We start from the raw sequence: 55,657 nt of genomic DNA, 5'->3' as shown, positions 1-55,657 counted from the left end.
CGCAAGCTCGGGCGATCGACGCCACCATCAGCGAAGTTTCAGATAGTTTGCCCCCTGTTGTTTTGTTCGATCAAGGAGGAAGACAGATGCCTGACAGGCTGACCCGACGCGATTTCGGCCGGACGATGGGCCTGGCCGGGCTCGGATTGGCCGGCGCCGGGCTCCTCGCCGGTCAGCCGGGCCGGGCGGACGCCGCCGCCGGGACGTGGAAGACGACCGGAACCCTGGGAGCCGGGCTGGGCAGCTTCGACAGCACGATGAAGGCTTTCATGCAGGCCCGTAACCTGTCCTGCGGATCGCTCGCCGTCACCCGCAAGGGCAAGCTCGTCCTGGCCCGCGGCTACACGTGGACGACCAGCACCACCCTGAAGACCCAGCCGACCTCGCTGTTCCGGATCGCCAGCCTGAGCAAGCCCATCACCGGCGCGGCCGTACTCAAGCTGGTGCAGGACGGGAAGCTCAAGCTCACCGACCGGCTGCCCGACCTGCTCCCCCTCACGCCGCCGTCCGGCAGGACGGTGGATCCGCGGCTGAAGGACGTGACCGTCCTCAGGTTGCTGCAGCACCTGGGCGGCTGGGACTCCTCCATCACGGCCGATCCGATGTTCAGCGACCTGGCGGTCTCCAGGGCGCTCGGCGCGGCGCTGCCCGTCCGTCAGGCCGACATCATGCGGTACGCCAGCGGCCTCCCCCTGGACCACGACCCCGGCAGCACCTACGCCTACGCCAACTACGACTACCTGCTGCTCGGCCGGATCATCGAGAAGGTCAGCGGCATGCCGTACGGCACGTACGTGCAGCAGAAGATCCTCGGGCCGCGCGGCATCACCCGGATGAGGCTCGGGCGCACGCTCAAGGCCAACGCCGTCACCGGCGAGGTGCCGTACGTGTCGAAGTACACCGGGAAGACGGTGTTCGACGCCTCCGGCACCTCCGTCCCGGCTCCGTACGGTTCGTTCAACCTGGAGAACATGGACGCGCACGGCGGCTGGCTGGGGACGGCGGTCGACCTGGTGCGCTTCGCCGGGATCTTCGACGCCGCCGGCTCGGTGCTCACCTCGACGTCGATCTCCCGGGCCTTCGCGCAACCCGAGACCGGCGTCAACGGCGACGGCTGGTGGTACGGCTGCGGCTGGTCGGTCCGCAACGTCACCGGCGGCCGCAACACCTGGCACACCGGCAGCCTCCCCGGCACCTACACCCTGCTGGTGCGCCGGTATGACGGGCTGACCTGGGCCGCCCTGTTCAACCAGCGCGACGACGCCTCCGGCCTGAGCTACGCCGACATCGACCCGGCCCTCCACAAGGCCGCCAACGCGGTGACCACCTGGCCCACCGTGGACCTCTACGGCACCTACCTCTGACACGAACTCACCGTCTGACCGGCCTCCCGGCACATGAGGCCGGTCAGGCGGGAAGCTCTCGCATGCCTGGACGGCGACTCTCCCGGTGTCCCACCGAGCCCGTCACTCCCGTGTCGAACAATCTACGGGCATGGATTCCGCAAGACGCCCTGTCGCCACGGACGTCCCGACCAGGCCGACCTACGCTGCCCGCATGGCTTTTGTTATCCCAGAGATCAAGGTCGGCCTGGCCGAGCTCGGTGGCGGGCCTGACGCCTGGTGCTCGAAGTGCGGCAAGCGGGCGACCCTGTACGCCGTTGACCCGGCGAGCGGAAGGCCCACGTACGTCTGCACGGCCGATGCCGGTTCCGAGGTGGAGGCAATGCTCCTGCGCTCCCCTGACTAGCGGATCACCACCGCGATGCCGCCCCTTCAAGCCTTCGCGTTGAAGGAACGAGTGGTTCCTCGACGCCGTAGAACCGCGTTCGCGCCCGTACCCATGAGTGTCGGCCCCCGGGGAACGGGCGCCCCACGCTGTCCGAGCGTCACGCTCGCCGGGTGACGGCGTTCGTCGCGGACGAGGCTTCAGCCCCCCGTCCGACCGGACGAGTTCTTGAGCCCCCCAGTCCGGACGTCTACGCTCGCGCCATGCCCATGATCACCGTGTTCGCCGGATTCATCACTCTGCTGGTCGCGGTCGTGTACGGTGCCAGGCGCCGGCTGGCGGTGGTGACCGTGCGGGGGGAGAGCATGGTGCCGGCGTTGCGGCCCGGCGACCGGTTGCTGGTGCTGCGCGGGAAGGCGCTCCGGCGCGGGCAGATCGTGGTGCTCGAACCGATCGGGCCGGGGATGCGCTGGCGGGACGGGCCGCTGCCCCCGGTCGCGGCCGCCGACTGGGTGGTCAAGCGGGTCGCGGCGCTGCCGGGTGAGCCGGTGCCGCCGCAGTGCCCCGGTTCGCCCGCCACGGTGCCGCCCGGAAAGCTCGTGGTGCTGGGCGACGGGGAGGTCAGCGCGGACTCGCGGTTGTGGGGGCTCGTCCCGGCCGATCGGGTTCTGGGGGTCGTCCTCCGCACCCTTGTTAGCAGGTCCTAACAGTCGCATACTCCAGTATGTCCGGACATTTCCTGACAACGGGGCTAGGATATGCGTCTGGTCTTTTCTGCCGCAGGACTGGCCGCGACGACCTTCACCATCTCCCCACTGCATCACACCCTGTTCGCCGCCCTGTGCCTGCATCATCCCGGCTTCGCCGTGCCCGGATCGCCGTGGCGGGATCTGGCGCGCAGGACGCCCGCCAGAGCCATGCCGTTCGTACGGCGTGTCCACCACGCGCCGCACAGCGTGTCCGGCTTCCTCTGGGCCGACCTGCCGCTGCCGCCCGGAGCGGGCACGCTCAACGACGAGCTCGACGTCCAGCCCGGTCTCGGCGATGTCGCCGACGCGCTGCGCGCCTTCTACGTCAGCTGCGTGGCCCCCGAGTGGGACACGATCCGCCTCCGCCTGAGCGCGCACGTGAACCGCTGCTCCGAGCTGATCTGCGTGCGGGGCTTCGGCCGTACGCTGCCCAGGCTCACCCCCAGGCTGAGCTGGTACGGCTGCGCCCTGCAGATCGACACCTCGGACCTGTGCCCGTCGCCCGTGGAGCTCGGTGACGGGGGCGTGACGCTCTCGCCGCTGATGTGCGCCAGCCGCCGCTTCCTCGCGTTGTCGCCGCCGCGCGGCGACAAAAGGGCCGTCATCGCCTATCCGGTCAGCGACGAGGGCGCCCTGCGCCCCGCGACGGCGGACGCCCTGGCCCAGGTCGTCGGGCAGGCCCGTGCCAGGGTGCTGCGCTCGATCGGCGGCGGCTCGGCGACCGGCGAGCTGGCCAGGTCGCTGGCGGTGAGCGCCTCCACGGTGTCCGAGCACGTGACGGCGTTGCGGCTGGCGGGACTGGTGAACACCTACCGCGAGGGGCGGGCGGTGCGGCACGTGCTCACCTCGCTGGGGCACGAACTGCTCGAATACAGTGCCTGATTTGTCGCATTTCGGTGGCAGTCCGAAAGGATTGCCCCTCCCCTGACCCGGTGGTGATGATCAGGCGAACACAGCCCCTCTCACCCAGGAGGTCGGATGACTCGCACACTCAAGGCGTTGGGCGACCGGATGCTCGGCGCCCTGCTGCCCGCCAGCACCGCGGACGCCAGGGGGTGCCCCTACGAGTGCTGGTGCTACCACTGGCTCGACCACACCGCGTGGACCTGCGTGCGGCCGGACTGCACGACCTACGTGTCCTGCTACGAGTGCTGCTGACCCTCCACCCCCGCCCACGACCCCACCGCAGCGGGCCGTGGGCGGCCCCACCCGTGAGTGCGAGGACCCGCCCGTGAAGGAGCGCCGTGCCGTACCCGAAGCCATGCCGTACATAGAGCCATGCCGTACGTAGAGCTGGGCTGCAGGGCCGTGCTCTGCCTCGTCTTCCTGGCCGCGCTGGCGGGCAAGGCCACCGGCTGGCGCGCCTTCGTGTCGTCCGTCCCCGGTCTGGTTCCCGGCGTGCCCGCCGCGCCGGTCGCGGTGGCCGTACTGGCCGGCGAGAGCGCCGCCGTGGCGCTGCTCGTCCTGGGCGAGCGCGCCGGGTTCGTGCTGGCCGCCGTGCTGCTCGCGGCCTTCGCCGCCGCGATCCTGCGGGCCCTGCGCCGCGGCTCCGCCGCCGCCTGCCGGTGCTTCGGCGTCACCGCCGCTCCGCTGAGCCGCGCCCAGATCGTCCGCAACCTGGTGCTGATCGTGGTCGCGGTCACCGGCTGGGCGACGCCGGGCGGGCCCGTCGAACTCGCCGGGGTGGCGCTGGCACTGGTCGCCGCCGCGGTGCTCGCCGCCGTGCTGGTGCTCTTCGACGACCTCGCCGACCTTCTCCTGGAGAGGAACCTCTGATGCCGTACGTCATCGCAGCCCTGGTCATCGTGGGCGTCATGAGCGCGCTCAACCTTGTGCTGACGTTCGCGGTGATCCGCAGGGTGCGCCACGCCGAGCAGCACGCCGCTCCCTCGGGGCCGCCGTTGCTGCCGGTGGGCTCGACCGTCCCCGACGTAAGCGGGATCGGACGGCCCTCGGTGATCGGCTTCTTCGACACCGAGTGCCAGGCCTGTCCCGGGCAGCTGCCGCCGTTCCTCCAGCTCGTCGCCGACGCGGGCTACTCCCCCGCGCAGGTGCTCGCCGTCGTGTCCGGCCCCGACGGGGAGAGCTACGCGGACGCGCTGCGCGGCAGCGCCACCGTGATCGCCGAGCCCGCCAACGGGCCGGTCTGCCTGGCCTTCCCCAACTCCGCCTTCCCCGCCTTCTACCTGCTCGACGACTCCGGCCGGGTCAGGTCGCGCGCGGTCACCGTGGCCGGGCTCGGCACTCCCGTCACCGCATGACCCACGACGTCCCGCCCGGCGTGGTGCGGCTGGCCGGGCGGGCCGTGACGGTGTGGGGGCTGGCCTGGCGGGCCGCCCCGCTCGCCGCCGTCTGCTCGGTGCTCGCCGTCCTCGCCGGCGGCACGACGCCGGTGGCCGCCGCCTGGTGCACCAAGCTGATCCTGGACGGCCTGGCGGGCGGCCGTGCCGTCCTGATGCCGACGATCATGCTCGGCGCGGTGGGGCTGGTCGCCGCGCTGCTGCCGCACCTGACCGAACACATCGACGGACGGCTGCGCCGCGGCATGGCCCTGCTGACCCGCGAACGCCTGTTCACCTCGGTCAACGCCTTCGTCGGGCTCGCCTCAAGACGCGGGCGGCGTTGAGCCTGCGCTCACCCAGGCGTGCAGCGGGACGTGATCAGACCAGGTGCTCCGGGCGCGATCGACGAAGCACTTCCGTACGCGGCCCGCGCCGGCGAACACGTAGTCGATCTTCCGCCTGCCGGTCACGTAGGTCCAGCGCCGGCGCGGGTCGCATTCGTCGCGGCCCTTGTAGGCCGCGGCGGCGTCGCGCGGCACGAGGTTGAGGTCGCCGCCGATCACACCCCGGCCGAGCTCGAACAGCTCGCGCAACTGGATGTGCCGGTAGGGCCTGCCCTTCTGCCTGTCGTCGTAGCTCGACCCCGACGAGAAGTGCGCGGTGCAGAACGCCCGGTCGGCCGTGCAGACGGCGTACCTGCGGGCTCCCCACGGCGGCGAGGTCAGCGGGTGCACGACGAGGCCGGTGTCCGCCCCGGCCACGGCCAGGGTGACGCTCAGCACCCCTCGCGGCCTGCCGTTCCTGTCGGGCAGGCACTGGTACGGGGAACCGTCCGAGTACTTCAGCCCGGCCGAGCGGACGCTCCAGTTCCGGCCGGTACGGCGTTCGAGCTCGTGTTCCAGGTCGGCGTCGGCGCCCGTGCAGAACTCCTGGAGGAACACCACGTCCGCCTCGGTCGCCAGCACCGCCACGTGCCAGGCCAGTTCGGCGGTCGAGCGGCGATAGAGCGCGCACCCGGCGTTGGTGCCCGCACAGACGTTCCACGTCATCACGTGGCGGACAGGGGGCTGCGCCTGTACGGACAGGTTCGGTAACAACAGCCCGGCGATCATGAGCTGCCTGATCATCGGCCTCCTTCGGTCAGCGACAGCCCTCGTCGATACGCAGGATCTGGTGGAGACAGAGGTGTATCAGATTATGCGATCGGCGGATCTTCCCTCCTGAAACGTACTCCGGCAGGGGGTGCTCGTGTCCGAACAGCGCACCACGTACGAACTCGTCGAGGCAGTGGTCGCCAGGCTCAGGCCCGACGAAGTGGAGCTCGTGCCCGACCTCTGGGCCGCCTACGTCAACCATCCCGATCCTGAGCGCGCGGGGGAGCGGCTTCTCGGCTCGGGCGTTCTGGCCGACGTCGCCGGCTGGGCGCCGGTCGTGGTCTCCTTCGTCGGCGGAGCCGTACTGGAGGCGCTCAAAGAGGAGATCACCGAGCGTACCCGCGGCGTGTTCGGGTGGAGGGCCAGGCGCAAGGCCAGGCGGCAAGCCCTCACTGAGCCGCTGGCGCTGAACGGCGAGCAGCGCCGCAGGATCTGCGCGGCCGTACTGTCCCGCGCCCGCGCGCTCGGCATGTCGCCTGAGCGGGCACAACTCCTCAGCGACGCGGTCGCCGGTGAGCTCCAGCGCGAAAGCGAGCCTCAGGAACCGTGAGCGCGCCCCCCGACCCGTTCGCCCTGCCCCCGCCCAGCACCTCCCGTCTGCGGTTGTTGTTCCTCACCGTGGGGGCGGGCGCGTTCTTCGCCGGCTACTGGTTCCTGGTGCTCGCGCGGGACGGCTGGGGCGCGCGGAACCGGGCGTGCGCCCAGCTCACCGACGTGGCCGGCTTCCTCGACTGCTCGACCAGGATCCTCGTCCTGCAGGCGCTGGTCCCACTCGCCGGTCCCGCGCTTGTGGCGGTGCTGGTGCTGCTGGCCCACGTGGCCGCGCCGTCCGTGATCACCCTCCGGTACGGCGCGGCGCGGCTCGAACCGTGGCCCGCCGTCGTCCGGCAGACTGTCGAGGCCGCGGGCCTGCGCAGCCCGCCCGTGCTGATGCTCAGCGATCGGGGCATGCTGCCCTGGATGTTCACGTACGGCAGACGCCCGCACCATCGCGTCATGCTCGCCCGCTCCATCGGCGCCTACGCCAGGACCGACCCTTCCATGGTCACCGCGACGCTCGCCCACGAACTCGGTCACCTGCGTAACCGGGACGTGGACCGTACCTACCTCGGCGTGTTCGCGGTCACCGGCTTCGGGCTGCTGGTGGCCCTGCCGATGGCACTGTCCGTCACCACCACGCTCGGCCCGGCCCCCGCGCTGGCCGTCGCCTGGCGTACGGCGGTGGTCTGCCTGCTGGTCACCACGACCTTCACGGCCGTGATCAGGGCCCGCGAGCACGACGCGGACCTGCGCGCAGGCCAGTTCAGGCGCGCGGACCTGCTCGGCCTGCTGTCCAGGGGCCGCCAGGAACAGCGCCGGCTCCTGCGGCTCCACCCGCGGCTCGACGAGCGGCTCAAGGCGCTGCGCGATCCCGGGAGGCTGCTGCGCCCCTCGATCGCCGAGGCTGTGACGGCAGGGATCGCCGCCGGTGTCATCGTCACCGAATCGGGCGTGATGCTGCACACCGTCCTCCCCGTGCCTCCCTTGGTCGCGTACTGGGTCGCCGGCTTCGTGGTCGCCGTGCCGGTCACGGGGGTCGCCGGGCTCGGCGTGTGGCGGGGCGCCCTGGTCCGGCCGTTCGCCGTAGGGCGGGCGCTGGCAGCGGGCTTCGCGTTCGGGGCCGGGCTCCTGGCGGGGGCGATCCTGGCGCCCAGGACGAGCGTGCAGTGGAGCCGGTGGCTGGCCGGCGCGCCCGACCAGGCGTCCGTCATCGGCCCCGGGCAGATCCCGCCCGGTACGGCGATCTGGATGGCAGCCGCGATCCTCCTCCTGACCACGGCGGTCTTCGGCTGGCTGGCGCTGGCCGCCGGCGCCTGGCTGCCGCGGTCGGGGCCCCGCGCGTGGCGGTACGCGGCCCCCTTCGCCGCGGTGCTCTTCGGGGTGGTCATGGGCACGTGGTTCGTCGCGGCGCGGCTGGCGGCGTCCGAACGATGGAGCCCGCGGAGCGTCGCCGCTCTGGTGATCACTCCTCAGGTCGCGATCGTGCTCTCGGCGCTCACCGTGATCGCCCTGTCGGCGCTGTGGCCACTCGTGCGCGGGGCGCCCGTGCACGCGGTGGCGGCGGTGGTGATCGCCATGGCTCTGCTGCCGTCGTACCTGGCGCTGTCCTCCAGCCCCGTCCAGGTGACGGCCACCGTCCGGCAGCCGGCCCTGCCTGATTCCACCCAGGCCGGAGCGATCTGCCTCGGGCTGTACATCGCCGGCATCGGCGTCTACGGCGACCCCGGCGATCATGCCGCGAGGCAACGGCTCGGCCGGCTGCTCCGCGCCGCTGACGACAGCCTCCTGAACGAGATCGGCGAGATGTTCCTGCGCAGCGCGAGCGCCAGGTCGACGGACCTGGCGGCCCTGGCCTGGACCGCCTTCGTCAGGCGCTGCGACCACCTGAACCGCTACCACGACAAGGCCGTGTCCGATCCCCCGCCCCCGTTTCCCACTGAAGGTTGGTGAACCAGATGCCACTCGGCCGGCTGCTCCTCGTCGTCAGCATGGCTCTCGGCCTCCTTACCGGCACCGCCCAGGCCGGCGCGCTCCCGCCGCTGAGCCGCGGCCTCCTCACCGCCGCCGACCTGCCGAAGGGCTATCACGCCTGGACCGCCGAACACCAGGCGTACAGCGCCAGCAGCAAGCCCGCCTGCTCGAAGACCATGGACGAGCTGGAGTTCAGCACCCCCAGGTTCCGCGGCGTCGAATACGCCCGAGCCGGCTTCGCCAAGGGCGATCTCGGTCCTTGGGTCATGGAGAACCTGCGCCGGTATCCCGACGAGAGCACGGCCGACCACGACTTCACCCGCATTCTCGGCGTCCTGAGCGGCTGCTCCGCCTTCAGCCAGACCTACACGGGCCAGGATCCCGCGGTCATCACGGTGACACTCACGCCCATTCGCATGGCCAAGGTCGGCTCGCGCAGCAAGGCTCTCTGGGTCACCGCCAAGACCAACGGCACGTGGACGTACGGCGAGATCCTCGTGCTGGCCAGAGTCCGGGGAACCTTCATGATCCTTTCCCAGCTCGGCTTCAGGAGACCCTCTCCGAACACCGCCCAGGCGATCGCGGACCGGGCCGCAGCCAGGATGCGCAAGGTGGCCGGCTGACGGCGAGAGCCGGCCGGGTGGCGGACCGCGCGCCGGCCGGCTCCGGTCCGTCCGGGCTCGACGCGTCACCGACGCCGTCCCGGGGCCGTGGGTGTGCCCGGGAGGCGGGCGGAGGGCCGTTAGACTACACCGGTGTTCGCGCGCGTTCCCCTGGCCGTCCGCTCATGGCCGGCCTGGTGGAGAGCCCGGCCGCCCTCGGTCAAGGACGGCGCGCTCGCGGCGACGCTCACCGCGCTGGCATTCGTCCCCACCCTGTCCGTCATCGGAGCGCAGCTCGGCGACCTGCCGCGGCGGCCTGCCGATGCCCTGGCGGTCGTGCTGACCGTGGCGCAGTCGGCGCCGCTGGCGCTCCGCAGCCGCCACCCGGCGGCGTGCCTGGCCGTCATCGGCGCCGCCTTCGCCGTTCATCAGGCGCTCGGCTGTCCGCCGACGTTCGCCAGCATCGGCTTCTACCTGGCCCTGTTCACGGCCGGCGCCCATCAGGCCCGGCACCGTCGCACGCTCGCGGCGGCGGTGAGCGCCGGCTACGCCGCGCTGGCGGTCGTCCTGAGCTGGTGGGGATCTGCCAACCGGATCTCGGACTTCCTCGCCTTCTATCTGGTTCTGGCGGTGATCTGGATGGCCGGTGCGGTGTTGCGCCGGTGGCGGGCCGAGGAGGCCGAACGGCGGCGGCTCGGCGCGCTGGCGGCCGGCGCCGAGGAACGCGCCCGCATCGCCCGTGAGCTGCACGACGTGGTCACCCATCACGTGACCGCCATCGTGGTGCAGGCCGACGCGGCACAGTTCCTGGTCGGCACCGCGCCGGAACGCGCAGGGCAAGGGCTGGCCGCCATCGGCGACACCGGCCGGCGGGCGCTGACGGAGCTCCGGCATCTGCTCGGTGTGCTGGAGGCGACCGGCGACGACGCGCTCACGCAGCGGACGCCGGGCCTCGACAATCTTGCCGACCTGGTCGAACAGGCCCGCGTCTCCGGCCAGCCCGTCGAACTGACCGAGCACGGCGAGCGCCTGCCTCAGCCCGTCGACGTCGAGCTGGCCGCGTACCGGGTGGTTCAGGAAGCGCTCACGAACGCCATCAAGCACGCGACGGGCCGGCCCACCAGGGTCACGGTCCACCACCGCGCCGGCCACCTCGACATCGAGGTGACCACCGACGGGTCCGCTCCGCTGGAAGGTCCCGCCGTGCCGTCCGGAGGACGGGGGCTGGACGGGCTGCGCCGGCGCATCCAGATGCTGAACGGCGAGCTGTCCGCCGGCGCCCGGCCCGGGGGCGGGTTCAGCGTCCGGGCTCTCATCCCCCTCAGGAGCACCGCATGACCAGTACGCCGATCCGGGTGCTCATCTGCGAGGACCATGAGCTGGTGCGCACCGGCTACACCACGATCTTCTCCGCCCAGCCCGACATGGAGGTCGTCGGGGATGCCGCGGACGGCCGCGCGGCGCTCGAGGCCGCCCGGCGGCTGCTGCCGGACGTCGTCGTGATGGACATCCGGATGCCCGTCCTGGACGGCATCGAGGTCACCAGGCGACTGGCCGGGCCAGGCGTCGCCGCTCCGGTAAAGGTGCTGGTGGTGACCACGTTCAACGTCGACGAGTACGCCTACGAAGCGCTCAGGGCGGGCGCCAGCGGCTTCCTGCTCAAGGACGCGCGGCCGGCGGAACTGGTGGACGCCGTACGCACCGTCGCGCGCGGCGACTCCCTGCTCGCGCCCGCCGTCACCCGGGCCCTCATCGGCCACTTCGCCGAGCGCCTGCGCCCCACCGACTCCGCCCGGCCGGCCCTGCAGGAGGTCGTGCGGGCGTTGACCCAGCGGGAGCTGGAGGTTCTCGAACAGCTCGCTCAGGGCCTGTCCAACGCGGAGATCGCCACCCGGCTGTCCATCAGCACCGAGACCGTCAAGACGTACGTGTCGCGGATCCTGACGAAACTCGACCTGCGCGACCGTGTGCAGGCGGTCGTGCTCGCCTACCGGGTGGGATTGGTGTCCGCCGATCAGGGTTGACGCGGCGTCCGGCGTCCTTGCGATCAGGCGGAGAGCTCGGCGCGGTGCGGCCGAGGCCGGATCCGGCCGGCGCGGGCCGCCCGCCGCAGCAGGAGAATCGTGGGCACCATGCAGATCAGCAGCGCGAACAGGCTGGCCTCCGGGCCGAAGACGCCGCCGGTCAGCACGGTCGGGCCGGACAGCGTGACGTTCAGCAGGCCCTCGGGCGGCGCGGCCGCTCCGGAGACCGTGACACCGAAGATCCCTGCCTGGGTGAAGTTCCAGGCGAAGTGCAGGCCGATGGGCAGCCACAACGATCGGGTGGCGACGTAGGCGGCGGCCAGCATGGCTCCGCCCGTCAAGGCGATCGCGAACGCGCCCCACAGGGTGGCGTGGGGGTTGACCAGGTGCATCGCGCCGAACAGCAGCATGGACACGACCAGGGCGATCACGGTGCCGGTGCGTTCCTCCATGATGCGGAACACCACCCCGCGAAACAGCAGTTCCTCGGTGACGGCGACGCCCGCCATCAACCCCGCGCTGCCGAGGAAGCCGCCGAAGGATCCCCACGACAGCTCCCGCCAGCCGCCGAACACCGCGATCAGCGCCATCAACCCGATGAACAGGCCCGCCCCGAGCAACGTCCCGCGCAGCAGCTGGGACCATCGCCGCGTCTTCCCGACCTCGGGGATGTCCGGACGGAGCTCGACGGCCCGGCACAACCAGCGGTAGCAGGCGACGGCGAGGACGGCCAGGCCGACCCCCACCGGCAGGGCGAGGATCGGTACGGGCGAGACGAGTTGGTTGATCCCCGTCGTCACCGACATCACACCGAACAGCGCGACCAGCAGGACGGGGAACCGGAACCTGCGCAACCGGCCACGCGCCGTGGCCGGACCGGTGTGCGGAGGGGTGGTCTTCGGATGCTCCGGGGACGCCACGATCTCGATCCTTTCGATCAAGTGGGCCGCGGTGTCTTCCGCGGCTCAACCGAGGCTAGGGATCGGAGCCGGGCATGCCATCCCCCTGGAACGGACAGAGCGGTAGCTCTCAGGAGGGATCAGGAACCGTCCCGGGCTCTGCCCCTGCGCGCCGCCGCCCCTTCGCACCGGCGCCCGCTTGCCGCCCACCTTCACATCCAGGTGCAGCCGATTCTTGACCGTCTCGGCCTCGGGCACCTGCTGGAACCAGATCCTCGGGCCGTGCCCCTCGGGATCGACGATGCTGTCGTTGCAGTCGCCCTCGCCCAGCTCGTCCTCGGGCACGCGGTCCACCCCGTGCGACCGAGTCCGCGTACCGGCGTCAGGGGACGGCCTTGAGCAGCCAGAGCTCGTTCGTGTCATGACCGGGTTCGAACTGCACCACGCGTGCGCCCGGGTCGGTGGCGGCGTTCGCGACCGCCAGAACCTTGCCCGAGTGCTTGGCGATGAGCCTGGGGTCACCCGAGCTTGAGCAGCAGTTCGGTGAGCTCGGCCGGCATGGTGATCATGCAGTCGTGGCCCGTCGGCAGCTCCCACACCTGTGCCGGGCTGCCGTTGGGCTGCGTCGCCGGGACGGGCCGCCGCTCGATGCCCTCCGGTACGCCCGCCACGCAGTGGATGTGCGTCCGCGGGATCGCGTGCGTGGCGGGGTTGTCCAGCCGGACCGGCTGCTGGAGGCAGAGCGCCGGCTGGTCCGACAGCATCGTCCGCAGCCAGGCCACGTCCGCTGGGTCGGTGACCCCGAACAGCCCCAGGGGCGGCGGCAGCTCGGGCATCGGCGGGATGCGCCAGCCGGTCCCGGACCGCGCGGCGCGGTCGATGAGGGCCTGGGTGACGGGGTGCACGTCCACCGCGCTCTCGCCGTCCTCCGGGACCATCGCGTCGAGGTAGACCAGGTGGGCGATGCGTTCCGGGATGCGGTTGGCGGCGGAGGAGATGACCAGCCCGGCGTAGCTGTGGCCGACCAGGATCACGTCGGTGAGGTCGTTCGCGGTGATCAGCTCGACGATGTCGTCGGCGTGGGTGTCCAGTCCCACGTCGGGGCCGAGCAGATGGGCCTTGTCGCCGTGGCCGGTCAGCGACGGCGCGGCCACCCGGTGCCCGGCCGAGGCCAGGAGCGGGACCACCCGCTCCCAGCATCGTCCGCTGTGCCAGGCCCCGTGTACCAGCACGTACGTCGACATGTGCGGCTCCTTGCTCATCAAAGGGGGTGTTCGGTCCCGAGTGAGGTTTCCGCTCGTCCGCCGGCGCAGCCAGAGCCCTCGCGATCCTGGGGGTGAGGGGGCCAGGCACGCGCCGAGGTGCGCCATTACCGTGGGGCGCATGAGCGGCGAATCCAACCTTCTGGGCGAATACGTACGCGCCCGCCGGGAGCTCGTCACTCCTGAGCAGGCCGGCATCCCCTCCGTGGGCGTACGGCGGGTGCCGGGCCTGCGCCGGGAGGAGGTCGCGATGCTCGCCGGCATCAGCGCCGACTACTACCTGCGCCTGGAGCAGGGCCGCGACCGCAACCCGTCCGCGCAGGTGCTGGTGTCCCTCGCGCGCGTGCTGCGGCTCGACGACGACGCGACGGCCCATCTGCTGCGCCTCGGGGCGGGCGATCCCCGGCGGCGACGGCGGCGGCCCCGCAGGGAGAGCGTTCCCCCGGGCATCGCCAAGCTCGTCGCCGCGCTCGCGCTGCCCGCGTACGTGGAGGGCCGCTCCTTCGACGTCCTGGCCGCCAACGCGCCGGCGACCGCCCTGTCGCCGCGGCTCGTGGCGGGGCGCAACCGCCTGCGGGACGTGTTCCTCGACCCCGCCGAGCAGGCTCTCTACCCCGACTGGGAGAACGCCGCGCAGGGCATGGTCGCCGGCTTCCGCAAGTCCGTCGGCGCCGACGTCGACGATCCCCGGTTCGTCGAACTCGTCGGCGAGCTCTCCCTCGCCAGCCCGCTGTTCAGCAGGCTCTGGGCCCGCCACGACGTGAACACGTGCGAAGGCGCGCCCAAGCGCCTCGACCATCCGCAGGTCGGTGAGCTGTGGCTGAACCGGGAGAGGCTGGGCGTGCGCGGCGCGGCGGGCCAGACGCTCGTCGTCCTGCATCCGGACCCCGGCACCGGCAGCGCCGAGAAGCTGGCGCTCCTCGCCTCCGCCATGGCTTCGCCGCCCGCCGGCGGGAGCCGGTGGAAGGCGTGACTCAGGCGGAGGGGCGCAGGCGGCGCTCGGCCGGTGGGATCAGCAGCACCTCCAGCGCGCGGGCGCAGGCCCGCGCGTGCGCGGCGAACCAGTCGATCCGCGCGTCGCTGATCACCAGCGGCGTGGAGCGCACGGCCAGCGCGTAGCGGACGTGGTTGTGCCGGTCGAGCACCGGCACCGCGACGGTGCGGATGCCGTCGCCCGACTCCCCGTCGTTGAGCGCGTACCCGGACTCGCGCACGCGGGCCAGTTCCTCGCGCAGTTCGGCGTGGTCCACGATGGTGCGGCCGGTCAGCGCCGGCAGCGGGCCGAGCGCCTCCAGGTCGGCGCTGCCCTCCGGGTCCCAGGCCAGCAGCACCTTGCCCAGCGCCGTGGAGTGCAGGGGGCGGCGCAGCCCGGCGCCGCTGTCGGGGTTGAGCGAGCCGCCGCTCAGGATGACCGCGTGCCGGTCGTTGCGGACGGCCAGGTCCACGGTGGCGGAGGTGACGCGGGCCAGCTCGGCCAGCTCGGGGGCGATGCGGTGCAGGCCGCGCCGGTGGAAGGAGAGCTGCCCCAGCTCCGTGATGGAGGGCCCCAGCCGGTAGCGGCCGGTGCGCGCCTCCTGCTCCAGGAAGCCCGTGGCGGCCAGCGTCCTGGCCAGGCGGTGGGTGGTCGAGGTGGACAGCCCCATCCTGCGCGCCAGGTCGGACAGGCCGAGCGAGGCGTCACCGCCGCCGAAGCAGCCGAGCAGGCCGATCGCCCTGCGCACCGACTGGACGCTGTCGTCTGCTGCCATGCGGGAAACTCCGTCTTCCGAGTAGGGAGATCGGGGACCAGGTGAGAGCCGGTCCGGCCGGGAACGCTTCCCGCATCGCGGGACAATCTTTGCATTCCCTACCAATTTACAAGCAAACTCTGCCCATGACCACAGCCGCACTCGACGCCATCTGGTTCACCCGCTGTCCCGTCCCCACCGCCACAGGCATCGCGGCCGACCAGGGCTGGCTGGCGGAAGAGTTCGCCGGCGACGGGATCGAGGTCCGCTCGCTGCAGGACGACGACCCCGGCGTGCCCCGCGAGACCCACTACACCCACGCCCTGACCGGCCTGTTCCGCGAGGGCGGCAACGTGCCGGCGTTGTGGGCGCGCTCGCGCGGCGAGGCGACCAGGCTCATCGGGCTCACCTGGATCGAGGAGCGGCAGGTCGTGCTGGTGCGCGGCGGCACCGCCCTGGAGAGCCCCGAGCAGCTCAAGGGCCTGCGGCTGGCGGCGCCCCGGCATCGCATCGCCATCGACTTCTGGCGGGCCATGGCCCTGCGCGGCTTCCACGGCGCGCTCTCCCTGGCCGGGCTCGGGCTCGGTGACGCCGAACTGGTGGACGTCGAGGCCGAGCCGGGCGGCGGCCAGTGGGAGGCGGAGCTGGCCGCGCTGGCCGCCGGCCGGGTGGACGCGGTCTACGTCAAGGGCGCGCTCGCCGTCGAGGCCGCCCTGCGCCACGGCGCGGAGGTGGGCATCGACCTGGACGCCGTGCCGGACCGGCGCGCGCGGATCAACAACGGCACCCCCCGCCCGATCACCGTCCACCAGCGCCTGCTGGACGAGCATCCGCAGGTGGTCACCCGCTTCCTGGCCGTCCTGCTGCGCGCCGCGGACTGGGCCGCCGCGCACCCGTCCGAGGTGGCCAGGATCCTGGGCGCGGAGACCGGCGCCGGCGCGACCGGCGTGGCCGCGGCCTACCGCCCCGGCGCCTCCCTCCACCTCGACCTGTCCGCCGAACGCCTCGACCTGCTGGCCGAGCAGGAGCGCTTCCTGCGCGGCCACGGCTTCCTCGAATCACCCGTGGACGTCGCCGCCTGGGCCGACCACACCCCGCTCCAAGGAGTCACCCATGCGTAAGCTGCTGCTCGCCCTTCCGCTCGCCCTCCTGGCCACGGCCTGCGGCGGCCAGGACACCACCACCGCCGCCGGCCAGGAGCAGGTCGTCGTGCGCATCTCCGACCCCGGCAACAGCGGCTTCCTGGCCGTCGCGAAGAAGGACGGCAGCCTGGACGCGGCCCTGGCCAAGGTCAACGCCAAGGTCAAGTGGGCCGGCGACTTCTCCGTGTTCGCCCCGGCCGCCCAGGCCATCAACGCGGGCTCGCTCGACATCGCCACCGGCTCGATCACCTCCGGCGTCACCGCGCTGGCCGTCAAGCCCAGTTTCAAGATCTTCGCCACCGTCCCGCCCGACCTGGCCGGGGAGGGCATCGTGGTGAAGAAGGACTCGCCGATCAGGTCCGTGGCCGATCTGGCCGGGCGCAGCGTGGCCGTCGGGCACGGCGGCACCAGCGAGTACCTGCTGCTCAAGGCGTTGCAGACGTTCGACGTGCCGGTCGAGAAGGTCAAGCGGGTCTACCTGCCGCCGCCGCAGACCGCGCCGGTCTTCGGCTCGGGCAAGGTGGACGCCTGGTCCACCTTCTCCACCTTCCTCATCCCCGCCGTCACCGATCTGGACGCGCGCGTCCTGGCCGACGGCGAGGCGATCAAGTCGGACAACTACGTGATCTACGTGGCCGCCAACAAGCTGCTGCAGGAGCATCCCGAGGTGGTCAAGGCGCTGTTCGCGTTCATCAAGGAGGGCAGCGCCAAGGAGATCGCCGATCCGGCGGCGTACCTGAACGTCTTCACCCAGACCGGCCCGCAGGCCGTGCAGGGCGAGCAGAAGGAGCTCGTGGTCGGCATCCAGAAGAAGGGCAGGCCCGCCCAGGCGGTCACCGCCGCCGAAATCACGAAATATCAGGACGTGGCGAAGTTCTTTCTCGACCAGAAGGTGCTCACCGCGCCACTGGACGTCTCCCAGCACGTCGTGGACGTGACCACGCTCGGGAGCACCCCGTCATGAGCCTGGCCACGCACACGGAGGCCGGCGTCGAAGGGCTCGTCGCGCCCCAGCCGCCGCGCTCGTCCGGCCGCCACCCGGCCGTCACGCTCGCGCTGCGCGCCACCGGCCCCGTCCTGCTGCTCGCCGCCTGGTACGCGGCCACCGCCACCGGCGCCCTCACCCAGGACGTGCTCGCCGGCCCTCAGGACGTCGTCGACACCTTCGGCGAGCTGTGGGCCGACGGCCAGCTCCCCGAGGCGCTGCGCGTGTCGGTCACCAGGGCCGGGCTCGGCCTGCTGCTGGGGGCCTCCACGGGGCTGGCGCTGGGCGTCGTCTCCGGCTTCACCCGGCTCGGCGAGGAGCTCGTCGACTCCTCGATGCAGGCCCTGCGCGCCATCCCGTTCCTGGCGCTGACCTCGCTGTTCATCGTCTGGTTCGGGATCGAGGAGGCGTCCAAGATCCTGCTGATCGGGGTGGCCTGCACGTTCCCCATGTACATCAACGTCTCCAGCGGGGTGCGCAACGTGGACCGCAAGGTCGTCGAGGCGGCCCGCTCGTTCGGGCTCGGCCGGCTGGCCGTCGCCCGCGAGGTCGTGCTGCCGGGCGCGCTGCCGTCGATCTTCGCCGGGCTGCGGTTGTCCACCACGCTCAGCGTGATCGCGCTCATCGCCGCCGAGGAGATCAACGTGACGGCCGGGCTCGGCTACCTCATGGCCCGGGCCACCGACTACCTGCGCACCGACATCCTCGCTCTGTGCGTGCTGCTGTACGCGGTGATCGGGCTCGCCGCCGACCTGGCCCTGCGGCTGGCCGAGCGGGTCACGATGCCCTGGCGCAGGGCGGTGACGATCCGATGAGCCTCGCCGTACGCACCCGGGGGCTGCGCAAGGTCTTCGGCGAACGCGCCGTGCTCGACGGGGTGGACCTGGACGTGCGGCGCGGCGAGTTCCTGGCGCTGCTCGGCGCGAGCGGCACCGGCAAGACCACGCTCCTGCGCATCCTGGCCGGGCTGGACGCGGCCGGCGGCGGCAGCGTGCTGGTGCCGCCGGTGCGCACCGTCGTCTTCCAGGAGCCGCGGCTCGTCCCGTCCAAGCGCGCCCTCGCCAACGTGATCATCGGGCAGGGCCGCGCCGCCCGTGCCAAGGGCCTGGCGGCCCTGGCCGAGGTGGGGCTGAGCAGCCACGCCGACGCCTGGCCCGCGACGCTGTCCGGCGGCGAGGCCCAGCGGGTCGCGCTGGCCAGGGCCCTGGTACGCGAGCCGGAGCTGCTGCTGCTCGACGAGCCGTTCGCCGCGCTGGACGCCCTGACCCGGCTGCACATGCAGGACCTGATCGCCGAGCTGTGCGCCCGGCACCGCCCGGCCGTGGTGCTGGTCACGCATGACGTGGAGGAGGCGATCCTGCTCGCCGACCGGATCGCGGTGCTGCGCGCGGGCACGTTCGTCACCGATGTGCGGGTCGAGCTCGACCGGCCGCGCGACCGCACCGACCCCGACTTCGTCGAGCTGCGCCGCCGGCTGCTCGCCGACCTCGGCGTGGACACCCACGCGGGAGCGGCGCCATGACGGCGCCCGGGAGAAGTGCCGTGAGCAGGGCCGGGAGCAGGGCCGTGACGGCGGCGGGCTGGATCGCCGGGAACGCCGCCGCGCTGACCGGGCTCGCCGACCGGATCTGGGCCTACGCCGAGCCGTCGCTGCGCGAATGGCGCTCGGCCCTGGCCACCGCCGCGCTCCTGCGCGCGCACGGCTTCACGATCGCGTGGGGCACGGCCGGCCTGCCTGCCGCGTTCGTCGCCACCCACGGCGACCGCGGGCCGGTGCTGGGCTTCAACGTCGAGTACGACGCCCTGCCCGGCCTGTCCCAGCGAGCCGGCGCGGCCCGGCACGAGCCGGTCGCGTTCGAGGGCGACGAGTACGCCCCCGCCTACGGCCCCGGCCACGGCTGCGGCCACAACGCCCTGGCGGCGGCGTCGGCAGGCGCGGCCATCGCCGCCGCCACGGCACTGGGCAGCCGGGCCACGATCAAGGTGTTCGCCTCCACCGGCGAGGAGCACCTGGTCGGGAAGGCGTACGCGGTGCGCGACGGCGCCTACGACGGGCTGGACGCCTTCCTCGACTGGCACCCCGCCCCCGTCACCGGCACCGGCTGGGACGTCACCAGCGCCCTGTACTCGGCCACGTTCTCCTTCCTCGGCTCGCCCGGCCACGGCTCGAACCCGCTGGGCACCCGCAGCGGCCTGGACGGCGCGCTGCTGCTGACGGAGATGGTCGAGCGCCTGCGCGCCGGCCACGTCTCCCCCTCCGGCCGGGTCAGCTACACGATCAGCGGCGGCGGCGCCCCCAACGTCACCCCCGACCTCCAGACGGTGTGGGTCTACGTCCGCGAGTCCACGGCCGCCGCCGCCAGGACCCTCTACGACCAGGTCGTGACCTGCGCCCACGCCGCCGCCGCCGGCAGCGGGACCCGGCTGGAGCATCGCCTGGTCACCGCCATCAGGCAGGGGCTCGGCAACCGGGCGGGCGCCGAGCTGCTGCACCACACGATGAGCGAGCTGGGGCCGCCGGCGTTCACCGACGCCGACCACGCGTTCGCGCGGCGGCTGCAGGCGGCGATCGGCCGGCCGGCCGCCGGCCTGGCCGGCGAGGTGCTGCCGCTGCACCCGCCCGCCGGTCCCGACCTCGGCGGCCCGTCCAGCGACACCTCCGAGGTGAGCTGGACGGCGCCGCACCTCAGCCTGGTCGCGGCCGTGGTGCCGCTCGGGGTGCCCCTGCACTCGTGGGCGGCCACCGCGGCGACCGGCACCCCGATCGCGCACGCCGGGCTGCTGGCCGCCGCCCGCTACCTGGCCACGGCGGCGGTCACGCTGGTCGAGCAGCCCGAGACGCTGGCGGCGGTCGGCGCGGAGTTCGACTCCCGCGAACGGGAGCCCGCGCTCCTGCCGGCCGGCGCCGAGCCGCCGTACCACCTGCCGCCGCCCGGCTTCCTCGACGAGACGGGCCAGTCGCCGCGGCCGACCCGGACGCCGCCCGTTTCCGCTGAACCCCTAGGAAAGATCTGACATGTCCGTCCTGCTCATCTCCGGCAGCCCATCGGCCGCCTCGCGCACCGTACGCCTGCTCGACCACCTGGCCGGGCGGCTGGGCCGGCCCGCCACCGTCCTGCGCCTTCGCGACCTGCCCGCCGAGGCCCTGCTGCGCGGCGACACCGCCCATCCCGAACTGGCCCACGCCACCGCGCAGGTGGCCGCGGCCGACACGATCGTCGTCGCCACCCCGATCTACAAGGCGTCCTACACCGGCCTGCTGAAGGCGTTCCTGGACGTCCTGCCGCAGGGCGCGTTCGCCGGCAAGACGGTGGTGCCGATCGCCACCGGCGGCACCCCGGCCCACCTGCTGGCCGTGGACTACGCCCTGCGCCCGGTGCTGAGCGTGCTCGGCGCGCGGCACGTCACGCGCGGCCTGTTCGTGCTGGACACCCAGATCGAGCCGCTGGCCGGGGAGCTGCTCCCGCGCATCGACGCCCTGCTGGAAGAGGTCCCGCTGGGGGCGGCGGCATGACGACGCACCGCACCGCGCGCTTCCACCTGGTCCTGCCCACCGCGAGCCCCGCCCCCGCCGAGCTGCCGGCCTTCGTCACCGACGTGCGGCCGTCGCTCACCGACCCCGCCGGGCGGGCCGCCGTGGCCGCGGACCTGTCCGGGTGGGCGGGCGCGCTCTCGCCCTTCGACCCAGCCGGCCAGGAGTCTCTCGTCGTCGCCGCCAACGCCCTGCGCCGCACCCGCCACCTGCGGGTCGTCGCCGAGTTCCACCCCGCCGTGGCCACGCCGGTCTACGCGGCCAAGCTGTCGGCGTCCCTGCAGCGTTTCTCCGCCGGACGGCTCGGCTGGCGGCTCGCGGTGGACCTGGACCCGGCCGTGGCCAGGGCGCAGGGCGACTTCCTGACCGGCGCCGCCCGGTTCGCCCGCGCCGACGAGTTCCTCACCGTGGCCAAGGGCGTCTGGGGCGGCGGCCCGTTCGACTTCGCCGGGGACTTCTACGAGGTGGTCAAGGGCGGCTTCGGCGCGCCGCTGTCGTCCCCGCCCTTCCCCGAGGTGCACCTGTCGGGCGCCTCGCCGGAGGCCCTGGAGCTGTCGCGCCGCCACGCCGACGTGCACGTCTTCGCGGCCGCTGACGACGTGGCGGCCCTCGTCCCCGAGCTGCCCGGCCTGCGCTACGGCGTGCGCCTGCCCTCGATCGAGGCCGCCGACGAGTACGCCGCGCTCGGCGTCACCGAGTTCTTCCTCCAGACCGAGGACGTCTACCGCCTCGGCGAGCACGTGAAGGAGCGGTCTGTTGACCGTTGACATCTACTGGCGCATCCACATGGAGGGCGACCAGCCCTCGCTGCGCCGCCGCGTCCGCAGCCGAGGCGGTTTCGCCCCCGGCGGCACCGCCCCCGGCACCAGGGACGGCCGCGACGACGGCTACACCCACGCCGACTACATGGCCGAGGTCGCCAGGGCCGCCGAGGACAGCGGCTTCACCGGCGGGCTGCTGCCGAACTTCCCGCACACCGACGACCCGTGGGCCGCCGCCGCGACGCTGGCCCGCGAGACCACGTCCTACCGCTTCATGGTGGCCTTCCAGCCCGGCTTCCTGCACCCCGTCCAGGCCGCCCGGATGACGGCCACGCTGCAACGGGCCACCGGCGGCCGGATCGTCTACAACGTCATCTCCGGCGGCGGCGGCCCGGCGCAGCTGTGGTGGGGCGACAAGGTGGACCACGACGACCGCTACGCGCGCACGTCGGAGTTCCTGGACGTGCTCAAGGGCGTCTGGCAGGGCGGGCACACCCACCGGGGCCGCTTCTACCAGGTGGAGAACGCCGGGCTGCCGGAGGAACTGGCCGGGCAGCCGTTCCCCGAGATCTTCTTCTCCGGCTCCTCCCCCGCCGCCATCGACGCCGCCGGCCGGCACGCCGACTACTACCTGTCCTGGCTGGAGCCGTTCGAGGCGCTCAAGGAGAAGTTCGACGCGGTGCGCGCGCACAGTGCCACGCCGCCCCGGTTCGCCGTGCGGGTGGACCTGCTGGCCCGGGAGAGCGAGGAGGAGGCGTGGGCGGAGATCGAGGCCGGCTGGCGGGCCCGGCCGCGCGAGCGCGACGCCGGCGAGGGCGACTCCGTCGGCGTGCGGCGCAGCCGCGCCTTCCTCGCCGGAGCCGGTGACGACCCCCGCGCCCTGGAGGTCGCCCCCCACGTGTGGGGCGGGTTCAGCCAGCTGCGCGACGGCCCGGCCTTCGGCCTGGTCGGCGACTACCACCAGGTCGCCGACCGCCTCGACCGGCTGCTTGACCTCGGGGTGGACGCCCTCATCCTGGCCGGGATCCCCCATCTCGAAGAGGCCCGCCGCGTGGGCCGCCACGTTTTGCCGCTACTGAAAGGACGCTCCTGATGACCACCAAGGTCGGCTTCTTCCCGCAGAACAACACGCTCTGGGTGGCCCGCCACCGCGACCTGCTGCCCGACGTCGAATGGGTGGACCTGAACGCCCTGGGCCGGGGCGAGCGCGTCGATCCCACCCGGGCCCTGCCGTCCGCCCACGGCGACCACCTGTTCGACGGCGGATACGACTTCATCGGCACCGGCTCCACGCCCCCGGTCACCGCCCAGGCCAAGGGGCACGACATCGTGTACGTGGCGATCTCGGGGCCGCGGGTCGAGAACGGCCGCCTGGTGGTGCGGGACGACTCCCCGATCGGCTCGGTGGCGGAGCTGAAGGGCAGGCGGGTGGCGCTCGGGCACGGCTCCTGGCAGACCACCCTGCTGCTGCTGGCGCTGGAGCGGGCCGGGCTCGGATGGGGCGACATCGTCCCCGTGGACGCCTACGGCAACGCCGCCGAGCTGCTGGTGAACGGCGACGTGGACGCCTGGGTGGGCTCCTACCCGGACCTGACGCCGGTCGAGTCGCGCACCCGGACGCTGGTGGAGACCGAGGGCCTGTTCAGCCACCGCTCGCTCTGGTTCACCCGCCGCGACTTCGCCCAGGAACAGCCGGAGGAGCTGGCCAGGATCGTCACCGCGCTGCAGCGGGCGGACCGCTGGACGGAGGAGCACCCGCGCGAGGCCGCGGCCCTGTTCGACGGCGACCAGGACGCGTGGGAGCATGCGCTGCGCACCCGCCCGTGGGGGCTGCACCCGGTGAGCGCGGAGTTCGTCGCCGAGCAGCAGCACGCCGCCGACCTGTTCCACGCCAACGGGCTCATCCAGCGGAAGATCACGGTCGCGGACGCCGTCCTCCCCGAGATCGGCGAGCTGGTGACGCGAACCCGGTGACTCCTGCCCGCACCGCCGCCCACGCGGCAGCGGCGAGGCCGGCCTTCGACGATCATCCGTCACTAGGCTCCGTCTCCGCTGTTCGCGCGGCCCAGTAGGCGAGGTTGTGCCGGGTGGCCAGGGTGTGGGGGTGATCCGCGCCCTGGACGCGTTCGTGGATGGGGAGCAGCGCGGCGTACTGGTCGCGGGCGGCGGCCGCGTCCCCTGCCAGCCCGGTCCAGTAAGCGAGGTTGTGCCGGGTGGTCAGGGTGTGGGGATGTTCGGGGCCCTGGACCCGTTCGTGGATGGGGAGCAGCGCGGCGTACTGGTCACGGGCGGCGGCCGCGTCAGCCCCCGCCTCCCCGGTCCAGTGGGCCAGGTTGGCCCGGGTGATCAGGGTGTGGGGGTGTTCCGGGCCCCGGACGCGTTCTTCGATCGGGAGCAGCGCGGCGTACTGGTCACGGGCGGCGGCCGCGTCGGCCCCCGCCTCCCCGGTCCAGCGGGCGAGGTTCGCCCGGGTGGTCAGGGTGGCGGGGTGCTCTACGCCCTGGACGCGTTCCCGGATGGGCAGCAGCGCGGCGATCTGGTCGCGGGCCGCGGCCGCGTCCCCCGCCTCCCCGGTCCAGCGGGCCAGGTTGGCGCGGGTGGCCAGTGTGTCAGGGTGTTCGGCGCCCTGGACCCGTTCGTGGACGGGGAGCAGCGCGGCGTACTGGTCACGGGCGCCGGCCGCGTCCCCTGCCCGCCCGGTCCAGCGGGCCAGGTTGGCCCGGGTGATCAGGGTGGCTGGGTGTTCCGCCCCCCGGACGCGTTCTTCGACGGGAAGCAGCGCCGCGTACTGGTCACGGGCGGCGGCCGCGTCCCCCGTCTCCCCCGTCCAGCGGGCCAGGTTCGCTCGCGTGGCCAGAGTGTCAGGGTGTTCCGCGCCCTGGACCCGTTCCCTGATGGGCAGCAGCGCGGCGATCTGGTCGCGGGCGGCGGCCGCGTCCCCCGCCTCCCCCGTCCAGCGGGCCAGGTTGTTCCGGGTGGTCAGAGTGTCAGGGTGTTCCGCGCCCTGGACCCGTTCGTGGACGGGGAGCAAGGCGGCGAACTGCTCGCGGGCGGCGGCCGCGTCCCCGGCCCGCCCGGTCCAGTAGGCGAGGTTGTGCCGGGCGGTCAGGGTGTCGGGGTGTTCCGCGCCTTTGACGCGTTCGTGGATGAGGAGGAGGGCGGGGTACTGGTCGCGGGCGGTGACCGCGTCCCCGGCCTCCCCCGTCCAGCGGGCCAGGTTGTGCCGGGTGGTCAGGGTGTCGGGATGGTCCGCGCCCAGGACGCGTTCTTCGACGGGGAGCAGCGCGGCGAACTGGTCGCGGGCGGCGGCCGCGTCCCCCGCCTGCCCCGTGTAATAGGCGAGGTTGTGCCTGATGGACAGGATGACGGGGTGTTCGGCGCTCAGCGTTGCCGCCGCATGGGTGTAGATGTCCTGCTGGAGCCGGACGGCGTTGGCGTAGTCACCGCTGGCGCTGAGATAGGTGACGAGCCGGTTCAGGCCGGGTGAGCCCCCCGGCAGCACGGCGCGGGCGTGCGGGAGGAGTGCCTGGTAGGCGGGCCAGGCACCGATCGTGTCCGGATCGTCGGGGAGCGCGGACAGGATCAGATCCGCCGCGATGCGGTGCGTTCGATCGCGCTGGGCGGGGGTGAGCTGGTGCAGAGTGACGGCCTGGACGAGCCGGTGCACGCTGACCAGGTCCTCGGGCTGACCGGGCACGAGCTCGACGGGGCCGCGGGCGATGGTGATCAGGCTGTAGGACTCCAGCAGTGCCAGTGCGTCGCCGACCTCGATCCGGTCGGTCTCCGGCAGGCCGTCCAGAACGGAGCCGGGCAGGTTGTCGGGGGCGAAACAGGCAAGCAGGTTCAGCACGTCGATGGCCAGGGGGTTGACGGCCTGGATGCGAAGGTGGCTGAGCGTCAGCACCTTGGCCACCACGCGCTCGGCGTCGCCCCCGGCGGTCGCGGTGGTGGCGTACATCCTGGCGGGGATGTCGCTCAGCAGCCGCAGGTACGCGGCCAGGTTCATGCGAGGGGTGCGGGCGATGTAGGCGCCGGCCTGGGTCAGCGCGAGCGGCAGATCCCCCAGCTGTTCGGCCAGCTCCGCCAGCCTGCCCGGGTCGGCGGAGTCCGGCGGGCCGACCAGGCCGGCCAGCAGGTCGATCGCCGCCTCGCGGGTCAGCAGCTCCAGCCGGAGCGGGGTGACGTTCAGGTGCTGCCAGCCGATGTCGCGGCGGGTGGTGATCAGCACGTGGCCGTGCACGAGGCGGGCCAGGTACGGCTCGACGTCGGCGACCTCCTCGACGTTGTCGAGCACGACCAGCCAGCCAGGGTGGGTGGCCAGCCAGCTCAGCGCCCAGGCGGCGGCTTCCTCGACGGTCGTCTGCCCGGCGGCGATCGAGTCGACGCCGCAGGTCAGCGCCCTGGCCAGGGCGGCCAGGCCGGCCCGGATCCGGTCGGGGCCGTCGGCGTCGATCCACCACACCAGCTGATACTCGTCGTGGTGGTGGCAGGCGTACTGCAGGGCCAGTTCGCTCTTGCCGACGCCCCCCAGCCCGAGCACGGCCTGGCTGATCAGGCCCGTGGCCGTCGTGTCCCGCAGCGTCCGGCGCAGAGCCGACATGGCCGGGGCCCGGCCGACGAAGGCGGCCGCGGGGCGGCGCGGCAGGCCCGACAACCCCGCCGGAACCCGCACAGCGCCGACGGGGGGCAGCGGCCGCCGCGGGCCCTGGTGGGTGATCTCGTTGATGATCTGGTCGTGGGCCGCCTGGTACGTTCGGCCGTGCTCGCGAGCGCTGCCATCCATCTGGACGTCCGGCCGCTCCCGAGGTTCGTCCAGCGGGGTGGTGGTCATCGCTCGTTGATGGTCTGGTCGCCGCCTGCCTGGTACACCCGGCCCTCCCCGGATGCCTCCGCCCGCATCTGCACGTTCCGCGCGCCGTCACCGGTCGAGACGACGCCGGAATCGTCTCCGCCGATGGCGACCGTCCGCTCGCTGGAATCCGGCACCCCAGGCGGTGCACCCTGCCCGTCCGCTGCCGGGCTCTGCCCTGCCCCTGTCGGGCTCTCCTCGGCCGCTGCCGGGCTCTGCTCGGCGCGCAACTGCGCACGCAACGCCAGCACCGCCACCAGCAGGGCCGCCGCACCCAGCGCCATGCCGGTGAACATGCCGACCACGCTTGCCCGCTGATCCAGCACCTGCAGCACCTGGTCGGGCAGGTGCAAGGGATCGGCGAAGAACCACAGCACCCCAGCCACCAGACAGAGCCCCAGCACGACGGCCGCGGCGATCGCCACAACCCGCCACAGCTGCGATCCCGTCGCGCGTCCTGCCCCGGACGACGTCTTCGACATGTCTCCAGGGTGCCCCGGAGCCGGCGGCGGCGGACCTGAAGTAGCGAAGGCGTTACCAGCCTGCGCGTGCTGGAGGCAGGCCGTGGCGGCCGGCAGCCGGATACGTCTCCGGCGTCGCCTATGAGCTGAGCAGGTCGAAGTGGAAGCCGACCACGAGCGCCACCAGCGACAGGACACGAAAGTGCACAGCTTGTGGATGCTCCAGCCACTTGGCCAGGTTCGCCAGTGTCCAGCCCATCAGCAAGCGCGTGCCCAGCCATGCCCACCAGGCCGCGAAGCCACCGACAACGGTGCCCCGATGGCCATGTTCGTGAGTATCCCAACAGCCGCGTTCGGAGGTCGCCAGTCGGGAGTGAGCGCCGCCAGGGCGAACCACCAGGCGGTCATCAGGAGTCCGAAGAGCAGGAGGTCTGCTCGATCGCGTTCACGGCGGAGCCATGTGGCGACGGCTGTGAGACGTTGCTGTCCCGCGATGTCGAGGATGATCGTCAAGCCGGCGGCGAAGGTGACCAGCTTGCCCGCACGCCCCAAGGCCAGGATCGACCATCCATGGAGCGTGTGTTGATTCACCTGCACGTTGTCGAACCACATCTGCCACGCCTGGACGAGACCGAGGTCAGCCACAGCGCGAGCGTAGAGCCGTCGTGGCGGGCTGCCTAGCGAGTTGAGGGAAGAGAGCCGGGCGGCCGGCGGCGCGCGACAACCGGCCTCCGGGACCGTTCGGAGGTGACGCCGCGAACCAGGGGCGGGCGTCGGTCACGCTGAGGCCGGGTGAGCGAGGTCGAGGTGCCGCGCCCGCGGTGTCCGCGCCCACGGTTTCGTGCCCACGGTTTCGCGCCCACGGTTCCGTGCCTCGCCGCCGGGTGTGGTCAGGAGAGCAGGACCGGGCCGCCGTCGTCGCGCAGGCGGCGCAGGAACGTCAGGACGCCCGTGAGCCCCTGCGCCCACGACGGCCCGCCCTCGCCCGGCAGCCCCGTGACGAAGACGGGACGGTCGTGCGTGCCGCCGCTGCGCAGCAGGAGCTGGGTCACGGCGTCGCGGGCCGCGTCGCGGTAGCGCCGTTCGCCGGTGGCCACGGCCAGGTCCACGAGCAGGTGGCCCACCCCTGACACGCCGCAGCACGGCCCGACCACGACCAGCCGGGGCAGCCAGCCCAGGCACACCTCGGCGCACCGGACCGCGAGCTCGGTGTGGCGCGGCTCCCCGAGCACGGTCCCGGCCCGCAGCAGCACCCGCCCGACCCCGGCGTGCCCCTGGCACCAGGAGATCGCGAGCGGCATCGCCGCCCGTCCCGCCGCCTTGGCCAGCAGCGGTTCGGTGCGCCCGGCCAGCTCGCGCAGCTTGACGGCGGCCAGCTCCGCCGCCCTGTCCTCGCCGGTGCGTTCGGCGTACTCCAGCAGGAAGTCGATCTCGCCGGCCAGGCCGTGCGCGTAGCCCACGGCGGTCTCGAACCCGGCCGTCTCCGGATACCGCTCGCTCGTGTACGGCGACGGCGCGGTGCCGGTCGCGATCAGCTCCACGCAGCGCTCGGCCACCCGCAGATGGTCGTCGCCGAGCCCCCGGCCGTGCAGGATCAGGTGGCCGAGCCCGACCCCGGCGGCCCCGATGATGACGTCGGGGCCCTCGGGGGTCCAGTCCGCGCCCGGCACCGGAGGGTTCGGGCAGACCCCGGCCTCCTGGAGCACGAGGTCCACGCCCGTACGGCCGGCGTACAGGCCGTGCGGGAGCGCGGTGCGGGCGGCGGTGGTCCTGGCGTGCTCCAGCAGCCGGGGCAGGAGCGCGGCCACGTCGGGGTCGTCGCGGTGCCGCAGCAGCTCGGCCGCCACCCCGGCCGAGCCGCTGTAGAGGCTGGCGTCGTGCTCGGCCGAGGAGTCGGAGTGGCCGTCGACCACCGTTGCCGTCTGCGCCACCAGGTCGGCCCGGACGCTGCGGACCAGGTCGGCGATCAGGGCGCGGTCCACGTGCGGCGGCGCGGGCAACTCCGGCACGCCCTCGGTCTCCGCCGGGCCGCCGGCCCCGTCACCACCGCCTTCCGCGCCGGAGAAGCCGGACATACCGGAAGAGCCGGAAGAGCCGGAAGATCGGCGGTAGAGGACGCGGAAGGTGGCGCCGCCGTCGTGGGCGAGGGCACGGGCCGCCGCTCGGGCGCGGTCGGGGTCGCCGCTCAGCAGCTCGGCGATCGCGCCGATCACGCCCTGCGGGGCCGGCCCGAAGGCGCGGTGGATCTGCTGCAGGGCCCGCCGTCGCGGCAGGTCGAAGTCGTCGTCGGACTCGACCGGCTGCTGGAAGCCGGCCGCGTACCACAGGGTCATGCCGAGCCCGTGCCAGTCGTCGTGGTCCAGCGGCTCCATCCGGCGGCGTTGCCGTTCGGGCATGTAGCCGAAGGTGCCGCCCTTCATGTGCAGGCCGCCGGCCGCGGCGAACCCGAAGTCGACGAGGAAGGGCCGCGCCCCGGTGACGACGTTCTTGGGGGCCAGGTCGTACATGACGACGCCGCGCTCGTGGACCTGCGAGAGCGTGCGGGCCAGAGAGCAGGCCAGATCCTCCAGGGCACGGCCGGGCGGCGGGTCCTCGGCGGCCAGCGGATAGCGCCCGGCGGCCAGCAGGTCCTGTTCCAGGTTGCGCTCGCCGGCGTCGGTGATCACCAGGAACTCGTCGTCGCCGTGCCGGAAGTGATCGAGGAAGCGCGGCACGCCCTCGACGTCGCCGAGCATCGACAACACCCGCCGCTCGTTGCGCAGCCGCAGGCGGGTGTCCAGCCCGTCCTCGGACTCCAGGACGTACGCCCTGGCCTGCTTGACGACGACGGTCGAGCCGTTCCGCTCGTCGATCGCACGGAAGACGCTGCCCCGGGCCGACTCGTACACGCCGGCTGTGATCCGGTACCGGCCGCCGATCACGGCCTGGCCGGTCGGGCCGGCGGCGCCGCCGGTGAACGGGTCCTCGGCCCAGGGGGGCTGGCGGTAGGTCAGGGACGCCTCGCCGTCGAAGACCTCGCCGGCGGGGCCGTACAGGCGGGTGGCGACCTGGCCTCCCGCGTTGGCGTGCCAGGAGGCGATGAAGGGGCCGTACCGGTAGTAGACGGGCGCGTCGTCGGCCACCCGCCGGTCGCTCACCACGCGCGGCCCCTTGCGGCCCCGCAGCAGCCCGGCGAGCGACAGCCCGATCTCGCGGACGCGGTCCTGCGGCGGGTAGACCGTGCACGCCTTGCCGACGGCGGCCGGGTTGCGAAGCCCGTCATTGAGCGCGCCCAGCAGGACGGGGGTGCGCGCGAGCTTGAAGGGGCAGCCCAGGTCCAGCAGCGCGGGGACGACGAACTCGGCGAACTCCGCGTACCCGGACTCCCGCGAGGACAGGTGCAGCTTCCACCCGTGGTCGGGCAGATCGAACGCCGGGACGTCCACCATCAGCCACAGCGAGCTCCTACGGACGGTGTGTGGACGCCCCTCGGCGAGGCGCCGCACAAGGCGTTCGATCTGCTCGTGATCAGTGTCGGTCATCATCGGTGCGAGTGATCGACTGGTTCGGCCGAGGCTCCGTCACACCACCGTCGAGCGCTGGCAGTTGCTCGATCCGCTGCGGCAGATGCAGGTGGGCACGCAGCCCAGCCGCAGGTGCAGGCTGCCGTACTCGTCGTCGAACAGGGCGGCGGGCTCGATCGTCGTCTCGCCGGCGAGCCGCGGTTCCAGTTCCAGAAGCGCCGTCATCGGTTTGCCTCTCCCCTCGTGGGCGGGTGCCGATCACCCGCCTTCGTCATGGTCATCCACGCCGACGAGCCAGTCTTGGACAAACCCGAAATGTTCGACATGTTGCCGAACAGCACGATCTGCCCGCGCGAACCACGACGGACGGCGTCCGGTCAGCGCCTTGCAGTCGCGGGCCAGGTGGGCCTGGTCGTAGAAGCCGCACTCGATCGCCACCCGAGCCCCCGGCCGGCGACGGGCCAGCAGGCGCAGGGCCTGCCACAGGCGCAGCAGGCGCGCCGACGCCTTGGGCGGCAGGCCCACCTGCTCGCGGAAGCGCAGCTCCAGCAGGCGTTCGCTCATGCCGGTCCGCCGGCACAGCTCGGCCACCGGCAGCCGGCCCCCGCGGCCGGCGAGCAGCCGCCACGCCCGGGTGACCACGTCGGTCTCCGGGACGTACCCGCCGAGCCGGTCGCGCAGGAAACAGTCGGCCAGCACGACGCCGCGCGCAACGCCCCGACCAGCCGCTCCCCTGCGCGACCGGTCGCCTCCCGCAGCTCCACGGGCGCGTCCACCAGCCGGTTCATCGGCAGCCCGAACACGGCATGGGCGACGCGCGGCGTCATGCAGACGTCCAGGCTGCGCGCCCCGACCGGCACGCCGACCTCGACGGGCCGGGTGCGCAGCCCGAAGACCGCCGGCTCGTACGAGCCGCCCGCCCGCCCTCCGTCCAGCACGATCACGAGGTGTGCCAGCCCGTGCGGGTAGAGCACGTGCCCGCCGGGCAGGCCCGGCTCGTGTCCGAGCTGGTACCAGTGCCGGGCGCGGTGCGCCACGCTCCCGGACGTCGGCGGCCAGGGCGATTCCAGAGGGTCCTGCACCGGCCGATCATGATCATCGTCGTGTTGAGCATCTGTGGAGTTCTTGTTGATCACCGTCGCCCTCGCGACGCACACTCGGCCTATGCCGGACGAACCCCTCGAACTCCACGACGTCTCCGTCGCCGACTGGTACCCCCACTCCGACACCATGGCCGAGGTCGGCTTCCTGACGGTCGCCCGCCGCCTGCCCTCCCTGGTCGCCCAGGCCATGCGGATCGCCTGGACGGCCAGCCGCCGCGACACCGCCGCCGCCATCGGGCTCCACCTGCTCGGCGGGGTGTTCACCGCGTTCGGGCTGCTGGCCACCACCGGCGTGCTGACCGCCCTGTTCAGCCAGGGGCCCACCCCCGAGCGGGTGATGGCCGCGCTGCCCAGCCTCGTCCTCGTCGGGGTGTCGGCGGCGCTCGGCGCCGCCGTGCAGGGCGGCGCGGGCTGGGCGCAGGCCCGGCTGACCCCACAGATCTCCCGCGCCACCGAGCAGCGCCTGTACGGCCTGACCAGCCACGTCGAGCTCGTTGCCTACGACGACCCCGGATTCCACGACGCGCTGGAACGGGCGAACAACCGCGGCGCGGTCGTGGCCGACTCGGTCGTCTCCGAGGCCGTGGACGTGATGACCGCCCTGATCGGGATCGCCGCCACGGCCGGGGTGCTCGGCGTGCTGCACCCCGCGCTGCTGCCGCTGCTCCTGCTGGCCGTGGTGCCCGACACCTGGGCCGCCGTGCGCAGCGCCCGCATGCGCTACACCACCATGCACGGGCTCATCCCCGCCCGCCGCCGCAAGTGGATCGTCGCCGAGCTCCTGGCCGAACGGGAGCCGGCCGCGGAGCTCCGCTCGTTCACCATGCGCCCGTTCCTGCTGCGCCTGTACGACGCCGTCGCCCGCGCCGAGCAGGACGTGATGCTCCGGCTGGCCCGCCGCCAGACCGTCGCCAGGCTGGTGGGCCAGGCGCTCGGCGGGCTCGGCGCCGGGCTGGTCTACGCCGCGCTCGGCGTGCTCCTCGCGGTGGGGGCGATCCCGCTGGCCGTGGCGGGCACCGCGGTCCTGGCCATCAGGTCGGGGCAGCAGTCGCTGAGCAACCTGATGTTCGCCACCAACAGCCTCTACGAGCAGGGCCTGTACTTCACCGACTTCCTGCAGTTCTGCGCGGACGCCGAGCGCCGCCTGCCCAGGCCCGGCGGCGGCCCGGCCCCGGCGGGGTTCGACCGCCTCACCGCCCGCGAGGTGACCTTCACCTACCCCGGCGCCGCCGCCCCCGCCCTGCGCGGGGTGTCCGTCGAGATCGAGCGCGGCGAGGTCGTGGCGCTCGTCGGCGAGAACGGCTCGGGCAAGACCACGCTGGCCAAGATCCTCGCCGGCCTGTACGCCCCGGAGTCGGGCGTGGTCCGCTGGGACGACACCGACCTGGCCGAAGTGGACCGCGACGACCTGCGCCGCCGTACCGCGGTGATCGCCCAGGACCACACCCGGTGGCCGCTGACCGTACGGGACAACATCACGATGGGCACCGGCCGAGGCGAGCCCGCCCTGCACGCGGCGGCGTCGGTGGCCGGGGCGGACGAGGTCGTCGCCGCGCTGCCGCACGGCTACCGCACCCTGCTCGACCGGCGGTTCAAGGACGGTCAGGAGCTGTCCGGCGGCCAGTGGCAGCGCATCGCGGTCGCCCGCGGCTTCCACCGGGACGCCGACCTGCTGATCTGCGACGAGCCCACCGCCGCCCTGGACGCCCGCGCCGAGCACGCCCTGTTCGAGCGCATCCGCGACCACGCCGAGGGCCGGACGGTCATCCTCATCACCCACCGCCTGGCCAGCGTGCGCTACGCCGACCGCATCTACGTGCTGGAACGCGGCCGGGTCGTCGAACACGGCACCCACGAGACCCTGATGGACGGCGACGGCCTCTACGCCGACCTGTACACGCTGCAGGCCAGCGCCTACCGGTAGGACCCCCGCCCCTGGCGCAGGGCGCACAGGTTGTGCACGGACCGCGGCCCGCACAGTCGACCTGCGCCGACCCCGTCAGCCCGACAACGACTGCAGTGACCCGGCGATCCAGTGCCCGGCCCGGCGCTTGATCTTGCGCAGCGCCTCCAGCCGGCTCGCCGCCCGGTCGAGCCGGTAGTACAGCCGTGGCGGCATGTACGACAGCAGCGGCGAGTGCCGCTGGCCGAGCAGCGCGAACATCTGCGCGGGCTCCAGGCGCAGGTAGCGCGGCAGGTCCTCGTAGAACCGCGCGCTGTAGCGGGCGGCGCTCTGGACCGGCAACAGCGCGGCCTTGCGCTCCAGCGCGTAGGCCGCGAGCGCGGGCGCCAGGGCGGGGTGACGCTCGATCGCCCCGGCCAGCGCGATGGCGTCCTCGATCGCGAGCGTGGTCCCGGCGCCGATGGAGTAGTGCGTGGTGTGCGCGGCGTCGCCGAGCAGGACGAGGTTGCCGCGGTGCCAGGTGCGGTTCGTCACGGTCCGGAAGCGCAGCCACTGCGCGACGCCCTGCCCGCGCCCGATGAGCCGGTGCCCGTCGAGCAGGTCGACGAACAGCCTGTCCAGCAGTTCCAGGTTGCCCGCCTCGTCGGCGCGGTCGAGCCCGAGCCCCCGCCACGTGGCGGGCGCGCACTCGATCACGCAGGTGCTGCGCTCGTCGTCGAAGGGGTAGCCGTAGCACCAGATCCAGCCGTGCTCGGTCTCCACGAAGGCGAAGGTGAAGGCGTCGAAGACCTTGGTGGTCCCGAGCCAGATGTAGGTGTTGCCCCCAGTGGCGACCTCGGTGCCGAAGTCGTGGCGGCCGCGCAGCGGGCTGTTCACCCCGTCGGCGGCCACCACCAGGTCGGCGTCCGGGACCTCGCCGAGGATCTCGCGCTCGAACTCCACCCGCACGCCGAGTGCGATCGCCCGGTCGGCCAGGATGCCGAGCAGCCGGTGGCGGCCGATGCCGAAGCCTTCGTCGCCGCGGTGCGTGGTGGTGCGGCCGCCGATCAGGGCCATCCCGTCATGCCACCGCACGGACGCCTCTCCGATGGCGCGGGCCGACTCGCGATCGTTCTCGTACAGCCGGTCGAGCAGGCTGCCCCAGTACGTCACGCCCCAGCCGTACGTCGAACCCGCCGGATCGCGCTCGAAAACGGATATGTCGCACGAAGGATCGCGCAGCTTCATCAGGATCGCGAAATACAGGCCGGCGGGCCCGCCACCGACACAAATCACCTTCCGCACTTCACTTGACACAGAGTAGTTATATGCGTGCAGCACGCTACCTTGCGCGCTACACCACGCCGGACCCGGCCGACTGTTCGCACGCCTCCACGACCATCCATCGGGGCGGTGGCGCTCCACGCCTGCCGAAAATCACACCCATGCATTTCAAGCGGGCATGTGAGTACTCACGAAGGACGCCACCGAGCCCGTCTCGTCGGCGTACCCGCGCCCAGCAGGCACGGGCCACGGAGTCCGACGAGTGATCCGGCGATTCACTGTCAGCCGCAGTTGGAGTGGTAAGGGAGCGCGGGCAGGTAGCGCTGCCGCGCATTCGCCCATGACCTGCGCGTTCCCGCCCGGGACCAGCCCTTCGGCGGACCGGCCCCGGGCGGCCGCGACGTCAGCGGCCCGACCGCTCCGCGGTGACGGCGAAGACGTGCGTGGCGGTGCCGGCGCTCGGCCCGGACGGCTTGCCCATCGCGACCGCCACCAGCTGCCTGCCCGGGTCGGCCGGAATCTCGTAGCGGTAGACCTTGGCCTGCGCGTCGGCCGGTTTGCCCCAGGCGTAGCGGTGCGCGGTGGTGATCACGGCCGGGTCGTCGCCGGTCATCCAGTCGGCCACGGTGAGCCGGGCGGTCGTGGTGCCGCCGTCGGCGTAGGTGAGGGTCACCTCGCTCGCGGCCGGGCCGTACCCGGCGGAGGCCAGCAGTTGCACGTTGACGTAGCTGCCCTGAGGGATCGGGATCTTCTGCCCGTTGACCTGGACGTTGTTCCTGACGCCGGTCGCCCCCGACGGCCAGGTGAACCGGAGGCTGTCGTAGACGACCTCGCCCGGCGGCGGCAGTTCGTCGGCCGGGAAGGCCACGGGCGCGTTGCCGAAGGTGCCGTCGTCCGGCGCGTCGGCCGTGGCGATGGAGTCGTGATCGTAGACGGCGCCCAGGTCCACCGGCACACTCTCGCCGGCGACCTTCATCCGGACGGCCCCGGTGAACGAGCCGTGCGTCAGCGTCGCGGCCTCCAGCGTCACGTCGTACGAGCCGGGCGCGGTCCGGGCGGGCACCGGCAGCTCGACGGTCCGGGTGAGCCGGGCGTGCGGGGCCAGCGCGGGGAAGTCGAAGCCCTGCGCTCCGAACGGCGTGCGCGCGGTCAGCCTGCCCCGGGAGACCTCCTTGTCGCCCCGGTTGGCCAGCGTCACCTCGATCCTGGCGCTGTCCCCCACCTTGACGGGCCTGGTCGTGGCGTCCACGCCGAGCAGCCGTTCCGTCGAGGGCTGGTAGCCGGGCCTGGCGATGCGGAAGGTGTAGGCGTAGGCGCCCTTGGGCGCGCGGGTGGTGATCTCCAGCGTGCCGTCGGCGTTCTTCTTGTACGGCAGCGGCTGCGGGTCCCCCAGCATGGTGACCACGTCGCCGTCCTTGACCGGGACCGGCGCGGTGAGCTTCAGCCTGGCGCCCGGCCAGTCCAGCGCGGTGACGTAGAAGGCGCGCGGCTGGGTGGTGAACCGCACCGGCACGGTGGCGCCCTTGTCCTCGGCCTGCGTCCAGTAGCGCGAGCCGTAGACGGCCTCGCCGTTGGTCCTCAGCCACTCGCCGAGCGCGCGGACCCTGGTGGCCTGGAGGTCGGGGACGGTGCCGTCGGCCTTGGGGCCGATGTTGAGCAGCAGGTTGCCGTTCTTGGAGACGACGTCCACGAAGGAGTCCACGAGCTGGTCGGGGGTGAGGTGCTCGGCCAGTCCCTCCTCGGCGTTGTAGCCGTAGGAGGCGCCGATGCCGCGCGAGGCCTCCCACTTGGACGTCTTGATGTCCGGCTCGACGGCGTACTCGGGCGTGGTGAAGTCCTGCACGCCGTTGCCGCAGCGGTTGTTGACGGTCACCTCCTTGCCGCGTTCGACGGCCTTGTTGAAGTAGTGGGCCATGAAGGTGTCGGAGTCGTTCACGCCGCCGATGTCGCACCAGACGAGGTCGGGGTCGTACTTGTCCACCAGCTCCAGCATCTGCGGGAGCTGGAAGTCCTTGACGTAGTCGGCGACCGGCCGGTACCCGGTGTACGGCACGGGCTGCCCGGTGTACGGGTTCTTGGGTGCGCCGCGCCCGAACCAGCCGCCCCACTGCACCGGTGAGGCCGGGTTGTACCACTCCGGCATCGAGAAGTAGATGCCGTCCTTGAGGCCGTAGCCGCCCTCGCGGTTGGCCCGGATCAGCTCACCGGTGAAGTCGCGCTTCGGGCCGTACTTGACGGTGGTGCGGTCGGAGTAGGCGCTGTCCCAGGCCGCGATGCCGTCGTGGTGCTTGGCGACGAACACGTAGTACTTGCCGCCTCCCTGCTTGAACAGGTCGAGCCAGGCCCTGGGGTTCCACTTCTCGGCCTTCCAGTACTTGGTGAGGAAGTCGTCGTAGGCCACGTCCTTGCCCCACACCTGCTCGTGGTGCTTCTGGGTGGGCGTGTCCTTGGTGTTCATCTTCGACCAGTACCACTCGGCGTACTTGCTCTCCGAGCCGTCGAGCGGCGCGTAGGCCGGCACGGAGTAGGCGCCCCAGGTGACGAAGAAGCCGAGCTTGGCGTCCTCGAACCACTGCGGGGCGGTGTGGCGGCCGAGGGAGTCCTTCGTCGGCTCGTACGGCCCCTGCGCGGCGGGGGCTGACGCCGAGGCGGGCGGCGGGGCGGTGGCGGCGAGAGCGAGGGCGGCGGCGAGGACCGAGAGGGTGCGTCGTCTCATGGGCACAACGTATTGGTTGGACCAATCTATAGACAAGAGACGAAATTTGCCGAAAAACTAGCTCATATCCCTCGATTGGACCGTCCATTCTGGAGCCGCCATGTCCGTCCAACCAGCCGCCCCCGACCTGCGGACGGGACCGTCGCGCAACCGCGTCGCTGCCGCCGGCATGGTCGGCAGCGTGGTCGAGTACTACGACTTCACGCTGTTCGGCCTCGCGGCCGCCCTGGTCTTCGGCGAGCACTTCTTCCCCAAGTCCTCGCCCGCGGCCGCCACCCTGGCCTCGCTGGCCACCTTCGCCGTCGGCTTCCTGGCCAGGCCGCTCGGCGGCGTGATCTTCAGCCACTACGGCGACCGCGTCGGCAGGAAGCCGATGATGGTGATCACGCTGCTGCTCATGGGCTTCGCCACGGCCGCCATCGGCGTGCTGCCCGACCACGGCAGCATCGGCCTGCTCGCCCCGATCCTGCTGGTGGCGCTGCGGCTGCTGCAGGGCCTGGGCGCGGGCGCCGAGTACGTCGGCGCGCTGGTCATGTCCGCCGAGTCGGGCGACGTGCGCCGCCGGGGCCTGCTCGCCGCGCTGCCCGGCACCGGCGTGTTCATCGGCATCCTGCTCGCCACGCTCACCTTCAGCGGCATCTCCTCGCTGCCGAAGGAGCAGTTCGACTCCTGGGGCTGGCGCCTGCCGTTCCTGCTCAGCCTCCTCGGCGTGGCGCTCGGCCTGTACTTCCGCGCGCGGGTCGCCGAGACGCCGGTGTTCACCGAGCTGAAGGAGGCCGGCGCCACCGGCCGGGCGCCCGTCGCCGAGGTGATCAGGAGGCAGCCGCGCCGGTTGCTGCTCGCCATGGCGGCCAACGGCCCGTTCGTCGCCATCTCCTATCTCATCCAGGTCTTCGTGCTGTCGTACGTGACCACCACGCTCGGCGTCCCCAAGGGCGTGGGACTGGCCGCCAACGTCACCGCCTCCGCGCTGAGCATCGTCGCCACGCCACTGTTCGGCGCGTTGTCGGACCGGGTGGGCAGGAAGCCGGTGTGGTTCGGCGGCGCGGGCTTCCTGGCGGTGTTCGCCTTCCCGATGTTCTGGCTGCTCGGCACCCGCAGCCCGGCGCTGATCGTGGTGGCGGTCTCGCTCGGCCTGGCCGTGGGCGTCGCCTCCATGTACGCCGCCCAGGCCTCGCTGTTCGCCGAGCTGTTCGAGGCGCGCTTCCGGCTCAGCGGCATCGCGCTGGCCCGCGAGTCCACGGCCGCGCTCATCGGCGGCCCCGCCCCGCTGGTCGCCTCGGCCGTGCTGACCTGGGCGGGCGGGGCGTCCTGGCCGATCGCCGCCCTGGTGTGCGTCTTCGCGGTGATCTCGCTGGTGGCGGTGCTGGCGGTGCCGGAGACGCGCGGCGCCGACCTGCGGCTGCCGCTACGCTGACGACGTGGTGGCCAAGGACGCGCGCACATCCGCCTCGGGCGAGACGATCAATCACATCAAGACGATGATCACCTCCGGCGCGTTCCCGCCGGGCACGAAGCTGCCCACGGAGCGCGAACTCGCGGTGCGGCTCGGCGTCTCGCGCAACACGCTGCGCGAGGCCATCCGCGCGCTGACCCTGGCCGGGCTGCTGGAGGCCCGGCAGGGCGACGGCACGTACGTGACCAGCCTGTCGCCGGGGATGCTGCTCGACACGTTCGCGATGCTCGTGGAGCTGTCCCCGGACGCCACCGTGCTCGACATGCTGGCGGTGCGGCGGGTGCTGGAGTCCGCCGCCGCCGCGCAGGCGGCCGCGCGCATCACCGACCGGCAGCTCGACGAGCTGGCCGCCTGCCTGGAGGAGATGCGGCACGACCCGCAGAGCTGCGACGGCAGCGTGGACGAGGTCGTCCGGGCCGACGCCCGTTTCCACGCCGTGGTGGCCGAGGCGGCGGGCAACCCGGTGCTGGCGGCGCTCGTCGAGTCGCTGAGCACCCGCACGCTGCGGGCGCGCATCTGGCGGGGCCAGGCCGACCAGGGTGTGTTCGACCGCGCGATCCACGAGCACCAGGCGATCTACGAGGCGCTGCGCGACAGGGATCCCGCGCTCGCGGCCCCCGCGGCGGCGGCCCACATCGCGAACGTGGAGCGCTTCCTCCGCACCCAGCTCGCCGATTAGCCCTACCAATCCCTCGAAACACCCTTCTTTCTCTAGCCTTGTGCCATCAGATGGCTATATTGGTTGGACCAATTACGGGAAGGGTCGATGTGAAGATCGTCAAGATACGTGCGGTGCTGCTCAGTCACGACTACACCGGCCGGCCGCCGCTCGCCTGGGTGGGCGGCCGGATCGAGACCTGGGACGCCGCCCTCGTCGAGATCACCACCGAGGACGGCGTGACCGGGCTGGGCGAGGTCGCCCAGGGCATCATGGGCGCGCAGGCCGTGCCGGGCGTGGTGGACGCCCTGCGCCGCTACGCCGTCGGACTGCCGGTCGACGAGCCCGCCACCGTGGGCGACGCGCTGCGCGCGAGCACCGCCTTCTGGGCGCGCGGCGGGGTGGCCTCCGGGGTGATCGCGGCGATCGAGGTCGCCGCCTTCGACGCGCTCGGCAAGGCCCGCGGCCTGCCCGTGCACGAGCTGCTCGGCGGCCCGCTGCGCGAGCGGGTCGAGGTGTACGCCAGCGGCGGCCTGGGCGTCGAGGAGGACCAGGTGGTCGCCTGGGTCAAGGACATGGAGGCGCGCGGCTTCTCGACGGTGAAGTTCCGCGCCATGACCGGCCCCGAGCGCACCATCGGCCTGATCGACCGGGTGGCCGCGGCCCTGGAGCCGGGCACCCGGTTCGTGCTCGACGCGGTCCAGGGCTGCGCCGGAACGCCGTGGCCGCTCGACGACGTGCTGCGGGTCGGCAAGCACCTGGAGGGCCACGGCCCGTGCTGGTTCGAGGAGCCCTGCCGGGCCGAGGACGTCGCCGGGTACGCCGCCGTCAGGGACGCGCTCGGCGTGCCGGTCTCCGGCGTGGAGAGCTACTCCACGCGGCAGGAGTTCGAGCGGCTGATCGAGGCCGGCGGCGTGGACATCGTCCAGCCCGACGTCGGCATGGTCGGCGGCGTGATGGAGTTCCAGCGGGTGGCCGCCCGCGCGTTCGGCGCCGGGCTGGACTGCGTGCCGCACATCTGGTCCACCGGCGTCAACCTCATGGCCAGCGTGCACACCGCGTTCGCCACCCCGCAGCTCGACCTGATCGAACTGTGCACGCTGCCCAACCCGCTGCGCGAGGAGCTGCTCGCCGAGCCGCTGCGGATCGAGGGCTCCCACGTGCTCGCGCCCACCGCTCCCGGCCTGGGCCTGCGGCTCACGCCGGAGTTGGAGCGCCGCTACGCCTACCAGCCCGGGAGGGGCCATGTCATCGTCTGAGCCGGTCCGCGTCCCGCTGGACCCGGGCGTCGCCGCCGCGCAGCTGTCCGACTCCCTGGACGAGACGGGCGTGCGCGGGCGGGTGCTCGACCCCGCCGTCCGCCCGCTGCGCGCCGGCATGCGCGCCCTCGGCCGGGCGCGGACCGTCCGGTTCGTCCCGGCGGGGACGGCGGGCGAGAACCCGTACGACGACATGATCGACTTCATCGACTCGGTGCTGCCGGGCGAGGTGGTGGTCATCGCGGCCGGCGGCAGCGACCGTTCGGCCTGCTGGGGCGAGCTGTTCTCGGCCGCCGCCAAGGGCCGGGGCGCGGCCGGGGTCGTCTGCGACGGCTACGTCCGTGACCGCGGCAAGGTCCTGGAGCTGGGCTTCCCCGTGTTCGCCCGCGGCACGCGGCCGATCGACTACCGCGCCAGGATGCGCGTGGCCGCCGTACAGGAGCCGGTGACCTGCGGCGGGGTGCTGGTCGCGCCGGGCGACCTGGTGCTGGCCGAGGACGACGGGATCGTGTCCGTGCCCCGCTCCCGCGAGGCCGAGGTGGCCTCCAGGGCCGAGGCGCGGCTGGCCACGGAGTCCGACGTGCTGTCCGACCTGCTGGGCGGCGCGCGGCTGCGGGAGGTCTGGGAGCGTTACCGGGTGTTGTGAGGGCTGACGGGGGCCACGGTGACCGTGCTCCCCGTCGCCGCCGCGTCCGGGGGGCACCAGCCACTTGCAAGGGGAACAAGCCCGGTCCCAGTGCCGTCCGAGATCGTTCCGTCCGGCGAAGCGCCGACACCACGGCGGCATGCGCGGGCGGGTTGTCCTTGCGAAAACCATTGGTGCCCGGCTTGCTCCGATGATGGACTGACGTCCCGCCGTGAGTCTGCCGCGGGACGGAGGTAGTGGTCGTGACGGATTATGACGTGCTTGCCGAGGTGTACGAATGGCTCATCTCGGATGCGAAGTTGCCTCCAGCCGCGTTCGCTGCGTCGTTCGATGACGTCCTCGGTCCCCTGCCGTCGAACGCTCACGTCCTCGACTGCTCGTGCGGAACCGGACAGTTGGCGGTCGGCCTCGCCGGTCGGGGCATGCAGGTCGTCGCAACTGACGCCAGCGAAGCGATGGTTCGTCGGACTGCAGAGTTGTCTGAGGAGTTCGGGGCATCCGTCCGGACCATGCGGGCGAGCTGGGAAGAGTTGCCCGACCATTTCGACGACGACACGTTCGACATGGTGTTCTGCGTCGGCAATTCGCTTCACCATGCCGCGGGCGCGACAGGCAGGGGTGCTGCCCTGGAGTCGATGTCACGGCTTCTGCGCCCCGGCGGGCGCTTGGTGCTCACATCCCGCACCTGGGAACTCGTGAGGGCCAGAGGTTCCCGGCTGGACATCAGCGACCGGCTCGTCCGCCGGAACGGTCGCGATGCCGTCGTGGTCTACCGCTGGGAGATTGCGCCGCATTGGGAGGAGGAGCACCACATCGAGATTGCGATCGCGCAAGTCGATGCGACCGGGCTGGTTCTTGTCCGCTCGGAACTGCTGTCCTGCTGGCCCTACCGGTACGAGGAACTCGAAGTCGAGCTGCACCGGGCCGGACTCCGGACGGAAATGAGCACCTTCGACCTCGAGGCCGAGAACTACATGGTGGTCGCGAGCAAGGCTTAGACACCGGGCTCGGCCTTCGAGGAGGCTGGCGGAACGATCAGATGCCGAGCTCGGCCGAGGCCAGCTCTGTGCCCTCCAGCCGGGCCCGGATCTTGGCGAACGCCGTCTCCCGTGAGGTGGAGGTGTCGTCGGCGAACGGCGCGAACCCGCAGTCGTCACAGGTGCCCAGCCGGTCGGCGGGCAGGTGGCGGACGGCCGTCAGGACGCGGTCGCGGACCTCCTCGGCGGTCTCGACCCGCGGGTCCACCGGGTCGATCACGCCAACGAAGATCCGCGCGTCGGCGGGCAGGTGTTCGGCGGCGACCGCCAGAACCTTGTCCGGGTCGGCCTCGCTGGCCAGCTGGAGGTAGAAGTTGCCCGCCTTGAGCCGGAACAGCTTGGGCAGCAGGGCCGCATAGTCGACGTCGAGGCTGTGGGTGGAGTCCTGGTCGCCGCCGGGGCAGGTGTGCACCCCGATGCGCGCGCGTTCTGCGTCGGTGAAGCGCTCCAGCACGCTGTTGTTGAACGCGACGAAGTCGTCCAGCACCCCGCCGCTCGGGTCGAGCTTGAGCGAGAGCCGGCCTTCGGTGAAGTCGAGTTGCACCACGTGCGCCCCGGCCTCCAGGCAGCCGCGGATGTCGGCCTCGGCCTGGTCGGCCAGGTCGGCCAGGAACGCCTCGCGCGGGTAGCCGTCGATGCCCTCGGCCGGGTAGAGCAGGCTCAGCGCCGACGGCGCGATGACGGCCTGCTTGACCGGCACGCTCGCGTGGCGCTGGGCGGCGCGCAGGTAGCGCTCGGCGTGGACCTGGTAGCGGAACGGTCCGGCCGTCAGCCGGGGCAACTGCCGCTGGTGCCCGTCGGCGAAGGGGATCACCACGCCGTCCGGGACGAGTCCGTCGAGCCCGGCGATCGGGTAGGTGGCGAAGCTGGGCTTGGCCTGCTCGCCGTCGGTGACCACCGGCGAACCCAGCTCCTGGAGCCGGTGGACGGTGTCACGGACGGCCTGGTCCTGCGCCTCGGCCAGCGCGGACGCTCCCTCGGCCGGTTCGGAGGCTGCGATGGCCAGCAGGGCAGGGGGGCGGGGGATGCTGCCGATCGGCTCGGTGGGGAGTGACATGATGACAGCGTAGATAACGACGCGTATCTGATCAATCGCTTCCCGTACGCGTGGTCGCCCGCTTCGCGGACAGACCGTGTCGAGAAGATCCGCGTCGCGCAGCACCCGCGGGCCGGCACGCTCGGCCACCGGCGGCGGGCCGGACCCCGCAGGAGGAACGCCCAGGTCCGCCTGACGGCTCAGCGCATCCTGACCGCCCACCTGCGCTACAACGACTCCCCTGGCCCACGCCGCCGGCGGCCCTCCCACCGCCCCGACCCCAACTGACGCCAACCTCGTCGTCCGGACGGCGGACGGGCGGGTGTCGCTGACCACCCTCCTGCGCTTTGACCGGCGCGTCGGGCGCGTCGCGTGGCCCGCTGCTGTCGGCGATCCATCGCCGGCTGGCTCCCGGGGCTGCTCCGGGGCGCCGCCACGAGGATGACCCGCGGCGGCGTCCAGTAGCGCCCGGTCAGGTGCGCCCTGACCTGGGAGCGCGGGGTCAGCCGCGCCTGGCGGACGGCCAGCCGTGCCCCCAGCCGCCCTGGACCATGGTCTGGAACGCCCACCCGTCCTCGGTGCGCACCAGCAGGTCGGCGTAGTGCATGCGGTGCTCCTCGCCCTCGATCGTCATCGTCGCCTCGGTCTCCACGACCACCAGGTTCTGGCTGACGAAGCGCGGCGTGCGCGTGGAGCGCAGGTCGAGCCCGGCGGTGCCGCCGCCCATGGCCTGCTTCATGCTCTCGACGTACTCGGCCCGCGTCCACTGGCGGACGCTCGCGTGGCCGCCGGGCACGTCGGTGGCCACGTTCATCGGGAAGACCGCCAGGTCGGCGAGCTGCTCGATCGCGCCCTCCTCGGCCAGCGCGTCGTAGGCGGCGAACCAATCGTCGATGTTCTTCAGTTCCTCGGCGCTCGGCTGGTACATGCTGCTCCTCCTCAAGTCGTACAACGTACCGTACAGCATACGGAAGCCAGGTCGCGCACCGATGTTCAAGCCTTGCCCCGACCGGTTCGGACAGGATGGGACGCGACCTGCCGGCCGGGAAAGGACGACGATGACGCGGCAGCCGCACGAGCCCACCAGGTCTGCGCACTCGTAGTCGGCGTCCGGGGCGGCGGCGGACGAGGCGGCAAGGCCCGCGAGGCTGAACGCGAGGGCCGTGGCTGCGAGGGGCTTGGTGGGACAGGGATGCCCTGATCGAGCCCCATCTTCGAGCGATACGCCCGGCGGCGGGCAGAATACGCGCGTACCCGGCGAAAGCGGTTGCGCAGGTCGTCATGATGGTGACATGACGTGGACAGCACCCGACGTAGAGCGGGGACCTCGGACGGACATGGCCTGTGGCGAACGCGAGATGCTGGACAGCTGGTTGAAGCTCCGCCGGCTGTTCCTGCTACGCAAATGCGCCGGCCTCACCTCCGAGCAATTGAAGACCGCCGCCGTGGAGCCGTCCAACCTGACGCTGCTCGGCCTCCTGCGACACATGACGGAAGTCGAGCGCTGGTGGTTCCGGGAGAAGTTCCTGCACGAGAACCTGCCCGAGCTGTACATCACGGAGGAGTACGAAGACGGCGACTTCGACCTGGTGGCCGACGCCGACGCCGAGGCCGACTACGCCGCCTTCCTCGCGGAGACGGCTGCCTGTGATGCCGCGGTTGCGGACATCGACCTGGAGGAGCTGGCCGACGACCCCCGGGCGCCGACCGGCAAGGTCAGCCTCCGCTGGATCTACATCCACCTCCTGGAGGAGTACGCGCAGCACACCGGGCACGCCGACCTGATCCGAGAGCGCATCGATGGGGTTACGGGAGCATAGCGGCTCTCCCGGCATCACCCGTATCCAGGTCCGGCCACCTCACCGACGTACCCGCTGATCGGCTGAGCGGTGGTCAGCCGTAGCTCCAGGACGCCGAGCGGGCCGACGAAGGCTTACGTGCTCGTGGGCATGGGGCCGTACATAATGTTCGGCCGCTTTCGGGAACTTCGCAGTAAGTCCGACCAACCGCCTTCGCTACTGTGTGCCCAAGATCAGAAGGGGGTGGCTGGGAGCCCGACCCCATGGCAAGCAACAGGAGGATCTATGGGGAACGGTGGACGCATACGTCTGGTCCGGTGTGCGCGAGGCGGTTTTGCCCTGGCCTGCAGTGGTCTTCTGGCTGCGTGCGGAGGGTGGGTGCAACCGGACCGGTCTGCCCCGGACCTGACGGTCACGCCCGGGACGTCTGCCCCGGTGAGTCCGTCGCCCTCTCCGTCGGGTGCCTCGTTCGAGGGACGCGGTCCGGTGTTGTCCGTGAAGAAGGGGCCCTATCCGCACTCGGTTCAGATTGTGGACGCCCAGCTCAGTCCCGACGCTCCGCAGTCCCCGGCGCCGCGGGGCCTGACATACATCCAGCTCGTGTTGAAGGTCACCAGCACTCCGGGACGCCCCCTGAAGGCCCCGCATCCCCAGGCGTACTGGGTGGTCCGGTACGACGGATGCAAGGCCGCCCAGGACGCCAACAGCCAGGTCAGCTGTGGCGGCATGGACAACGGGACCAACTACTTCACCGAAGAGGACATGCGCTCCCCCGAGTACGGCACCGGCGTCTCGAAGCAGTTCGGCGATCTGGCGGCGGACACTCCGTACTGGACTCGCGCCTGGCAACTAGTACCGGAGAAGGCCGATCTGTCGCGGGCTCAGCTGTGCGAGGGGGTACGTACCGGCGCCCCGGACAACTGCATCCCCCTCGGCACGGTTCGCCAGGACGGCGAGCAGAGCCCGGCGGCAGGCTGACCGGCCTCGGCCGGGCGCTGCACGGGGTGGGGTGGTCTGCGTGCCCTACGGTTTGTGAGAACTGACCCCCTCCTCGTCCACCTGGCCCGGCCACGGCTCCCTGCTGCCCTGCTCCTCGCTCGCGGGGGGTGCTGGTCGGTCCACCACCGCGCACGCCGCGACTTGCTACGGCGGCGAGTCCTACCTCGGCAGCAATAACTCCCCACCTCCCCACCACGGCCCGCTGCATGGCCGGTCTTGATGGGCATGATCAGGCGTCCGAGGACGTCGAGATCATGGTCCTTCGGCAGCGAGGTGGCAATGCTGAAGCGTCAGGTCACCCGGTCGAAGCCGGACTGGGCCGATCGGGCCCTCACCTCGCCCGGTCGACGGCACTGGCCACGGTTCGGAAGGACTGGCGGTAGGCCGAGGGTGGGACGCCGATGGTGGTGGCGAGGTGCTGGCGCAGCGAGGCGGCGGTGCCGAAGCCGGCGAGGGCGGCGACCCGGTCGACCGGCAGGTCGGTGGTCTCCAGGAGGCGGCGCGCTTGCTCGACCCGCTGGCGGGTGAGCCACTGGCCGGGTGGCAGGCCGGTCTCCTCGCGAAAGCGTCGGCAGAAGGTGCGGACGCTCATTCCGGCGTTGGCCGCCAGCTCGGCCAGGGTGAGCGGCCGGTGCAGTTCCTGCAGGGCCCAGGCGCGGGTGGCGGAGGTGGTGGCGGCGGCGGGCTCGGGCACGGGGCGCTCGATGTACTGGGCCTGGCCGCCCTCCCGCCACGGGGGCACCACGCAGAGGCGGGCCACCCGGTTGGCGACGTCGCTGCCGTGGTCGCGGCGTACCAGGTGCAGGCAGAGGTCGATGCCGGCGGCGACGCCCGCGGCGGTGAGGATCCGCCCCTCGTCGACGAACAGGACGTTCGCGTCCACCTGGACCCGGGGGAAGGCACGCTGGAAGTGCTCGGCTTCGTTCCAGTGCGTGGTCGCGGGCCGGTCGTCGAGCAGGCCGGCGGCGGCGAGCACGTAGGAGGCCGTGCAGATCGAGACGATGCGCGCACTGGCCGGCACCAGAGCCAGGGCGTGGCGCAGCGCGTCGGGCAGCCAGTCGCGCTCCGCCTCGGGGCCGCAGGCGAACGGCGGGATGACCAAGGTGTCGGCCGTCCGGAGCGCCTCGCTGCTATGCGCCACCGTGATGGCGAAGTCGGCGCTCGTGGCAACCGGCCCGCCGTCCAAGCTGCAGGTGGTGACCTCGTAGAGCGGCTCGCCCGCGCGACCGGCGGCAGTGCCGAAGATCCGCACCGGGATGCTGAGCTCGAAGGGATAGACCCCGTCGAGGGCCAGGACGCGGACGCGATGCATGGCAAGATTCTTTCACATGATGGCATTCTTGCCACTCGCTCCGCCGTGGCCCGGTGCGCGAGTCTTTTCCTTGCCGGGCCACCAGGGCGCGGCGGGCGAAAGACAGCGGGAGATGACGATGCGCGCGATCGGCCAGGACGGTTTCGGCGGCCCTGAGGTGTTGAAGGTGATCGAGGCGGAGCGGCCGGTGCCCGGCCCGGCCGAGGTGCTGGTGCGGGTGCACGCGGCGGGTGTCAACCCGACCGACTCCTGGCACCGGGGTTCCGGCGGGCTGGCCGGCGCGGTGGTGCCGCTCGGCTGGGACCTGTCCGGCGTGGTCGAGGCGGTCGGTCCGGGGGTCGCCACGCTCGCCCCCGGCGACGAGGTGTTCGGCATGCCGCGCCACCCGCTTCCGGCGGGCACGTATGCCGAGTATGTGACCTCCCCGGCCCGGCACCTGGTCCGCAAGCCCGGGACGTTGACCCACCTGCAGGCCGCGGCGCTGCCGCTGGCCGCGCTCACCGCCTGGCAGGCCCTGGTGGACGTCGCCGAGGTGGCCCCGGGGCAGCGGGTCCTGGTGCACGCGGCGGCGGGCGGGGTCGGGCACCTGGCCGTCCAGATCGCCAAGGCGCGCGGCGCCCATGTGATCGGAACCGCCCGTACGGCCAAGCACGAGTTCCTGCGCGGGCTCGGCGCGGACGAGCTGATCGACTACACCGAGACCGACTTCGAGGCGGTCATGGAGCCGGTGGACGTCGTGATCGACACGATCGGCGGCGCCTACGGGCCGCGGTCGCTGAAGATCCTGCGTCCGGGCGGCATCCTGGTCTCGCTCGCCTCACCGGCCGAGGCGTACCTGGCCGAGGAGGCCGCCGCCGTGGCCCGGCGGGCCGCCTTCATGATCGTGGAGGCCGACCAAGCGGGGTTGCGGCAGGTCGCCGAGCTGGTGGAGGCGGGGCTGCTGCGTCCTGAGATCGACCGGGTGTTCCCGCTGGAGCGGGCGGCCGAGGCTCACGAGCTCAGCGATGCCGGCCGTACCACGGGAAAGATCGTGCTGTCGCTCACGGCCTGATCGCCGGTGCGCATGGCCAGGGCCGGCGCGGCCTGTTTCCCGCCCTTCACATCATCGGGGATGCCGGGTCTGGGCTTGCCTGGCGGGCGGCGATCCGAGATTACTCCCGAGGGGACGATTGCCCGACAGCGTTACGACAACCAAGCGTTACGACAACCAGGGGAAGGGGCCGCGGAGGACGGCCACGACACGAGTGGCGACGGCCTCGGCGTGAGGTGGCATGCCTCGGCCGGCCAGACCCCGGGCCAGATGCATGTGGAGGGACTGCAACGTGCCGAAGGTGTTGAACGCCCACGGCGGCACGGGTCCGGGTTCGGCGTCGGCGAAGGCGTGGGCCACGGTGTCCAGCCAACCGGTGGCCTCGTCCACGGACAGAGAGGGGACGAAGAGGATGGTCGTGATGGCGCGGGCGAGTCGCGCGTCTTCCAGTTGGACGTAGCGGTGGGGAGCCGCCTTGGCCGTCATTCGGCGTGCGCACAGGTCCAGCAAGGTGCTGCCGCGCCAGGGCAGGACAGAGGCGAACGCGGCAGCGGCGTCGGCGCCATGGGCGACGGCGTGCAGCCAACCGAGGGTGTCGTCCCAGCCCCGAGTGTCGACCTCCGCGGGAAACCATGCGGCGAACGCCCCGTACCAGCGGTCGGCGGTCTCCTCGGCCACGACCCGCGGCACGGCGCTGACGCGGCCCAGAACGCGGGCGAGCACCAGCGCGGCGAAGGAACGCGCCTGGATGTCGGGGTGGGTGAAACGCGTGGCCGAGGTGTCTCCGATGTCCACGAGCACCTCGTCCAGGCACCCCTCGTCGGTCCAACGGGCAAGCGCGGTGTAGGCATGGTCGTCACGGACCGCAGGATCCGATGACACAAGCATGGCTGAGAGTTCGTCCGCCAGCCGGCGGACCTCTACATGGCTGGGAAAGGGGAAATCCGCAGCTGCGACGGATGGCCAATCGACGTGTGTTGATGGCATTTCGGGATGCTATCTCAGCCGTCAGCACCGCCGCCGCGGCAGGGGTGTAGATCGGGAAGCAGCGCTTCGCACTGGCCCCTGTCCCGCTCGGAACACGAATTCGTACTCTGAACTGGGGTTCTGCTGCGTGATCAGGGCAGTGGCAGCGACCGTCGCCATGGTGCTTCATCACGAGCGCGGCCGATCATCATTCTGCCCTGGGCCGATGTAAGCGCGTTCACCACCGACTCCTCCATCTCCGCCTACCCCAAGTGGCCACCGCAGGGGCTCAACGTGAGCGACCAGCAACGAGCAGTACTGAGAAGATCTACCCAAAGGTTCTCTTTTTGACATCAAACAGGACAATCATGGGCAAATCTTTGCCTTAACCTACTCGGGCCGCCCATCGCCGACTCGTGAGGTCCTCGTCCCGTGCCCACTCCGATCAGCTGCCCTTGCAGGCTGACGTCGACGCCCGTAGTCGCGTGAGAAGGATCCTGATCCTGTCGGCCGTACTGCTCCTGAGCGTGTTCCCGGGCACGGCCAACGCGGACCCGCAGCCGGGGACGGTCGAACCCGACTGGGGAACGGTCGAGGACGATCCGAACTCCCCCAGGCCGACTCCCACCGTGACCGTCACCGTCGCACCACCCGCCAAACCGGGCCCGGCCCCCACCATCACCAAGACGGTCAAGCCGCCAACACCGGCGCCCACGGTCACCGTGACCGCGGTTCCGCAGCCCGCCCCCATCAGCCAACCTCCTGCGGCAAACCTGCCCCCCGTCCTGGCCGAAACGCCCGAGGCGGGGACGCCGCCCCCCGAGGTGACGTTGCCCCAGGTGGCTCCGCCGAGCACGCCGGCACTGTCGCCGGCACCGTCCTCCTCGCCCCCGGTCCAGCAGACGGTGCGGCTGGTCAGCGCTCCTTCGGCGCGTCCTGGGATGGGATGGCGGGACATGCTGCTGGCCGTCCCGGCGATCGTCCTGATCGTGGCCGTGCTGTGCGGACTGGTACTGGTCGAGGCGCGTACCAGGATCACGCGCCCGCGCCGCGAGGTGCACATCGGTCAGCACCGGGCCCACTGACTTCTCCCTCACTGCTTCCTCTCCGCGAAGGATGTTCATGCTCTCCCGATGGATCACGCCACCGATCGTCGCGTTCGCCGCCGTCCTCGGCTTCGGCGCAACTCCGGCCGGCGCTGACACGGCCGTCACCTACACCTGCAGATCACCCCTGGGGACGGACGCGCCCGCGCAGGTCCAGGTCCGGGCGGGCCTTCCGGCCACCGCGTCCGTCGGGCAGAACCTCGACCTGGAGTGGTCCGTCGACACGGGGCTGCTCGCCCCGGACGCCTTGCCCGCAGGCGCGGTGACGCAGAAGGGCACCTTGAAGATCTCCACCGTGATCCCTACCGCGACCACCACCTCCAGCCCGGCCCCCACTTCCACGGGCAGTGCCACCACGTCAGCCGATCCCGCCACCGCAGTCGTCACCGCAGTCGTCACCACCTCGCCGCCCAACAGCGCCGCGATCACCAAGGGTCAACCCCTGAACGGCGGCGCCATGAAGGGCACCTACACACCTCGTCAGGCCGGCACGCTGAGCGTCGTCCCTGGCGACATCTCCTTGCTCATCACCCGTAACGGCAGCGTCCAGGAAACGGTGTGCACCGCCGACGCCGCGGCCCCCGCTCTGGGCTCCGTCACCGTCAAGGGCACTGAAGCAGCAGCCACGGCCACGCCGTCGAGTACACCCACCCCGACGCCCACTCCTACGGTCACGGTGACCGCGGAACCCACGGACACCGATCAGGGCGGCGCCGTCGTCACCCCCGTGGGTGGCGCGCCGACCGGAGGTGGCGGCCTGGCCGCGCCGGATCCTCTCCCGTACGTGGCGGGCGGCGGCGTCGTGCTGTTGCTGGCGATCGGCATCGGCTGGGAGTTGAGGCGCAGGCGCGTGCATGGACTCTGACCGGCACTCGGAGCACTCGTGGCTGGTCGTCCTCGCTGCCGCGAAGACAAGCCGACCGGCGGCCTGTCCTCCGTCGCCCGCCTCTGGGACGCCGGGCAGGAAGCTGAACGCCTTCTCCTGGGTGATGATCATTGCCGGAGTGATCGTCCTGGTCGGCACCCCGCTGGCGATGACCTACCGGGTCCTGGCCGACGCCGCGTCCGCGTCGGCGTCCCCGCCTCCGCAGTACGTCGTCATACCCGCGCCTCCTCCGCCCGCGGCGCAACCGTCCCCAGCCGGGGCCGTGGCCCCTCCCACCCGGCTGGACATCGAGGCGATCGGCGTGTCCGCGCCGATCGTCCAGGTCGGCCTGGACGCCGGCGGGGTGATCGAGCCGCCCCCTCTGGACGAGGAGAACCTGGTGGGCTGGTACGGCCTCGGCCCGTCACCGGGCGAGGTGGGCCCGGCCGTCCTGCTCGGCCATGTGGACACCCGGACCGCTCCGGCGGTCTTCGCGCGCCTGAAGGAATTGCGTCCACAGGACCGGATCACGGTGGCCCATACGGACGGCAGGCGTGACGTGTTCGCCGTCGACCGGGTCGAAAGGGTCGCCAAAACGGCGTTTCCGAGCGCCCAGGTTTACGGCTCGACGCCGAATCCGGCCCTGCGCATCATCACTTGCGGCGGCGCCTTCAATACCACGTCGCGCAGCTACGCGGACAACGTGATCGTGTTCGCCAGCTTCCTGCAGGCCAGCCCCCAACTGTGACATATCTGTGACAACCACGATCAAGAGCATGCAGCCCCGCCGAAACGATCGATGAGACAAGGCTTCCCGCCCATTTCTTGATCGATAACCGCGAGGTTCCCCGGCACGAGGACGACCCTCTGAGCTGCTAATTTTATCGCCGCTTTACGTCCTCTTTGCTCTTGTTTGGAATTTAAGTGATCAATACGCGCGGTGTATCCGCTGCGCTGACGGGGGCGCTCACGCTCGCCCTCCTTCAGCTGCCTCTGGCGGCAGTCGCCCCCTCCGCGGCCCATGCGGAGACCGACCCGACGCAGACCATGGTGGCCACCGAAGCCGCAGCGCTGAAGCTGGCACGAAAGACCGGCAAGCCCGTCGAGATCGGCGCCTTCCGTGGCGAGTCCCGCGAGGTGTTCGCCAACAGCGACGGCACCTACACCGCCGTGGAACACCTGCGCCCCGTCCGTACGCGCCAGGCCGGCCGCTGGGTCAGGACCGACGCCCGCCTGGAGAAGAAGCCCGACGGCTCCATCGGCCCGGTGGCCTCCACCGTCGAGCTGCGCTTCTCCACCGGCGGCGACGCGCCGCTGGCGACGATGGGCCTGGCCGGCCGGGAACTGTCGCTCGGCTGGAACAACACGCTGCCTGCGCCGACCCTGGACGGCGACACCGCCGTCTACGCCGACGTACTGCCCGGCGTGGACCTGCGAGCCCGCGCCGACGTGGACGGCTTCTCCCACGTCCTGGTCGTCAAGACCCGCGAGGCGGCCGCGAACCCCGCGCTCTCCCAGCTCAGCTACAGCCTGTCCGGCAAGGGGCTGACCACCAGGAAGGACGACACCGGCGCGGTGTCGGCGGTCGACACGGCCTCGGGGGCCGGCGTCTTCAGGGCGCCCACCCCGCTGATGTGGGATTCGGCGCCCGCCCAGGCCGCGACGGCCCGTACGCTCAAGGCCGCTCAGGCGGCGGCGCCCGGCCAGGTCAGCTCCGCCGAGGGCCCGGGCGAGGGCGCCAACGTGGCCGAGCTCGGTGTCCAGGTGACCCAGGACGAGCTGGCGCTGGCGCCCGACCAGAGCCTGCTGACCGGCGCGAACACCACCTTCCCCGTCTACATCGACCCGGTGTTCAAGACCGAGCAGGCCAACGAGTGGGCGATGACCACCAGCGCCTTCCCGTCCACGCCCTACTACAAGTTCAAGGGCAAGAACGACGAGGGCATGGGCTACTGCAGCACCAGCCTCGACTCGCGCTGCGGCAGCAACCACGTCAAGCGCCTGCACTACGAGATGCCGATCGGCGCCTACGCCGGCAAGACCGTCATCTCGGCCGAGTTCCAGGCCAAGGAGGTCTGGTCGGCCTCGTGCGAGGACCGGTCCGTCCAGCTGTGGTGGACCGACAACTTCGCCGACGCCCTGGACTGGGACAAGCAGAAGACGTCCGGCTGGTGGCGTCAGCAGCTCGACTCCCGTGACGTGGCCTACGGCCACGACGCCAACTGCCCGGCCAAGAACGTCGAGTTCGACGCCAAGGCCGGCCTGACCAAGGCCCTGGCCGCCGGGCAGTCGCGGATGGCCTTCGGCCTGCGCGCCGCCAACGAGAGCGACATGATCGGCTGGAAGCGGTTCGGCGACGACGCGTACCTGCGGGTCAACTACAACACCCCGCCGCAGCAGCCCAAGCCCGCCGACCTGAGCATGAACCCGGGTGGCGCCTGCGTGTCGCCGAACGGCCCCAAGCTGCAGAAGCTGCCGGTGCTGTACGCGACCCTGCGCGACGCCGACACCGAGGACGCCGCCAAGGTCCGCGGCCAGTTCCGCCTGTTCTGGGACGGCGCGCTGAAGTGGACCTCGCCGCTGACCGACGCCAAGGCGTCCGGCTCCCAGTTCCAGATGACGATCCCGGCCACGCTCAACCCGCCGCAGGGCAAGACGCTCTCCTGGGACGCCCGCTCCTACGACGGCACCACCTACAGCGCCTACAGCAGTGAGGGCACCGGCGCCGTCTTCTGCACCTTCCTGTACGACACCGCCGCCCCCACCGCCCCGACCATCACCTCGACCGCGTATCCGGAATCCGACCCGGACAACCCGGACGACCCCTGGCTCGACGGCGTCGGCAGGTACGGCGACTTCACGATCAGCACCACCGCGACCGACGTGGTGAAGTACCAGATCGGGCTCAACACCGACCCGTCGTCGGCCTTCGAACGCACCACCACCGGCGATGGCCCGGTCACGGTCAGCATCATGCCGTCCACGGCGGGCGTGAACTTCCTGCGGGTCAAGGCCCTGGACGCGGCCGGCAACGCCAGCGCGGTGGCCCAGTACCTGTTCCGCGTCAAGGCGGGCACCCCGGCCAAGGCCGAGTGGAACATGGACGACCCGGCCGGCTCCACCACCCTGTCCGGGCAGATCCCGGCCACGCTGACGGGCAACGCCACCCTCGGCATCCCCGGCGCCGACGGCACCGCCCTCGACCTGGACGGCACCAGCGCCTACGCCAAGACCGCGGGCCCGGCCCTCGACACCGGCAAGAGCTTCTCGATCGCCGCCTGGGTGCGTCTGGCCACGTCCAAGCCCGGCAAGCAGATGAACGTGATGGCCCAGGCCGGCGCGGTGAAGTCCGGCTTCGACCTGTTCTACTCGCCCGGCTATGACCGGTGGAGCTTCATGCGCACCACCACCGACACCAGCACCGCCACCGGCGTCCGCGTCAACAGCGCCGCCGCCCCGCAGGGCGGCGAATGGCAACACCTGGTCGGCGTCTACGACGCCACCGCCGGACAGCTCCGCCTGTACGTCAACGGCACGCTCACCGAGAGCACCGCCTTCACCTCCGGCTGGAACGCGACCGGCCCGGTGTTCATCGGCTCGGGCGCCTACAGCGGCGGCCCCGGCACCCTGTTCGGCGGCTCGATCGACGACGTGCGCCTGTACGACCGCGTGGTCACCGGCACCGAAGCGCGCGACCTGTTCACCACGCACCCCACCGTGGCCGCCCGCTGGAAGCTGAACTCCGCCTCCGGCACTCCCGCCGTCAGCGGCGACGACAGCGGCAAGGCCCGCAACCTCACTCTGGGCGGCGGCGCCTCGATCAGCACGGCGAACGTCGCCGTCGGCACCGGCGCCCTGACGCTGAACGGGACCAGCGGCTACGCCGCCACCGCCGCCCCGGTCGTCAACACCGGTGAGAGCTTCACCGTCGCCACCTGGGCGAGCACGGCGGGACGCCCGCAGAAGCCGGTCGCCGTGCTGAGCGAGGAAGGCAACGTCAACAGCGCCTTCACCTTGCGGTACGTGCCCGACCGGACCGATCCGGCCAACCAGGGCGCCTGGCAGATCGACGTACCGGACAAGGACGCCACCGGCGCGGTGTCGCAGACCGCGAGCCACCCCCGCTTCCAGACCAACTCCACCTGGGACCACCTCGCGGTGGTGTACGACGCGTTCGCCGACCAGCTGCGGCTGTACGTGAACGGCCAGCTCGAGGAGTCGGTGTCGGTCCGCGACAACACGGTGGCCTTCAGCGCCGCCAAGGGCCTGCAGCTCGGCCGGACGAAGACCGGCGGCGCGTACGGCGAGTACTGGCCCGGCCAGCTCGACGAT

Annotated in this window: 55 protein-coding genes (1 of these 55 running past the window's edge); 36 read left to right on the top strand and 19 right to left on the bottom strand. The window is 72.1% G+C overall.

Annotated features, from left to right (window positions below):
• The first annotated feature begins 86 nt into the window (after positions 1–86).
• From ACFYYW_RS45280 to ACFYYW_RS45245, 8 genes are all read left to right on the top strand, one after another.
• The gene (locus ACFYYW_RS45280) at positions 87–1,364 is read left to right on the top strand and encodes a serine hydrolase domain-containing protein (RefSeq protein ID WP_387659814.1); all 1,278 of its coding nucleotides are present in this window, start codon (positions 87–89) and stop codon (positions 1,362–1,364) included.
• Positions 1,365–1,557: 193 nt separating this feature from the next.
• Positions 1,558–1,749, top strand: coding sequence for a hypothetical protein (locus ACFYYW_RS45275; RefSeq protein WP_352328003.1), 192 nt, complete (start codon positions 1,558–1,560; stop codon positions 1,747–1,749).
• 242 nt (positions 1,750–1,991) lie between these two features.
• Positions 1,992–2,435: a S26 family signal peptidase gene (locus ACFYYW_RS45270; RefSeq protein WP_387659812.1), complete on the top strand. Its 444-nt coding sequence runs from the start codon at positions 1,992–1,994 to the stop codon at positions 2,433–2,435.
• 51 nt (positions 2,436–2,486) lie between these two features.
• Entirely contained in the window at positions 2,487–3,359 is an 873-nt protein-coding gene (locus ACFYYW_RS45265; RefSeq protein WP_387659810.1) for an ArsR/SmtB family transcription factor, read from the top strand.
• Positions 3,360–3,455: 96 nt separating this feature from the next.
• Complete coding sequence (locus ACFYYW_RS45260; protein WP_125645566.1) at positions 3,456–3,635, top strand: hypothetical protein; 180 nt, start codon at positions 3,456–3,458, stop codon at positions 3,633–3,635.
• A 120-nt stretch (positions 3,636–3,755) separates the two neighbouring features.
• Positions 3,756–4,253, top strand: a complete 498-nt coding sequence (locus ACFYYW_RS45255; RefSeq protein WP_387659807.1) for a MauE/DoxX family redox-associated membrane protein — start codon at positions 3,756–3,758, stop codon at positions 4,251–4,253.
• The gene (locus tag ACFYYW_RS45250) at positions 4,253–4,738 is read left to right on the top strand and encodes a TlpA family protein disulfide reductase (protein ID WP_387659804.1); all 486 of its coding nucleotides are present in this window, start codon (positions 4,253–4,255) and stop codon (positions 4,736–4,738) included. Before ACFYYW_RS45255 ends, ACFYYW_RS45250 begins: the two co-directional genes overlap by 1 nt.
• Positions 4,735–5,103 (top strand): hypothetical protein, encoded by a 369-nt coding sequence (locus ACFYYW_RS45245; RefSeq protein WP_387659801.1) that lies wholly within the window; start codon positions 4,735–4,737, stop codon positions 5,101–5,103. Before ACFYYW_RS45250 ends, ACFYYW_RS45245 begins: the two co-directional genes overlap by 4 nt.
• On the opposite strand, the gene ACFYYW_RS45240 is transcribed toward ACFYYW_RS45245, so the two are convergent.
• Positions 5,083–5,886: an endonuclease/exonuclease/phosphatase family protein gene (locus tag ACFYYW_RS45240; RefSeq protein WP_387659798.1), complete on the bottom strand. Its 804-nt coding sequence runs from the start codon at positions 5,884–5,886 to the stop codon at positions 5,083–5,085. The genes ACFYYW_RS45245 and ACFYYW_RS45240 overlap by 21 nt on opposite strands.
• Positions 5,887–6,007: 121 nt before the next feature.
• Between ACFYYW_RS45240 and ACFYYW_RS45235 the strand changes: the two genes are divergently transcribed.
• The 5 genes from ACFYYW_RS45235 to ACFYYW_RS45215 all read left to right on the top strand — a co-directional run bounded on the left by ACFYYW_RS45235 (position 6,008) and on the right by ACFYYW_RS45215 (position 11,050).
• Positions 6,008–6,463 carry a hypothetical protein gene (locus ACFYYW_RS45235; protein ID WP_387659795.1) on the top strand — a complete coding sequence of 152 codons (456 nt, stop codon included), beginning with the start codon at positions 6,008–6,010 and terminating at the stop codon, positions 6,461–6,463.
• Positions 6,460–8,403, top strand: a complete 1,944-nt coding sequence (locus ACFYYW_RS45230) for a M48 family metalloprotease (RefSeq protein WP_387659792.1) — start codon at positions 6,460–6,462, stop codon at positions 8,401–8,403. Before ACFYYW_RS45235 ends, ACFYYW_RS45230 begins: the two co-directional genes overlap by 4 nt.
• A complete protein-coding gene (locus ACFYYW_RS45225; protein WP_387659789.1) occupies positions 8,400–9,047 on the top strand; it encodes a hypothetical protein in 648 nt (215 codons plus the stop codon). The genes ACFYYW_RS45230 and ACFYYW_RS45225 overlap by 4 nt, the downstream gene beginning before the upstream one ends.
• 132 nt (positions 9,048–9,179) lie before the next feature.
• Positions 9,180–10,364 carry a sensor histidine kinase gene (locus tag ACFYYW_RS45220; RefSeq protein ID WP_387659785.1) on the top strand — a complete coding sequence of 395 codons (1,185 nt, stop codon included), beginning with the start codon at positions 9,180–9,182 and terminating at the stop codon, positions 10,362–10,364.
• Complete coding sequence (locus ACFYYW_RS45215; protein WP_387659782.1) at positions 10,361–11,050, top strand: response regulator; 690 nt, start codon at positions 10,361–10,363, stop codon at positions 11,048–11,050. Before ACFYYW_RS45220 ends, ACFYYW_RS45215 begins: the two co-directional genes overlap by 4 nt.
• A gap of 23 nt (positions 11,051–11,073) precedes the next feature.
• Here the strand turns inward: ACFYYW_RS45215 and ACFYYW_RS45210 are convergent, their stop codons facing one another.
• From ACFYYW_RS45210 to ACFYYW_RS45195, 4 genes are read right to left on the bottom strand one after another with little or no spacing between them, the layout of a single operon-like run.
• The gene (locus ACFYYW_RS45210; RefSeq protein WP_387659779.1) at positions 11,074–11,970 is read right to left on the bottom strand and encodes a type II CAAX prenyl endopeptidase Rce1 family protein; all 897 of its coding nucleotides are present in this window, start codon (positions 11,968–11,970) and stop codon (positions 11,074–11,076) included.
• 45 nt (positions 11,971–12,015) lie between these two features.
• A complete protein-coding gene (locus tag ACFYYW_RS45205) occupies positions 12,016–12,294 on the bottom strand; it encodes a VOC family protein (protein WP_387659777.1) in 279 nt (92 codons plus the stop codon).
• Between the two features lie 37 nt (positions 12,295–12,331).
• On the bottom strand, positions 12,332–12,433 hold the full coding sequence (locus ACFYYW_RS45200; protein WP_387659840.1) for an RICIN domain-containing protein: 102 nt from the start codon (positions 12,431–12,433) through the stop codon (positions 12,332–12,334).
• A gap of 34 nt (positions 12,434–12,467) precedes the next feature.
• Positions 12,468–13,193, bottom strand: a complete 726-nt coding sequence (locus tag ACFYYW_RS45195; RefSeq protein WP_387659774.1) for an alpha/beta fold hydrolase — start codon at positions 13,191–13,193, stop codon at positions 12,468–12,470.
• Positions 13,194–13,332: 139 nt separating this feature from the next.
• Between ACFYYW_RS45195 and ACFYYW_RS45190 the strand changes: the two genes are divergently transcribed.
• Positions 13,333–14,184 (top strand): helix-turn-helix domain-containing protein, encoded by an 852-nt coding sequence (locus tag ACFYYW_RS45190; RefSeq protein WP_387659771.1) that lies wholly within the window; start codon positions 13,333–13,335, stop codon positions 14,182–14,184.
• A gap of 1 nt (position 14,185) precedes the next feature.
• Here the strand turns inward: ACFYYW_RS45190 and ACFYYW_RS45185 are convergent, their stop codons facing one another.
• A complete protein-coding gene (locus ACFYYW_RS45185; RefSeq protein ID WP_352322664.1) occupies positions 14,186–14,959 on the bottom strand; it encodes an IclR family transcriptional regulator in 774 nt (257 codons plus the stop codon).
• A 125-nt stretch (positions 14,960–15,084) separates the two neighbouring features.
• Here ACFYYW_RS45185 and ACFYYW_RS45180 point away from each other — a divergent pair, with 125 nt between their 5' ends.
• Genes ACFYYW_RS45180 through ACFYYW_RS45140 form a run of 9 tightly spaced genes read left to right on the top strand, consistent with a single transcriptional unit; the run spans position 15,085 to position 23,332 of the window.
• Positions 15,085–16,059, top strand: coding sequence for an ABC transporter substrate-binding protein (locus ACFYYW_RS45180; protein WP_352322665.1), 975 nt, complete (start codon positions 15,085–15,087; stop codon positions 16,057–16,059).
• On the top strand, positions 16,052–17,044 hold the full coding sequence (locus ACFYYW_RS45175) for an ABC transporter substrate-binding protein (RefSeq protein ID WP_387659767.1): 993 nt from the start codon (positions 16,052–16,054) through the stop codon (positions 17,042–17,044). The genes ACFYYW_RS45180 and ACFYYW_RS45175 overlap by 8 nt, the downstream gene beginning before the upstream one ends.
• A complete protein-coding gene (locus ACFYYW_RS45170; protein WP_387659764.1) occupies positions 17,041–17,880 on the top strand; it encodes an ABC transporter permease in 840 nt (279 codons plus the stop codon). Before ACFYYW_RS45175 ends, ACFYYW_RS45170 begins: the two co-directional genes overlap by 4 nt.
• Positions 17,877–18,587 (top strand): ABC transporter ATP-binding protein, encoded by a 711-nt coding sequence (locus ACFYYW_RS45165; protein WP_387659761.1) that lies wholly within the window; start codon positions 17,877–17,879, stop codon positions 18,585–18,587. Before ACFYYW_RS45170 ends, ACFYYW_RS45165 begins: the two co-directional genes overlap by 4 nt.
• 20 nt (positions 18,588–18,607) lie before the next feature.
• Complete coding sequence (locus tag ACFYYW_RS45160; protein WP_387659758.1) at positions 18,608–20,080, top strand: hypothetical protein; 1,473 nt, start codon at positions 18,608–18,610, stop codon at positions 20,078–20,080.
• Between the two features lies 1 nt (position 20,081).
• Entirely contained in the window at positions 20,082–20,579 is a 498-nt protein-coding gene (ssuE, locus tag ACFYYW_RS45155) for an NADPH-dependent FMN reductase (protein ID WP_364340717.1), read from the top strand.
• On the top strand, positions 20,576–21,364 hold the full coding sequence (locus ACFYYW_RS45150; RefSeq protein WP_387659754.1) for an LLM class flavin-dependent oxidoreductase: 789 nt from the start codon (positions 20,576–20,578) through the stop codon (positions 21,362–21,364). The genes ssuE and ACFYYW_RS45150 overlap by 4 nt, the downstream gene beginning before the upstream one ends.
• Positions 21,354–22,451, top strand: coding sequence for an LLM class flavin-dependent oxidoreductase (locus ACFYYW_RS45145; protein ID WP_387659750.1), 1,098 nt, complete (start codon positions 21,354–21,356; stop codon positions 22,449–22,451). Before ACFYYW_RS45150 ends, ACFYYW_RS45145 begins: the two co-directional genes overlap by 11 nt.
• Positions 22,451–23,332 (top strand): ABC transporter substrate-binding protein, encoded by an 882-nt coding sequence (locus tag ACFYYW_RS45140; RefSeq protein ID WP_387659747.1) that lies wholly within the window; start codon positions 22,451–22,453, stop codon positions 23,330–23,332. The genes ACFYYW_RS45145 and ACFYYW_RS45140 overlap by 1 nt, the downstream gene beginning before the upstream one ends.
• Before the next feature lie 52 nt (positions 23,333–23,384).
• Here the strand turns inward: ACFYYW_RS45140 and ACFYYW_RS45135 are convergent, their stop codons facing one another.
• The 7 genes from ACFYYW_RS45135 to ACFYYW_RS45105 all read right to left on the bottom strand — a co-directional run bounded on the left by ACFYYW_RS45135 (position 23,385) and on the right by ACFYYW_RS45105 (position 31,253).
• Positions 23,385–26,189, bottom strand: coding sequence for a tetratricopeptide repeat protein (locus tag ACFYYW_RS45135; protein ID WP_387659744.1), 2,805 nt, complete (start codon positions 26,187–26,189; stop codon positions 23,385–23,387).
• Complete coding sequence (locus ACFYYW_RS45130; RefSeq protein WP_387659741.1) at positions 26,186–26,689, bottom strand: hypothetical protein; 504 nt, start codon at positions 26,687–26,689, stop codon at positions 26,186–26,188. The genes ACFYYW_RS45135 and ACFYYW_RS45130 overlap by 4 nt, the downstream gene beginning before the upstream one ends.
• A 237-nt stretch (positions 26,690–26,926) precedes the next feature.
• Positions 26,927–27,313, bottom strand: a complete 387-nt coding sequence (locus tag ACFYYW_RS45125) for a hypothetical protein (protein WP_387659738.1) — start codon at positions 27,311–27,313, stop codon at positions 26,927–26,929.
• Positions 27,314–27,558: 245 nt separating this feature from the next.
• Positions 27,559–30,192 (bottom strand): lanthionine synthetase LanC family protein, encoded by a 2,634-nt coding sequence (locus ACFYYW_RS45120; protein ID WP_387659735.1) that lies wholly within the window; start codon positions 30,190–30,192, stop codon positions 27,559–27,561.
• A gap of 36 nt (positions 30,193–30,228) precedes the next feature.
• A complete protein-coding gene (locus ACFYYW_RS45115; protein ID WP_352322679.1) occupies positions 30,229–30,396 on the bottom strand; it encodes a hypothetical protein in 168 nt (55 codons plus the stop codon).
• A 33-nt stretch (positions 30,397–30,429) separates the two neighbouring features.
• Positions 30,430–30,735, bottom strand: coding sequence for a helix-turn-helix domain-containing protein (locus tag ACFYYW_RS45110; RefSeq protein WP_387659733.1), 306 nt, complete (start codon positions 30,733–30,735; stop codon positions 30,430–30,432).
• A complete protein-coding gene (locus ACFYYW_RS45105; RefSeq protein WP_387659730.1) occupies positions 30,732–31,253 on the bottom strand; it encodes a hypothetical protein in 522 nt (173 codons plus the stop codon). Before ACFYYW_RS45105 ends, ACFYYW_RS45110 begins: the two co-directional genes overlap by 4 nt.
• 82 nt (positions 31,254–31,335) lie before the next feature.
• On the opposite strand from ACFYYW_RS45105, the gene ACFYYW_RS45100 reads away from it, so the two are divergent.
• Complete coding sequence (locus ACFYYW_RS45100) at positions 31,336–33,198, top strand: ABC transporter ATP-binding protein (protein ID WP_387659726.1); 1,863 nt, start codon at positions 31,336–31,338, stop codon at positions 33,196–33,198.
• 75 nt (positions 33,199–33,273) lie between these two features.
• Here the strand turns inward: ACFYYW_RS45100 and ACFYYW_RS45095 are convergent, their stop codons facing one another.
• Positions 33,274–34,473 (bottom strand): FAD-dependent monooxygenase, encoded by a 1,200-nt coding sequence (locus tag ACFYYW_RS45095; protein ID WP_387659723.1) that lies wholly within the window; start codon positions 34,471–34,473, stop codon positions 33,274–33,276.
• Between the two features lie 370 nt (positions 34,474–34,843).
• Positions 34,844–37,156, bottom strand: coding sequence for an alpha-L-fucosidase (locus ACFYYW_RS45090; RefSeq protein WP_387659720.1), 2,313 nt, complete (start codon positions 37,154–37,156; stop codon positions 34,844–34,846).
• 100 nt (positions 37,157–37,256) lie between these two features.
• On the opposite strand from ACFYYW_RS45090, the gene ACFYYW_RS45085 reads away from it, so the two are divergent.
• The 5 genes from ACFYYW_RS45085 (at position 37,257) to ACFYYW_RS45065 (ending at position 42,173) form a co-directional block, all read left to right on the top strand.
• Positions 37,257–38,573, top strand: coding sequence for an MFS transporter (locus ACFYYW_RS45085; protein ID WP_387659717.1), 1,317 nt, complete (start codon positions 37,257–37,259; stop codon positions 38,571–38,573).
• Positions 38,574–38,577: 4 nt separating this feature from the next.
• Positions 38,578–39,291 (top strand): FadR/GntR family transcriptional regulator, encoded by a 714-nt coding sequence (locus tag ACFYYW_RS45080; protein WP_387659714.1) that lies wholly within the window; start codon positions 38,578–38,580, stop codon positions 39,289–39,291.
• 89 nt (positions 39,292–39,380) lie between these two features.
• On the top strand, positions 39,381–40,529 hold the full coding sequence (locus ACFYYW_RS45075) for a mandelate racemase/muconate lactonizing enzyme family protein (protein WP_387659711.1): 1,149 nt from the start codon (positions 39,381–39,383) through the stop codon (positions 40,527–40,529).
• Positions 40,516–41,175 (top strand): RraA family protein, encoded by a 660-nt coding sequence (locus ACFYYW_RS45070; RefSeq protein WP_387659708.1) that lies wholly within the window; start codon positions 40,516–40,518, stop codon positions 41,173–41,175. Before ACFYYW_RS45075 ends, ACFYYW_RS45070 begins: the two co-directional genes overlap by 14 nt.
• A gap of 242 nt (positions 41,176–41,417) precedes the next feature.
• Positions 41,418–42,173 (top strand): class I SAM-dependent methyltransferase, encoded by a 756-nt coding sequence (locus tag ACFYYW_RS45065; protein ID WP_387659705.1) that lies wholly within the window; start codon positions 41,418–41,420, stop codon positions 42,171–42,173.
• Positions 42,174–42,210: 37 nt separating this feature from the next.
• Here ACFYYW_RS45065 and ACFYYW_RS45060 read toward each other — a convergent pair whose 3' ends face one another.
• Together ACFYYW_RS45060 and ACFYYW_RS45055 are read right to left on the bottom strand one after the other, a co-directional pair.
• Positions 42,211–43,269 (bottom strand): cobalamin-independent methionine synthase II family protein, encoded by a 1,059-nt coding sequence (locus tag ACFYYW_RS45060; protein ID WP_387659702.1) that lies wholly within the window; start codon positions 43,267–43,269, stop codon positions 42,211–42,213.
• 481 nt (positions 43,270–43,750) lie between these two features.
• Positions 43,751–44,176, bottom strand: coding sequence for a nuclear transport factor 2 family protein (locus ACFYYW_RS45055; RefSeq protein ID WP_387659699.1), 426 nt, complete (start codon positions 44,174–44,176; stop codon positions 43,751–43,753).
• 364 nt (positions 44,177–44,540) lie between these two features.
• On the opposite strand from ACFYYW_RS45055, the gene ACFYYW_RS45050 reads away from it, so the two are divergent.
• A complete protein-coding gene (locus ACFYYW_RS45050) occupies positions 44,541–45,068 on the top strand; it encodes a DinB family protein (RefSeq protein ID WP_352324181.1) in 528 nt (175 codons plus the stop codon).
• Between the two features lie 465 nt (positions 45,069–45,533).
• On the top strand, positions 45,534–46,025 hold the full coding sequence (locus ACFYYW_RS45045) for a hypothetical protein (RefSeq protein ID WP_387659696.1): 492 nt from the start codon (positions 45,534–45,536) through the stop codon (positions 46,023–46,025).
• Positions 46,026–46,377: 352 nt separating this feature from the next.
• Here ACFYYW_RS45045 and ACFYYW_RS45040 read toward each other — a convergent pair whose 3' ends face one another.
• Complete coding sequence (locus ACFYYW_RS45040; RefSeq protein ID WP_387659693.1) at positions 46,378–47,358, bottom strand: GlxA family transcriptional regulator; 981 nt, start codon at positions 47,356–47,358, stop codon at positions 46,378–46,380.
• Between the two features lie 112 nt (positions 47,359–47,470).
• Between ACFYYW_RS45040 and ACFYYW_RS45035 the strand changes: the two genes are divergently transcribed.
• The gene (locus tag ACFYYW_RS45035; protein WP_387659690.1) at positions 47,471–48,409 is read left to right on the top strand and encodes an NADP-dependent oxidoreductase; all 939 of its coding nucleotides are present in this window, start codon (positions 47,471–47,473) and stop codon (positions 48,407–48,409) included.
• A gap of 147 nt (positions 48,410–48,556) precedes the next feature.
• On the opposite strand, the gene ACFYYW_RS45030 is transcribed toward ACFYYW_RS45035, so the two are convergent.
• Positions 48,557–49,183, bottom strand: a complete 627-nt coding sequence (locus ACFYYW_RS45030; protein WP_387659687.1) for a DUF2785 domain-containing protein — start codon at positions 49,181–49,183, stop codon at positions 48,557–48,559.
• 656 nt (positions 49,184–49,839) lie between these two features.
• Here ACFYYW_RS45030 and ACFYYW_RS45025 point away from each other — a divergent pair.
• From ACFYYW_RS45025 to ACFYYW_RS45010, 4 genes are all read left to right on the top strand, one after another.
• Positions 49,840–50,439 (top strand): hypothetical protein, encoded by a 600-nt coding sequence (locus ACFYYW_RS45025; protein ID WP_387659684.1) that lies wholly within the window; start codon positions 49,840–49,842, stop codon positions 50,437–50,439.
• Between the two features lie 37 nt (positions 50,440–50,476).
• Entirely contained in the window at positions 50,477–51,325 is an 849-nt protein-coding gene (locus ACFYYW_RS45020; RefSeq protein WP_387659680.1) for a hypothetical protein, read from the top strand.
• A gap of 139 nt (positions 51,326–51,464) precedes the next feature.
• Positions 51,465–52,073, top strand: coding sequence for a class F sortase (locus ACFYYW_RS45015; RefSeq protein WP_387659677.1), 609 nt, complete (start codon positions 51,465–51,467; stop codon positions 52,071–52,073).
• Positions 52,074–52,372: 299 nt separating this feature from the next.
• Positions 52,373–55,657 carry the 5' portion of a LamG domain-containing protein gene (locus ACFYYW_RS45010; protein ID WP_387659674.1) on the top strand. 717 nt of this gene lie beyond the right edge of the window, so 3,285 of the gene's 4,002 nt are visible here — the first part of the coding sequence; it begins with the start codon at positions 52,373–52,375; the stop codon falls past the right edge of the window.

The sequence above is a fragment of the Nonomuraea sp. NPDC001831 genome (assembly GCF_042892035.1).
Classification (GTDB): domain Bacteria; phylum Actinomycetota; class Actinomycetes; order Streptosporangiales; family Streptosporangiaceae; genus Nonomuraea.
Note: the sequence above shows the minus strand (reverse complement) of the source record. Positions and strands in the feature narration are given on the sequence as shown.

What these genes read in the sequence shown, in the direction of transcription:
- ACFYYW_RS45280 (WP_387659814.1), top strand. Translation starts at nt 87, where the DNA reads ATGCCTGACAGGCTGACCCGACGCGATTTCGGCCGGACGATGGGCCTG.
- ACFYYW_RS45275 (WP_352328003.1), top strand. Translation starts at nt 1,558, where the DNA reads ATGGCTTTTGTTATCCCAGAGATCAAGGTCGGCCTGGCCGAGCTCGGT.
- ACFYYW_RS45270 (WP_387659812.1), top strand. Translation starts at nt 1,992, where the DNA reads ATGCCCATGATCACCGTGTTCGCCGGATTCATCACTCTGCTGGTCGCG.
- ACFYYW_RS45265 (WP_387659810.1), top strand. Translation starts at nt 2,487, where the DNA reads ATGCGTCTGGTCTTTTCTGCCGCAGGACTGGCCGCGACGACCTTCACC.
- ACFYYW_RS45260 (WP_125645566.1), top strand. Translation starts at nt 3,456, where the DNA reads ATGACTCGCACACTCAAGGCGTTGGGCGACCGGATGCTCGGCGCCCTG.
- ACFYYW_RS45255 (WP_387659807.1), top strand. Translation starts at nt 3,756, where the DNA reads ATGCCGTACGTAGAGCTGGGCTGCAGGGCCGTGCTCTGCCTCGTCTTC.
- ACFYYW_RS45250 (WP_387659804.1), top strand. Translation starts at nt 4,253, where the DNA reads ATGCCGTACGTCATCGCAGCCCTGGTCATCGTGGGCGTCATGAGCGCG.
- ACFYYW_RS45245 (WP_387659801.1), top strand. Translation starts at nt 4,735, where the DNA reads ATGACCCACGACGTCCCGCCCGGCGTGGTGCGGCTGGCCGGGCGGGCC.
- ACFYYW_RS45240 (WP_387659798.1), bottom strand. Translation starts at nt 5,886, where the DNA reads ATGATCAGGCAGCTCATGATCGCCGGGCTGTTGTTACCGAACCTGTCC.
- ACFYYW_RS45215 (WP_387659782.1), top strand. Translation starts at nt 10,361, where the DNA reads ATGACCAGTACGCCGATCCGGGTGCTCATCTGCGAGGACCATGAGCTG.
- ACFYYW_RS45195 (WP_387659774.1), bottom strand. Translation starts at nt 13,193, where the DNA reads ATGTCGACGTACGTGCTGGTACACGGGGCCTGGCACAGCGGACGATGC.
- ACFYYW_RS45190 (WP_387659771.1), top strand. Translation starts at nt 13,333, where the DNA reads ATGAGCGGCGAATCCAACCTTCTGGGCGAATACGTACGCGCCCGCCGG.
- ACFYYW_RS45185 (WP_352322664.1), bottom strand. Translation starts at nt 14,959, where the DNA reads ATGGCAGCAGACGACAGCGTCCAGTCGGTGCGCAGGGCGATCGGCCTG.
- ACFYYW_RS45180 (WP_352322665.1), top strand. Translation starts at nt 15,085, where the DNA reads ATGACCACAGCCGCACTCGACGCCATCTGGTTCACCCGCTGTCCCGTC.
- ACFYYW_RS45175 (WP_387659767.1), top strand. Translation starts at nt 16,052, where the DNA reads ATGCGTAAGCTGCTGCTCGCCCTTCCGCTCGCCCTCCTGGCCACGGCC.
- ACFYYW_RS45170 (WP_387659764.1), top strand. Translation starts at nt 17,041, where the DNA reads ATGAGCCTGGCCACGCACACGGAGGCCGGCGTCGAAGGGCTCGTCGCG.
- ACFYYW_RS45165 (WP_387659761.1), top strand. Translation starts at nt 17,877, where the DNA reads ATGAGCCTCGCCGTACGCACCCGGGGGCTGCGCAAGGTCTTCGGCGAA.
- ssuE (WP_364340717.1), top strand. Translation starts at nt 20,082, where the DNA reads ATGTCCGTCCTGCTCATCTCCGGCAGCCCATCGGCCGCCTCGCGCACC.
- ACFYYW_RS45150 (WP_387659754.1), top strand. Translation starts at nt 20,576, where the DNA reads ATGACGACGCACCGCACCGCGCGCTTCCACCTGGTCCTGCCCACCGCG.
- ACFYYW_RS45140 (WP_387659747.1), top strand. Translation starts at nt 22,451, where the DNA reads ATGACCACCAAGGTCGGCTTCTTCCCGCAGAACAACACGCTCTGGGTG.
- ACFYYW_RS45135 (WP_387659744.1), bottom strand. Translation starts at nt 26,189, where the DNA reads ATGACCACCACCCCGCTGGACGAACCTCGGGAGCGGCCGGACGTCCAG.
- ACFYYW_RS45130 (WP_387659741.1), bottom strand. Translation starts at nt 26,689, where the DNA reads ATGTCGAAGACGTCGTCCGGGGCAGGACGCGCGACGGGATCGCAGCTG.
- ACFYYW_RS45120 (WP_387659735.1), bottom strand. Translation starts at nt 30,192, where the DNA reads ATGATGACCGACACTGATCACGAGCAGATCGAACGCCTTGTGCGGCGC.
- ACFYYW_RS45115 (WP_352322679.1), bottom strand. Translation starts at nt 30,396, where the DNA reads ATGACGGCGCTTCTGGAACTGGAACCGCGGCTCGCCGGCGAGACGACG.
- ACFYYW_RS45110 (WP_387659733.1), bottom strand. Translation starts at nt 30,735, where the DNA reads ATGAGCGAACGCCTGCTGGAGCTGCGCTTCCGCGAGCAGGTGGGCCTG.
- ACFYYW_RS45100 (WP_387659726.1), top strand. Translation starts at nt 31,336, where the DNA reads ATGCCGGACGAACCCCTCGAACTCCACGACGTCTCCGTCGCCGACTGG.
- ACFYYW_RS45090 (WP_387659720.1), bottom strand. Translation starts at nt 37,156, where the DNA reads ATGAGACGACGCACCCTCTCGGTCCTCGCCGCCGCCCTCGCTCTCGCC.
- ACFYYW_RS45085 (WP_387659717.1), top strand. Translation starts at nt 37,257, where the DNA reads ATGTCCGTCCAACCAGCCGCCCCCGACCTGCGGACGGGACCGTCGCGC.
- ACFYYW_RS45070 (WP_387659708.1), top strand. Translation starts at nt 40,516, where the DNA reads ATGTCATCGTCTGAGCCGGTCCGCGTCCCGCTGGACCCGGGCGTCGCC.
- ACFYYW_RS45060 (WP_387659702.1), bottom strand. Translation starts at nt 43,269, where the DNA reads ATGTCACTCCCCACCGAGCCGATCGGCAGCATCCCCCGCCCCCCTGCC.
- ACFYYW_RS45055 (WP_387659699.1), bottom strand. Translation starts at nt 44,176, where the DNA reads ATGTACCAGCCGAGCGCCGAGGAACTGAAGAACATCGACGATTGGTTC.
- ACFYYW_RS45050 (WP_352324181.1), top strand. Translation starts at nt 44,541, where the DNA reads ATGACGTGGACAGCACCCGACGTAGAGCGGGGACCTCGGACGGACATG.
- ACFYYW_RS45040 (WP_387659693.1), bottom strand. Translation starts at nt 47,358, where the DNA reads ATGCATCGCGTCCGCGTCCTGGCCCTCGACGGGGTCTATCCCTTCGAG.
- ACFYYW_RS45035 (WP_387659690.1), top strand. Translation starts at nt 47,471, where the DNA reads ATGACGATGCGCGCGATCGGCCAGGACGGTTTCGGCGGCCCTGAGGTG.
- ACFYYW_RS45020 (WP_387659680.1), top strand. Translation starts at nt 50,477, where the DNA reads ATGCTCTCCCGATGGATCACGCCACCGATCGTCGCGTTCGCCGCCGTC.